33 protein-coding genes, 1 tRNA gene and 1 pseudogene are annotated in these 43,630 nt (G+C 72.7%); 21 read left to right on the forward strand and 14 right to left on the reverse strand.

Annotation, left to right across the window (positions count from 1 at the left end; genetic code table 11):
* Positions 1-176: 176 nt before the first annotated feature.
* On the forward strand, positions 177-857 hold the full coding sequence (locus ABEB07_RS30190; protein ID WP_164584484.1) for a DegT/DnrJ/EryC1/StrS family aminotransferase: 681 nt from the start codon (positions 177-179) through the stop codon (positions 855-857).
* 40 nt (positions 858-897) lie between these two features.
* A tRNA-Thr gene (locus ABEB07_RS30195) sits at positions 898-970 on the forward strand.
* Between the two features lie 79 nt (positions 971-1,049).
* On the opposite strand, the gene ABEB07_RS30200 is transcribed toward ABEB07_RS30195, so the two are convergent.
* Positions 1,050-3,806: a SpoIIE family protein phosphatase gene (locus ABEB07_RS30200; protein ID WP_345671238.1), complete on the reverse strand. Its 2,757-nt coding sequence runs from the start codon at positions 3,804-3,806 to the stop codon at positions 1,050-1,052.
* 396 nt (positions 3,807-4,202) lie between these two features.
* Between ABEB07_RS30200 and ABEB07_RS30205 the strand changes: the two genes are divergently transcribed.
* From ABEB07_RS30205 to ABEB07_RS30245, 9 genes are all read left to right on the forward strand, one after another.
* Positions 4,203-9,785 (forward strand): HAMP domain-containing protein, encoded by a 5,583-nt coding sequence (locus tag ABEB07_RS30205; RefSeq protein ID WP_345671239.1) that lies wholly within the window; start codon positions 4,203-4,205, stop codon positions 9,783-9,785.
* Positions 9,786-10,106: 321 nt separating this feature from the next.
* Positions 10,107-10,784 (forward strand): response regulator, encoded by a 678-nt coding sequence (locus ABEB07_RS30210; RefSeq protein ID WP_164586347.1) that lies wholly within the window; start codon positions 10,107-10,109, stop codon positions 10,782-10,784.
* A 388-nt stretch (positions 10,785-11,172) separates the two neighbouring features.
* Positions 11,173-13,998: a DNA translocase FtsK gene (locus ABEB07_RS30215; protein ID WP_345671240.1), complete on the forward strand. Its 2,826-nt coding sequence runs from the start codon at positions 11,173-11,175 to the stop codon at positions 13,996-13,998.
* A 299-nt stretch (positions 13,999-14,297) separates the two neighbouring features.
* Complete coding sequence (locus ABEB07_RS30220) at positions 14,298-15,137, forward strand: RodZ domain-containing protein (RefSeq protein ID WP_164585841.1); 840 nt, start codon at positions 14,298-14,300, stop codon at positions 15,135-15,137.
* Positions 15,138-15,239: 102 nt separating this feature from the next.
* A complete protein-coding gene (gene rimO / locus ABEB07_RS30225) occupies positions 15,240-16,712 on the forward strand; it encodes a 30S ribosomal protein S12 methylthiotransferase RimO (protein ID WP_176150770.1) in 1,473 nt (490 codons plus the stop codon).
* Entirely contained in the window at positions 16,709-17,542 is an 834-nt protein-coding gene (gene pgsA, locus ABEB07_RS30230) for a CDP-diacylglycerol--glycerol-3-phosphate 3-phosphatidyltransferase (protein ID WP_345671243.1), read from the forward strand. The genes rimO and pgsA overlap by 4 nt, the downstream gene beginning before the upstream one ends.
* Entirely contained in the window at positions 17,539-18,084 is a 546-nt protein-coding gene (locus tag ABEB07_RS30235) for a CinA family protein (protein ID WP_345671244.1), read from the forward strand. Before pgsA ends, ABEB07_RS30235 begins: the two co-directional genes overlap by 4 nt.
* 109 nt (positions 18,085-18,193) lie before the next feature.
* Positions 18,194-18,568, forward strand: coding sequence for a helix-turn-helix domain-containing protein (locus tag ABEB07_RS30240; protein ID WP_019981938.1), 375 nt, complete (start codon positions 18,194-18,196; stop codon positions 18,566-18,568).
* 372 nt (positions 18,569-18,940) lie between these two features.
* A complete protein-coding gene (locus ABEB07_RS30245) occupies positions 18,941-19,294 on the forward strand; it encodes a hypothetical protein (RefSeq protein WP_425589099.1) in 354 nt (117 codons plus the stop codon).
* Here ABEB07_RS30245 and ABEB07_RS30250 read toward each other — a convergent pair.
* Together ABEB07_RS30250 and ABEB07_RS30255 are read right to left on the reverse strand one after the other, a co-directional pair.
* Positions 19,273-20,118 carry an Fpg/Nei family DNA glycosylase gene (locus ABEB07_RS30250; RefSeq protein WP_176150773.1) on the reverse strand — a complete coding sequence of 282 codons (846 nt, stop codon included), beginning with the start codon at positions 20,116-20,118 and terminating at the stop codon, positions 19,273-19,275. The two genes, ABEB07_RS30245 and ABEB07_RS30250, sit on opposite strands and share 22 nt — an antisense overlap.
* An 82-nt stretch (positions 20,119-20,200) precedes the next feature.
* A complete protein-coding gene (locus ABEB07_RS30255) occupies positions 20,201-25,234 on the reverse strand; it encodes an ATP-dependent helicase (RefSeq protein ID WP_345671245.1) in 5,034 nt (1,677 codons plus the stop codon).
* A 106-nt stretch (positions 25,235-25,340) separates the two neighbouring features.
* On the opposite strand from ABEB07_RS30255, the gene ABEB07_RS30260 reads away from it, so the two are divergent.
* The 3 genes from ABEB07_RS30260 to ABEB07_RS30270 are packed head-to-tail and all read left to right on the forward strand — an operon-like array spanning position 25,341 to position 27,324.
* Positions 25,341-26,336 carry an AraC family transcriptional regulator gene (locus tag ABEB07_RS30260; RefSeq protein ID WP_345671246.1) on the forward strand — a complete coding sequence of 332 codons (996 nt, stop codon included), beginning with the start codon at positions 25,341-25,343 and terminating at the stop codon, positions 26,334-26,336.
* Positions 26,237-27,019, forward strand: a complete 783-nt coding sequence (locus ABEB07_RS30265) for an AzlC family ABC transporter permease (RefSeq protein ID WP_345671263.1) — start codon at positions 26,237-26,239, stop codon at positions 27,017-27,019. Before ABEB07_RS30260 ends, ABEB07_RS30265 begins: the two co-directional genes overlap by 100 nt.
* Positions 27,016-27,324 (forward strand): AzlD domain-containing protein, encoded by a 309-nt coding sequence (locus ABEB07_RS30270; RefSeq protein ID WP_345671248.1) that lies wholly within the window; start codon positions 27,016-27,018, stop codon positions 27,322-27,324. Before ABEB07_RS30265 ends, ABEB07_RS30270 begins: the two co-directional genes overlap by 4 nt.
* Before the next feature lie 74 nt (positions 27,325-27,398).
* On the opposite strand, the gene ABEB07_RS30275 is transcribed toward ABEB07_RS30270, so the two are convergent.
* A complete protein-coding gene (locus ABEB07_RS30275; protein ID WP_345671249.1) occupies positions 27,399-28,343 on the reverse strand; it encodes a hypothetical protein in 945 nt (314 codons plus the stop codon).
* A gap of 79 nt (positions 28,344-28,422) precedes the next feature.
* On the opposite strand from ABEB07_RS30275, the gene ABEB07_RS30280 reads away from it, so the two are divergent.
* The 4 genes from ABEB07_RS30280 to recX all read left to right on the forward strand — a co-directional run bounded on the left by ABEB07_RS30280 (position 28,423) and on the right by recX (position 32,334).
* Positions 28,423-28,617 (forward strand): DUF3046 domain-containing protein, encoded by a 195-nt coding sequence (locus tag ABEB07_RS30280; protein ID WP_345671250.1) that lies wholly within the window; start codon positions 28,423-28,425, stop codon positions 28,615-28,617.
* A 56-nt stretch (positions 28,618-28,673) separates the two neighbouring features.
* Positions 28,674-30,023, forward strand: coding sequence for an AI-2E family transporter (locus ABEB07_RS30285; RefSeq protein ID WP_345671252.1), 1,350 nt, complete (start codon positions 28,674-28,676; stop codon positions 30,021-30,023).
* 235 nt (positions 30,024-30,258) lie between these two features.
* Positions 30,259-31,386: a recombinase RecA gene (gene recA / locus ABEB07_RS30290; RefSeq protein WP_164588192.1), complete on the forward strand. Its 1,128-nt coding sequence runs from the start codon at positions 30,259-30,261 to the stop codon at positions 31,384-31,386.
* A gap of 3 nt (positions 31,387-31,389) precedes the next feature.
* Entirely contained in the window at positions 31,390-32,334 is a 945-nt protein-coding gene (gene recX / locus ABEB07_RS30295; protein WP_345671253.1) for a recombination regulator RecX, read from the forward strand.
* A 157-nt stretch (positions 32,335-32,491) separates the two neighbouring features.
* Here the strand turns inward: recX and ABEB07_RS30300 are convergent, their stop codons facing one another.
* From ABEB07_RS30300 to ABEB07_RS30330, 8 genes are all read right to left on the reverse strand, one after another.
* Entirely contained in the window at positions 32,492-32,890 is a 399-nt protein-coding gene (locus ABEB07_RS30300) for a rhodanese-like domain-containing protein (protein WP_345671254.1), read from the reverse strand.
* Positions 32,887-33,453 (reverse strand): cupin domain-containing protein, encoded by a 567-nt coding sequence (locus ABEB07_RS30305; RefSeq protein WP_425589102.1) that lies wholly within the window; start codon positions 33,451-33,453, stop codon positions 32,887-32,889. Before ABEB07_RS30305 ends, ABEB07_RS30300 begins: the two co-directional genes overlap by 4 nt.
* Positions 33,454-33,556: 103 nt before the next feature.
* On the reverse strand, positions 33,557-33,751 hold the full coding sequence (locus ABEB07_RS39305; RefSeq protein WP_425589100.1) for a putative leader peptide: 195 nt from the start codon (positions 33,749-33,751) through the stop codon (positions 33,557-33,559).
* 58 nt (positions 33,752-33,809) lie between these two features.
* Positions 33,810-35,429: an FAD-dependent monooxygenase gene (locus tag ABEB07_RS30310; RefSeq protein ID WP_345671255.1), complete on the reverse strand. Its 1,620-nt coding sequence runs from the start codon at positions 35,427-35,429 to the stop codon at positions 33,810-33,812.
* A gap of 187 nt (positions 35,430-35,616) precedes the next feature.
* Complete coding sequence (locus tag ABEB07_RS30315; RefSeq protein ID WP_345671257.1) at positions 35,617-36,504, reverse strand: amino acid ABC transporter permease; 888 nt, start codon at positions 36,502-36,504, stop codon at positions 35,617-35,619.
* Entirely contained in the window at positions 36,501-37,166 is a 666-nt protein-coding gene (locus ABEB07_RS30320; protein WP_164581701.1) for an amino acid ABC transporter permease, read from the reverse strand. The genes ABEB07_RS30315 and ABEB07_RS30320 overlap by 4 nt, the downstream gene beginning before the upstream one ends.
* 76 nt (positions 37,167-37,242) lie before the next feature.
* Entirely contained in the window at positions 37,243-38,079 is an 837-nt protein-coding gene (locus ABEB07_RS30325) for a glutamate ABC transporter substrate-binding protein (protein WP_176150784.1), read from the reverse strand.
* A gap of 266 nt (positions 38,080-38,345) precedes the next feature.
* The gene (locus ABEB07_RS30330; protein ID WP_164587571.1) at positions 38,346-39,122 is read right to left on the reverse strand and encodes an amino acid ABC transporter ATP-binding protein; all 777 of its coding nucleotides are present in this window, start codon (positions 39,120-39,122) and stop codon (positions 38,346-38,348) included.
* 340 nt (positions 39,123-39,462) lie between these two features.
* Here ABEB07_RS30330 and ABEB07_RS30335 point away from each other — a divergent pair, with 340 nt between their 5' ends.
* Positions 39,463-40,152 carry a response regulator transcription factor gene (locus tag ABEB07_RS30335; protein WP_345671258.1) on the forward strand — a complete coding sequence of 230 codons (690 nt, stop codon included), beginning with the start codon at positions 39,463-39,465 and terminating at the stop codon, positions 40,150-40,152.
* 9 nt (positions 40,153-40,161) lie between these two features.
* Positions 40,162-41,580: a sensor histidine kinase gene (locus tag ABEB07_RS30340; protein ID WP_176150786.1), complete on the forward strand. Its 1,419-nt coding sequence runs from the start codon at positions 40,162-40,164 to the stop codon at positions 41,578-41,580.
* 51 nt (positions 41,581-41,631) lie between these two features.
* Here ABEB07_RS30340 and ABEB07_RS30345 read toward each other — a convergent pair whose 3' ends face one another.
* Complete coding sequence (locus ABEB07_RS30345) at positions 41,632-42,630, reverse strand: TAXI family TRAP transporter solute-binding subunit (RefSeq protein WP_176150787.1); 999 nt, start codon at positions 42,628-42,630, stop codon at positions 41,632-41,634.
* Positions 42,631-42,708: 78 nt separating this feature from the next.
* On the opposite strand from ABEB07_RS30345, the gene ABEB07_RS30350 reads away from it, so the two are divergent.
* Complete coding sequence (locus ABEB07_RS30350) at positions 42,709-43,113, forward strand: pyrophosphohydrolase domain-containing protein (protein ID WP_425589101.1); 405 nt, start codon at positions 42,709-42,711, stop codon at positions 43,111-43,113.
* Between the two features lie 53 nt (positions 43,114-43,166).
* Here ABEB07_RS30350 and ABEB07_RS30355 read toward each other — a convergent pair.
* Positions 43,167-43,630: pseudogene (locus ABEB07_RS30355) on the reverse strand (hypothetical protein); the annotation flags it as partial.

Genomic DNA, 43,630 nt, shown 5'->3' on the forward strand with positions numbered 1-43,630 from the left:
GCCTTACAGCGCCGATGGTACTGCAGGGGGGACCCTGTGGGAGAGTAGGACACCGCCGAACAAATTTTACAAAGGGTTGGACCCCGAACTTCGGTTCCGGGTCCAACCCTTTTTTGTTTCACGTCACTTGACGTTCACGTCGCGCTACGAACATCTGCGCCATGAGGACTGCTGCACTGCTCAGGGCTGCCGGCGTCGGCGCCGGTGACGAGGTCGTCGTACCCGCGTTCGGCAATGTGGAGGTCGCCGAGGCGGTGACGGCGGCCGGAGCGCAGCCGGTGTTCGCCGACATAGATCCGGTGACGTACTGCCTCGACGCCACCGCGGTCGACGCGGCCGTGACCGGGCGGACGGCGGCGGTCGTCGCCGTCCACCGCTTCGGGCGGTCCGCCGACGTCGGGCGGCTGCACGAGGTGGGGCGGCGGCACGGGCTGCTGGTGCTGGAGCACGGCGAGTCCGACGCGCCGCACGACGAGCTGGCGCGGCGCCGGGAGCGGGCCGCCTACCTGGACACCCGGCTGCGCGGCGTGCGCACGCCGGACGGCGGCGCCGGGCACAGCTATCAGCAGTACGTGGTGCGGGTGCCGGGCAACGGCCGGCCGGACCGGGACGCCTTCGCCCGGGCCGTACGGGCCAGGGGAGTCGACTGCCGGGTGCCGGTCAAGACGCCCGTGCACCGGCTGCCCGCGTTCCGCCGGTACCTGTCGCTGCCGGAGACCGAGCGGGCCGCCGAGGAGACGCTCGCGCTGCCGGTGGACGCCTCGCTGACCCGACGGGAGATGCACCGGATCGTCGCGGCGTGCAACGCGCTGGGCGGGCCGATCGTGGTTGGGAGCACGGCCGGATTCGGGGTATGATCTATTTCGTTGCCGCGGGGGAAACCCAAAAAGGCGACAGGCCCCTATAGCTCAGTCGGCAGAGCGTCTCCATGGTAAGGAGAAGGTCAACGGTTCGATTCCGTTTGGGGGCTCCGAACAGAAAGACCCCGCCCTTCCGGGCGGGGTCTTTTCGCGTTCCCCGGGGGCGGCTGCCGAAGCAGCCGCCCGGGCTCAGTCCCTCGGCAGCAGTTCCGGCACCCGCATCGCGAGAATCGCCATGTCGTCGGAGGGCGCGTCGGAGGCGAAGCGTTCCACCGCGCGCATGATGCGGGCCGCGACCGCGCCGGCCGTCAGACCCGTGCACGTGGTGAGGACGTCGGCGAGGCCGTCGTCGCCCAGCATGCGCGTGCCCTCCCGGCGCTCGGTGACGCCGTCCGTGACGCACAGCAGGACGTCGCCCGGGTCCAGCGTGACCGACTGCTCGTACAGCTCCAGGTCCTCCATGACGCCGAGGAGCGGCTGCGGTTCGGCGGCCGGTTCCACCGTGCCGTCCTGGCGCAGGCGCAGCGGCAGCGGATGGCCGGCGCAGACCACCTTCAGATGGGCGCTGCCGTCCTCCTGCGGCCACAGCTCGCCGTAGAGCAGGGTGAGGAAGCGGCTGCGGGCTCCCTCGTCCAGGATGGCGGAGTTGAGGCGCTCCAGGACGGCCGGGCCGCCGTAGCCCTCGCGGGCCAGCAGGCGCAGTGCGTGGCGGGCCAGGCCCGTGACGGCGGCGGCCTCCGGGCCGGTGCCGCAGACGTCGCCGATGGCGAAGCCGTACGCGCCGTCGCGGATGGGGAAGAGGTCGTAGAAGTCGCCGCCGACCTCGTTGCCCTCGCCGGCCGCGCGATAGATGACGTCGACCTCGACGCCGTCGATCTGCGGCAGGCCGGGCGGCAGCAGGCTGCGCTGGAGGGACTGGCTGATGGCCGTGCGCTCCGAGTACAGGCGGGCGTTGTCCAGGGCGAGGGCGGCGCGGCGGCTCAGGTCCTCGGCCAGTTCCAGGATCTCCTGGCGGAAGTGGTCGTCGGTGGGCTTGCCGAGGGTGAGCATGCCGATGACGCGGTTGCGGGCCACCAGGGGCAGGACGACCGTCTCGCCGCCCACCGCGGCGGCGGTGGCGAGGGTGGGTCCGATGGTGCTGCCGATGCGGTGGTGGGAGTCGCCGAGGCTGAGGCTGCGCATGGAGCTGCGCAGGGCGGCCTGGTGGGCGGCCTCGCCGGGGGCGGACCAGACGCGGGCGCCGGGGGTCGGCACCGGGTCGGGCGGGGCGATCTTCGACAGCAGGGACTTGATGCCGTCGATGAGTTCCTCGTCCTCGTGCAGGACATAGGAGAGGTAGGGGTCGGATGCCTGGTCGGCGATCGTGTAGACGGCGCACCAGGTGGCGAGGGTCGGGACCGTCATCTGCGCCATCAGGGCGAGGGTCTGGTCGCGGTCCAGGGTGCCGGCCAGCAGGTCGGAGGCCTCGACGAGGAAGCTGAGCGAGCCGCGGCGCAGCCGCTCCAGCTCGCCCAGGCGGGCGGACTCCACGGCCAGGGCGATCCGGTCGGCGGCGAACTGGAGGCGCAGCGCCTCCTCGTTGGAGTATCTGCCGGGGGCTTCGGCGGCGACGCCGAGGGAGCCGGTGAGCCGGCCCTCGACCTTGAGCGGGACGGTGACGACCGAGCGCATGCCGGTGCCGCCGAGCAGCGGGACGGCGGCGGGAGTGGCGGTGAGGTCGTCGTGGACGGCGGGCATGCGGGCCGAGCCGTAGCGGCCGGGGCCGGCCTCGACGGGGACGCGGGCGAAGCGCTGGCGGGCGGAGGGCAGGCCGGTGGAGGCGCGGACCTCCAGCTCGGTCTCGTCGTCGGTGGCCAGCAGCAGGAAGGCGGCGTCGCCGTCGAGCATGTCGCGGGCGCGTTCCACGGTGCGCTGGAGGAGGCCGTCGAGGTCGTCGGGGGCCGGAGAGCCGATGAAGACCTCGAACGGGTCGGTGTTCGAGCCGTCGCCCGCGGCGCCGGTGTCGCCGTTGGGGACCCGCAACGGGGTCTGGAGGACGGCGCGTTCGTGGTCGCGCACGAGCAGGCAGACGGTCGACGGCTCGCCGCCGGTGTCGCGGACGCGCAGATGGGAGGCGTAGACGGGGATGACGCGGCCGTGGGCGCCGCGGATGCCGTAGCTGCCCTCCCAGCGGGAGAGCCGGAGCGCCTCGGCGATGCCGGTGCCGGTGCCGGGGGTGTGCGGCCAGGCGGCGAGGTCGGTGAGCGGTTTTCCGGTGACCAGTTCGGGGGCGTAGCCGAAGAGTTCCTCGGCGTCCTCGTTCCAGGCGGTGATGGTGCCGCCGCGGTCGATCTGGACCACGGCGACGCGGACCCGGCCGTCGGCCAGCGGGAGGAGCTCGGCGGGCAGCACGGGGCCGGCGGCGCGGGTGCCGACCGGGCGTGCGGGCAGGTCGAGGCGGAACCAGACCATCTTGTGGGTGGGGGTGTACTCCACGCCCCAGCGGCCGGCCAGGGCGGCGCACAGTTGCAGGCCGCGGCCGCCTTCGCGGTCGGGGCTGCCCATGTCGACGGCGGCGCCCTGGAGGGGGATCTCGCGTTCGGGGTAGCGGTCGCTGACCTCGATGCGCACCCCTTCGTCACTGCGCAGGCACAGGACGTCGGCGGCGGTGCCGGCGTGGACGACGGCGTTGGTGACCAGTTCGCTGGTGAGCACCACGGCGTCGTCGACGATGTCACCGAAGCCCCAGCCCTGGAGGGTGTCGCGGACGAAGGAGCGGGCGGTGGCGACGGATCGTCCCAGCGGCTCGAAACTGGCGGCCGCGCGCGCGGTGATCACTGAACTCCTCGTCCGGTCGTCGACTGGCGGTTCCTCGGGGCCGAGCGGCTCGCCGCGCTGCTCCGGCAGCTGCGGGCCCCGCGGCCGCGGCTCCGGGGGCTGTTCCCCGGGGATCACTCCGGTGGTCATTGTGTGCGGCCGCCCTCCGATGCCCGCTCGTTTCCGTGCCACCGCCCAGGCCGGTCGGGACCGGCGCGGCTGGACAGCCGCATGCAAGGTTACTTACCTTCGCCGCCCGTGCGGATGCCGGTCTTCGGTGATTTCGCCCGGAGGGTGTGCGGACGGTGTGCGAAGCTGCCGAACTGTTATGGCCTGGTTCGGCGGGAGTGAAACACTGGGCAGGCTCATGGTGTCGGCGCGGTCGGGCGGGGTGCGCTCTCCGCTTGCGGGGAAGCGGCTCTTTCGTGTGGCCTGGTCGCATCGGGCAGACGTACGCGGCGGTAACTGATACGCCGATCAGTAGGTACTACCAACGGTGGTGCCGTCAGCACAGCAGCAATGGTCGACCCCTGCGGGAGGGACACAGTGGAGTCTGGCGCAGCGACGCGGGGCACTAAGACGCGCGCGAAAGGCGGACCGTCCGGCTCGTCCCTGACCAGTCGGCGCGCACCGCGCGGCGGCACCACCGCGGTGGACACGGCCGCCCTGAACCGGTTGCTGGCCGCGCTGGTGGGGATGCGGGACGGGAACTTCCGCAAGCGGCTCACGGTGGCCGGAGACGGCGTGATGTCGGAGATCGCCGCCGTCTTCAACGAGGTCGCCGACCGCAACCTGCACCTGACGGGCGAGCTGTCCCGGGTGCGGCGCGTGGTGGGGCGTGAGGGAAAGCTCACGGAGCGGCTGGAGACGGGCGCCTGCGAGGGTTCCTGGGCGGCGGCGATCGAGAACTCCAACGCGCTCGTGGACGACCTCGTACGGCCCGTCTCCGAGGTGGGGCGGGTGCTGTCGGCGGTCGCCGAGGGCGATCTCTCGCCGCGCATGGAGCTGCGCACGCAGGCCGCCGAGGGGGCGGGGCATCCGCTGCGGGGCGAGTTCCTGAAGGTCGGGCGGACGGTCAACAACCTGGTCGACCAGTTGTCGACGTTCACCGACGAGGTCACCCGGGTGGCCAGTGAGGTGGGCACCGAGGGGAAGCTCGGCGGCCAGGCGCGGGTGCGGGGCCTGTCGGGCTCCTGGAAGGACCTGACGGACTCCGTCAACACGATGGCGTCGCGGCTGACCGCCCAGGTGCGGGACATCGCGCTGGTGACGACGGCGGTGGCCAAGGGCGATCTGTCGCGCAAGGTGACCGTGCACGTCGCCGGCGAGATGCTGGAGCTGAAGAACACCGTCAACACGATGGTCGACCAGCTCTCCGCGTTCTCCTCGGAGGTGACGCGGGTCGCCCGCGAGGTCGGCACGGACGGCATCCTGGGCGGTCAGGCGCACGTGCCGGGGGTGGACGGGACCTGGAAGGAACTCACCGACTCGGTGAACCTGATGGCCGGCAACCTGACGGCCCAGGTGCGCGGCATCGCCCAGGTGACCACGGCGGTCGCCAACGGCGATCTGTCGCAGAAGGTGACCGTCCCGGCGCGCGGCGAGGTCGCGCGGCTGGCCGAGACGATCAACCAGATGACCGAGACGCTGCGGATCTTCGCGGACGAGGTCACGCGCGTGGCCAACGAGGTGGGCGCGGAGGGCCGGCTCGGCGGGCAGGCGAACGTGCCCGGTGTGGCCGGGACGTGGAAGGACCTCACCGACTCCGTCAACACGGTGTTCCGCAACCTCACCACCCAGGTGCGCGACATCGCGGCGGTGACGACCGCCGTGGCCAGCGGCGACCTCTCCCAGAAGGTCACGGTCGACGTGGCCGGGGAGATGCTGGAGCTGAAGAACACCGTCAACGGCATGGTGGACCAGCTGTCCGCGTTCGGCGCCGAGGTGACCCGGGTGGCGCGGGAGATCGGCGTCGAGGGCGAGCTGGGCGGGCAGGCGCAGGTGCCGGGCGCGGCGGGCACGTGGAAGGACCTGACGGACTCCGTCAACACCGCGTTCCGCAACCTCACCGGTCAGGTGCGCAACATCGCCCAGGTGACGACGGCGGTCGCCAACGGCGACCTGTCGCAGAAGGTCACCGTGGACGTGTCCGGCGAGATGCTCCAGCTGAAGAACACCGTGAACACGATGGTGGACCAGTTGTCGTCGTTCGCCGACCAGGTGACCCGGATGGCGCGGGACGTGGGCACCGAGGGCCGGCTCGGCGGCCAGGCCCGCGTGGACGGCGTGTCGGGCACCTGGAAGGAGCTGACCGACTCCGTCAACTCCATGGCGTCCAACCTCACCGGTCAGGTGCGCAACATCGCCCAGGTGACGACGGCCGTGGCCCGCGGCGACCTGTCGCAGAAGATCGACGTGGACGCGCGCGGCGAGATCCTGGAGCTGAAGAACACCATCAACACGATGGTCGACCAGCTCTCCGCCTTCGCCGACCAGGTCACCAAGGTCGCCCGCGAGGTGGGCACCGAAGGGCGGCTCGGCGGCCAGGCGCAGGTGCCGGGCGTGGCCGGGGTGTGGCGCGACCTGACCGACTCGGTGAACGGCATGGCCGGCAACCTCACCTCGCAGGTGCGCAACATCGCGCAGGTGGCCACCGCCGTGGCGCGCGGCGATCTCTCCCAGAAGATCACCGTGGACGCGCGCGGGGAGATCCAGGAGCTGAAGAACACCCTCAACACGATGGTGGACCAGCTCTCCTCGTTCGCCCAGGAGGTCACGCGGGTGGCCCGCGAGGTGGGCACCGAGGGCATCCTGGGCGGTCAGGCCGAGGTGCAGGGAGTGGCCGGCACCTGGAAGGACCTCACCCAGTCCGTGAACTTCATGGCGAACAACCTGACCATCCAGGTCCGCAACATCGCCGAGGTCACCACCGCCGTCGCCAAGGGCGACCTGTCGAAGAAGATCACCGTCGACGCCAAGGGCGAGATCCTGGAGCTGGTCACCACCGTCAACACGATGGTCGACCAGTTGTCCTCGTTCGCCGAGCAGGTGACGCGGGTGGCGCGCGAGGTGGGCACGGAGGGCATCCTCGGCGGCCAGGCGCACGTGCCGGGTGTGGTCGGCATCTGGAAGGACCTCAGCGACAACGTCAACCTGATGGCCAACAACCTGACCATGCAGGTGCGCAACATCTCCCAGGTGGCGGCCGCCGTCGCCAACGGCGACCTGACGCGGACGGTGACGATCGAGGCGCGCGGCGAGGTCGCGCAGCTCGCCGACACCTTCAACACGATGGTCAAGACGCTGAGTTCGTTCGCCGACCAGGTCACCAAGGTGGCCCGTGAGGTGGGCACGGACGGCATCCTGGGCGGGCAGGCGTACGTGCCCGGTGTGGCCGGCACCTGGAAGGACCTCACCGAGTCGGTGAACCAGATGGCGTCCAACCTGACCGGTCAGGTGCGCAACATCGCCATGGTCACCACTGCCATCGCCAAGGGCGATCTGACCAAGAAGATCGACATCGACGCGCGCGGGGAGATCCTGGAGCTGAAGACGACCATCAATACGATGGTCGACCAGCTGTCGTCGTTCGCCGAGGAGGTCACCCGGGTCGCCCGCGAGGTGGGCACCGAGGGGCAGCTCGGCGGTCAGGCGCGGGTGCGGGACGTCGACGGCACCTGGCGCGACCTGACCGAGTCGGTGAACGAGATGGCCGGGAACCTGACCCGGCAGGTGCGGGCCATCGCGCGGGTGGCGACCGCGGTGACCCGCGGCGACCTCAACCTGAAGATCGACGTGGACGCCTCGGGCGAGATCCAGGAGCTCCAGGACTACATCAACAAGATGATCGCCAACCTGCGCGACACCACGATCGCCAACAAGGAGCAGGACTGGCTCAAGGGCAATCTGGCCCGGATCTCGGCGCTGATGCAGGGCCGCCGGGACCTCCAGGACGTGGCCTCGCTGATCATGAGCGAGCTGACGCCGGTGGTCTCCGCTCAGCACGGCGCGTTCTTCGTCGCCATGCCGCCGGCCGACGGCAGCGATCTCGGCGGCGACCCGGACAGCGCCTACGAGCTGCGCATGCTGGGCTCCTACGGCTACTCGATGGGCTCCATGCCGACGTCGTTCCGGCCGGGTGAGGCGCTGATCGGGACGGCCGCCCAGGAGAGGCGCGCGATCCTCGTCAAGGACGCGCCCAACGGCTACCTGAAGATCTCCTCGGGGCTCGGCGAGGCGCCGCCGGCGCAGGTGATCGTGCTGCCCGTGCTGTTCGAGGGGAAGGTGCTCGGCGTCATCGAGCTGGCCTCGTTCACGCCGTTCACACAGATCCAGAAGGACTTCCTGAACCAGATCGCGGAGATGATCGCGACCAGCGTCAACACCATCTCCGTCAACACCAAGACCGAGCAACTGCTCAAGCAGTCCCAGGAGCTGACCGAGCAACTTCGGCTGCGGTCGGAGGAGCTGGAGCAACGGCAGAAGGCGCTCCAGGCGTCCAACGCCGAACTGGAGGACAAGGCCGAGCTGCTGGCCCAGCAGAACCGGGACATCGAGGCGAAGAACTCCGAGATCGAGGAGGCGCGGCAGGTCCTGGAGGAGCGCGCCGAACAGCTCGCGGTCTCCATGCGCTATCGCAGCGAGTTCCTGGCCAACATGTCGCACGAGCTGCGTACGCCGCTGAACTCGCTGCTGATCCTGGCCAAGTTGCTCGCCGACAACGCCGAGGGGAACCTCTCCCCGAAGCAGGTGGAGTTCGCGGAGACCATCCACGGCGCCGGTTCCGACCTGCTCCAGCTGATCAACGACATCCTGGACCTGTCGAAGGTCGAGGCGGGCAAGATGGACGTCTCCCCGACGCGCATCGCGCTGGTCCAGCTGATCGACTACGTGGAGGCCACCTTCCGGCCGCTGACCGCGGAGAAGGGCCTGGACCTGTCGGTGCGGGTCTCCCCGGAGCTGCCCGCCACGCTGCACACCGACGAGCAGCGGCTGCTCCAGGTGCTGCGCAACCTGCTGTCCAACGCGGTGAAGTTCACCGACTCCGGGTCGGTGGAGCTGGTGATCCGGCCCGCGCGCGACGAGGTTCCGCAGGCGATCCGGGAGCAGTTGCTGGAGGCCGGGTCGCTCACCGACCCGGAGGCGGACATGATCGCCTTCTCCGTCACCGACACCGGCATCGGCATCGCGGCCAGCAAGATGCGGGTGATCTTCGAGGCGTTCAAGCAGGCGGACGGCACCACCAGCCGCAAGTACGGCGGTACGGGTCTCGGGCTGTCCATCTCCCGTGAGATCGCCCAGCTGCTGGGCGGCGAGATCCACGCGCAGAGCGAGCCGGGCCGCGGGTCCACGTTCACGCTGTACCTGCCGCTGCACCCGGGCGACCTGCCGCCGCACGGCTACCAGCAGCCCGCCTCCGCGCTCGACGCCGACGAGCTGGTCGCCGCCGCCGAGCCGCACCTGTCCGAACTGCCCGGCCTGTCGGAGCTGTCGGAGCTGTCGGCCGCCGAGGTCGAGACGCCGGCCGAGGTGAAGTCGTACCAGGAGACGCAGAACGGCGCGGCCGCGCTGTTCCGGCGCCGCCGCAAGGCGCTGCCCGCCGCAGGTCCCGCCGCCGGCGAGCAGCGCGGCGGCCGGCGGCAGGACCGGCCGCAGGAGGAGCGGCAGCCGGTGCGGGAGCCGCGGCCGGCGGGCGGCGCGGCGGCGGCAGCGGAGGCCGAGGCCGCCGCGCAGGCGCACCGGGACATCCGCTTCGGCGGCGAGAAGGTGCTCATCGTCGACGACGACATCCGCAACGTGTTCGCGCTGACCAGCGTCCTGGAGCAGCACGGCCTGTCGGTGCTGTACGCCGAGAACGGCCGCGAGGGCATCGAGGTGCTGGAGCAGCACGACGACGTGGCGGTCGTCCTGATGGACATCATGATGCCGGAGATGGACGGCTACGCGACGACGACGGCGATCCGCAGGATGCCGCAGTTCGCCGGGCTGCCGATCATCGCGCTGACCGCCAAGGCGATGAAGGGCGACCGGGAGAAGGCGCTCGGCTCGGGCGCCTCCGACTATGTGACCAAGCCGGTCGACCCCGACAGCCTGCTGGCTGTGATGGAGCAGTGGATGCGGGGGGAGTGACGCGAGCGACGGCCGGTGCGGCGCGAGTGACGGGAGCGCGGTGGCGGGAACTTCCGGGACGTGAGCGGAGTTGTCGATTCCGGGCGGCCGAAGCCGTGTAGAAGTGCGGGAATCGGGGAACCTTCTGGTCTCGCGCCCCGTTTCCGTTACGTGCACAGTGACATCGCGGTGACAGGGTGTGGCGACGGGCGGGGTGCGGCTACGATGACCGGCACAAGGACGGACGGCTCACGGGAGTCGTCCACTGGGGCGGCGCCCGGCGGCGTCTCCCCGGTTCCTGCGGACAGGGGCGGCCCCAAGCCGGGGCGAGGAGGGCGGGCCATGGTGCAGAAGGCCAAGATCCTCCTGGTCGATGACCGGCCGGAGAATCTGCTGGCGCTGGAGGCCATCCTCTCCGCGCTCGATCAGACGCTGGTGCGGGCATCGTCCGGGGAGGAAGCGCTCAAAGCGCTGCTCACGGACGACTTCGCGGTCATTCTGCTGGACGTCCAGATGCCGGGCATGGACGGTTTCGAGACAGCCGCGCACATCAAGAGGCGGGAGCGGACCCGGGACATCCCGATCATCTTCCTCACCGCGATCAACCACGGCCCGCACCACACCTTCCGCGGATACGCGGCGGGCGCGGTCGACTACATCTCCAAGCCGTTCGACCCCTGGGTGCTGCGCGCCAAGGTGTCGGTCTTCGTGGATCTGTACATGAAGAACTGCCAGCTGAAGGAGCAGGCCGCCCTGCTCCGCCTCCAGCTGGAGGGCGGCGGCAAGGAGAACGGCGACGGCAAGGAGTCCGCCGGCCTGCTCGCCGAGCTGTCCGCGCGGCTGGCCGCCGTGGAGGAACAGGCCGAGGCGCTGTCCAAGCAACTGGACGACGAGTCCGCGGACGCGGCGGCCGTCGCCACGGCGGCCCACCTCGAACGGAAGCTGACCGGCCTGCGCCGCGCCCTCGACGCGCTGGAGCCCGGGACGGGCAGCGGAGCCCCGCTGCCCTCGCAGGGCTGAGACCCGCCTGCCGCGCCGGACCGCCGTCTTCCGATGGGACCCGGCCGGGCTCGGCGGGACCGCCGGCCGGGCACGGGTCCGGAGGCGTCAGGACAGGGTGTTCCGGGTCGAGTTCGAGGCCGGGACGCCTTGACTCCCAGAGGGGGCGAACCGTTTGGGCCGAGGAGGCCACCGGGCCGGACGGCCCGGGCTCGATTGGCCGCTACGGTCGCGATGGTGAATTGGCGTCAGCTTTGCGCCACCCCCGAGGCGACACCAACGCGTCAGCTTTGCGCCACCCCCGAGGCGACACCAACGCGTCAGCTTCGCGCCACTCCCGAGGCGACACGAACGGGTGAAGGCGGGCGCACACGCGTCCGGCGTCGTCTCCACCGGTAATCTCACACCTATGGCCTCACGTCCCTCCGCAGCCAAGAAGCAGCCCGCCAGGAAGGCGGCCGCTCCCAACAAGGCTCCGGCGAAGAAGGCCGCCGCGAAAAGGCCCCCCGCGAAGAAGGCGCCGGCCAGGAAGCCGCCCGCCAAGAAGGTCGCGGCCCGGCCGGCGCCCCGGCCCGCGCCGAGTCCGACCGGGGGCGTGTACCGGGTGGTGCGCGCCCTGTGGCTGGGGCTCGCGCACGCCGTCGGCGCCGTGTTCCGGGGACTCGGGCAGGGCGCCCGGAACCTCGACCCCGCGCACCGCAAGGACGGCGTCGCCCTGCTGCTGCTCGCCGTCGCCCTGATCGTCGCCGCCGGCACCTGGGCCGATCTGCGCGGACCGGTCGGCGACCTGGTCGAGATCCTGGTGACCGGGGCCTTCGGACGGCTGGACCTGCTCGCGCCGATCCTGGTCGGGATCGTCGCCGTACGCCTGATCCGGCACCCGGAGAAGCCCGAGGCCAACGGACGCATCGTCATCGGCCTGTCCGCGCTGGTCCTCGGCGTGCTCGGACAGGTGCACGTCGCCTGCGGCGCGCCGGCCCGCAGCGACGGCATGCAGGCGATAAGGGACGCCGGCGGCCTCATCGGCTGGGGAGCGGCCACCCCGCTGACGTACATGATGGGCGAGATGCTGGCGGTGCCGCTGCTGGTGCTGCTCACCGTGTTCGGCCTGCTGGTGGTCACCGCCACGCCGGTCAACGCCATCCCGCAGCGGCTGCGACTGCTCGGGGTGAAGCTCGGCCTGCTGCCGGACCCGGAGGACGACGAGTTCGGCGAGTACACCGAGTACACCGAGGACGACGCCCGCTACGACGAACAGTGGCGCGAGGCGCTGCCCGCGCGGCCCCGCAGGCGGCAGGCCGCGCCCCAGGAGCACGACCCCGACGGCGCCGAGGCGGAGGCGCCGGCCAGACGCCGCGGCCGGCCCCGCCGCTCCGCCGTGCCGCAGCCCGACATGGACCAGCGGCTGGACGCCGTGGACGTCGCCGCCGCTGCCGCCGCCGCGCTCGACGGCGCCGTCGTGCACGGCATGCCGCCCTCGCCGGTCGTCGCGGACCTCACCCAGGGCGTCACCACGGGCGCCGACCGCGCGGACACCGCGACCCCGGCCCCCACGCCGGCCCCGGCCCGGACGCCGGCTTCCACACCCGTGCCCGCCGCGCGCCCCGAGCAGGACGTCCCGGTGGCGAGGACCAAAGCGGCGCCGGCCCCCCGCCCCGCGCGGGAGGAGCCGACCGCCGGCGTCCCCGACCTCACCAAGAGCCCGCCCACCGAGCCCCGCGACCTGCCCGCCCGCGCCGAACAGCTCCAGCTGTCCGGCGACATCACCTACTCCCTGCCCGTCCTCGACCTGCTGGAGCGGGGCGGCCCCGGCAAGGCGCGCAGCGCCGCCAACGACGCGATCGTCGAATCGCTGACCACCGTCTTCACCGAGTTCAAGGTCGACGCCCGGGTCACCGGCTTCACCCGCGGCCCGACGGTCACCCGCTACGAGGTCGAACTCGGGCCCGCCGTGAAGGTGGAGCGGATCACCGCGCTGACCAAGAACATCGCGTACGCCGTCGCCAGCCCCGACGTGCGGATCATCAGCCCGATCCCCGGCAAGTCCGCGGTCGGCATCGAGATCCCCAACACCGACCGGGAGATGGTCAACCTCGGCGACGTGCTGCGGCTGGCCGCGGCCGCCGAGGACGACCACCCGATGCTGGTGGCGCTCGGCAAGGACGTCGAGGGCGGCTACGTCATGGCCAACATCGCGAAGATGCCGCACATCCTGGTCGCCGGCGCCACCGGCTCCGGCAAGTCGTCCTGCATCAACTGCCTGATCACCTCGATCATGATGCGGGCCACCCCGGAGGACGTCCGGATGGTTCTCGTCGACCCCAAGCGGGTCGAGCTGACCGCGTACGAGGGCATCCCGCACCTGATCACGCCGATCATCACCAACCCCAAGCGGGCCGCCGAGGCGCTCCAGTGGGTGGTGCGCGAGATGGACCTCAGGTACGACGACCTCGCCGCGTACGGCTTCCGGCACATCGACGACTTCAACGCGGCCGTGCGCAGCGGCAAGGCGAAGTCGCCCGAGGGCAGCGAGCGCGAGCTCCAGCCCTACCCGTACCTGCTGGTCATCGTCGACGAGCTGGCCGACCTGATGATGGTGGCGCCGCGCGACGTCGAGGACGCCATCGTGCGCATCACCCAGCTCGCCCGCGCCGCCGGCATCCACCTGGTGCTCGCCACGCAGCGCCCCTCGGTCGACGTCGTCACCGGTCTGATCAAGGCGAACGTGCCCTCCCGGCTCGCCTTCGCCACCTCCTCCCTCGCCGACAGCCGCGTCATCCTCGACCAGCCCGGCGCCGAGAAACTGATCGGCAAGGGCGACGGGCTGTTCCTGCCGATGGGCGCGAGCAAGCCGACCCGGATGCAGGGCGCCTTCGTCACCGAGGACGAGGTCGCGGCCGTCGTACAGCACTGCAAGGACCAGATGGCGCCCGTCTTCCGGGACGACGTCACCGTCGGCAGCAAGCAGAAGAAGGAGATCGACGAGGACATCGGCGACGACCTCGACCTGCTGTGCCAGGCCGCCGAGCTGGTCGTCTCCACGCAGTTCGGATCCACCTCCATGCTCCAGCGCAAGCTGCGCGTCGGCTTCGCCAAGGCCGGGCGGCTCATGGACCTGATGGAGTCCCGGAACATCGTCGGCCCCAGCGAGGGCTCCAAGGCGCGTGACGTTCTCGTGAAACCGGACGACCTGGACGGTGTGCTGGCCCTGATTCGGGGAGAGTCCGAGGGGTAGGCGAGGGAGCAGCAGTCCCCTCGGCGGCACCGCCCGCCGCGGCCGTGCGGGCGGGTGTTTCGTGATCCACCCGTTAGCCGTCGGCGGGCAACCCTTTCCGCCGGCCGCACGTCCAGTTCAGCAAGAGGCCCGGTGTGGGTCCCACCAAGTCCCACCACGGGTTTCGCACCTGTCCCGCCATCGGATTGACCGGCCATTCCGATGGCGTACAAAGTCGTACCGCCGGGTCGCTCCACCCTTTGGCACACCCCTAGACTGAATGTCCAGCACAGGCGGCAACACGCTCGAAAGGCGCCCCCGTGTCCATCGGCAACTCCCCTGAAGACGAGCGTCCGTTCGAAGACGTTTCCGAGGAAGCCCGCCCCTCCATCGGCCGTGTCCTGAAGGACGCGCGGCTCGCCGCCGGCCTGACCGTCGACGAGATCAGCGCCGCCACCCGCGTCCGCATCGCCATCGTGCACGCCATCGAGGCCGACGACTTCGCCCCGTGCGGCGGCGACGTCTACGCCCGCGGACACATCGCGACCCTGGCCCGCGCCGTCCACCTCGACCCCGCCCCGCTGCTCGCCCAGTACGCCGCCGAGCACGGCGGCCGCCCCGCCCCCACCCCGGCCGCCCCGCTCTTCGAGGCGGAACGCATCCGCCCCGAGCGGCGCGGCCCTAACTGGACCGCGGCCATGGTCGCCGCGATCGTGGTCGTCATCGGCTTCGTCGGCTTCACCGCCGTCAAGGGCGGCGGCGGCGACTCCGACAAGGCGCAGCTCGCCGAGGGCGCCACGACGAGCACCGGCGCCTCCGCCGCGCCGGCCCCCAAGAAGACCAAGCCCGCCGCGCCGAAGCCCGCCCCGTCCGACAGCGCCATCGCCGCCGCCCCCCAGGACAAGGTGACCGTCCAGGTCAGCGCGCCGAACGGGCGCAGCTGGATCTCCGCCAAGGACCACAACGGCCGGATGCTCTTCGACGGGCTGCTGAACAAGGGCGAGTCCAAGACCTTCCAGGACAACACCAAGATCAACCTGATCCTCGGCGACGCGGGCGCCATCGAGCTGTACGTCAACGGCAAGAAGATCGAGGACCAGTTCCAGTCCGGCGCAGTGGAACGCCTCACGTACACCAAGGGCGACCCGCAGGTCGGATAGCCCGTGGGCAGGCGGCCGCCCGGGCACGCGGACAAGGGGTTGGCCAAGATCGGCCAACCCCTTCGACGTGGGCCGTCGCGGAGACGAAGTAGTCTTGAGCCCATGCCTGAACGCCGTACCGTCGCACTCGTCACTCTCGGCTGCGCCCGTAACGAGGTGGACTCGGAGGAGCTCGCAGGCCGTTTGGAGGCGGACGGCTGGCAGCTCGTGGAGGACGCCGCGGAAGCGGACGTCGCCGTGGTCAACACCTGTGGCTTCGTGGAAGCCGCCAAGAAGGACTCCGTCGACGCCCTCCTGGAGGCCAACGACCTCAAGGACCACGGCAGAACGCAGGCCGTCGTCGCCGTGGGCTGCATGGCCGAGCGCTACGGCAAGGAGCTGGCCGAGGCCCTGCCCGAGGCCGACGGCGTGCTCGGCTTCGACGACTACGCCGACATCTCCGACCGCCTCCAGACCATCCTGAGCGGCGGCATCCACGCCGCGCACACCCCGCGCGACCGCCGCAAGCTGCTGCCGATCAGCCCGGCCGAGCGCCAGGAGGCGGGCACCGCCGTCGCCCTGCCCGGACACGGCCCCGCCGACCTGCCCGAAGGCGTCGCCCCCGCCTCCGGACCGCGCGCCCCGCTGCGCCGCCGCCTGGACGGCGCCCCGGTCGCCTCCGTCAAGCTCGCCTCCGGCTGCGACCGGCGCTGCTCGTTCTGCGCCATCCCGTCCTTCCGCGGCTCCTTCATCTCCCGCCGCCCCAGCGACGTGCTGAACGAGACCCGCTGGCTGGCCGAGCAGGGCGTCAAGGAGGTCATGCTCGTCTCCGAGAACAACACCTCCTACGGCAAGGACCTCGGCGACATCCGCCTGCTGGAGTCCCTGCTGCCCGAGCTGGCCGAGGTCGACGGCATCGAGCGGGTGCGGGTCAGCTACCTCCAGCCGGCCGAGATGCGCCCCGGCCTCATCGACGTGCTGACCTCCACCCCGAAGGTCGCCCCCTACTTCGACCTCTCCTTCCAGCACTCCGCGCCCGGCGTGCTGCGCGCCATGCGCCGCTTCGGCGACACCGACCGCTTCCTGGAGCTGCTCGACACCATCCGGAGCAAGGCGCCCCAGGCCGGCGTGCGCTCCAACTTCATCGTCGGCTTCCCCGGCGAGTCCGAGGCCGACCTCGCCGAGCTGGAGCGCTTCCTGACCGGCGCCCGGCTCGACGCCATCGGCGTCTTCGGCTACTCCGACGAGGAGGGCACCGAGGCCGCGACGTACGAGAACAAGCTGGACCAGGACGTCGTCGACGAGCGGCTGGCGCACATCTCGCGGCTGGCCGAGGAACTCGTCTCGCAGCGCGCCGAGGAGCGCCTGGGCGAGACGGTGCGGGTGCTCGTGGAGTCCGTGGACGCAGAGGAGGGCGTCTTCGGCCGGGGCGAGCACCAGGCCCCGGAGACGGACGGCCAGGTGCGGCTCACCGACGCCGAGGGACTGGCCGTGGGCCGTATCGTCGAGGCGAAGGTGGTCGGTACGGAAGGTGTCGACCTAGTGGCCGAGCCGCTGACGGGCGCGTTCGCGTGGAGTGAGGAGACGGGCAGATGACCGGAGTCCCGGCATCCGCGGCGGGCGGTCCCTCCGGCGCGCAGGGGGCGGCCGCCGGCCGCGCCGACGCGCACGGGGCAGCCGGCGCCCTGGGATCCTCCGGGGCCCTCGGCGCCGCCCGTCTCGGTTCCGGTGACCGCGGCGCCTCCGGTCCCGCCCCCCGCCCGGCCGGCTCCGGCGCGCCCGAGCAGGACGGCGGCCGGGCCCCGCTCGGCGAGAAGATCACGGCCGCCGCCGTGAACCAGGCCAGCGTCTGGAACGTCGCCAACCTGCTGACCATGCTGCGGCTGCTCCTCGTGCCCGGCTTCGTCGCGCTGATGCTGGCCGACGGCGGATACGACCCGGCCTGGCGCTCGTTCGCCTGGGCCGCCTTCGCCGTCGCCATGATCACCGACCTGTTCGACGGCCATCTGGCCCGGACCTACGACCTCGTCACCGACTTCGGGAAGATCGCCGACCCGATCGCCGACAAGGCGATCATGGGCGCGGCGCTGATCTGTCTGTCCAGCCTCGGCGATCTGCCCTGGTGGGTGACCGGCGTGATCCTCGGCCGGGAACTCGGGATCACCCTGCTGCGTTTCCTGGTCATCCGCTACGGCGTCATCCCGGCCAGCCGCGGCGGCAAGCTCAAGACGCTCACCCAGGGCGTCGCCGTCGGGATGTACGTGCTGGCGCTGACGGGCTGGCTGGCCACCCTGAGGTTCTGGGTGATGGGCGCGGCCGTCGTGCTGACCGTGGTGACGGGCCTCGACTACGTACGGCAGGCCATCGTGCTGCGGCGGCGGGGAATCGCCGAGCGCCGCGCGGCGTTGGAGGAGACGCGAGGGTGAGTTCGCCGGCCGCGGAAGTGGTGCGACTACTCACGGTGAGGGGCGAGACGGTCGCCGTCGCCGAGTCGCTGACCGGTGGACTGGTGGCGGCAGAGATCACCTCGGTGCCCGGCGCCTCCCGGGTCTTCCGGGGATCCGTCACCGCCTACGCCACGGAGCTCAAGCACCGGCTGCTCGGCGTGGACGCCACTCTGCTGGCCCAGCGCGGTGCGGTGGATGCGCAGGTCGCGGCCCAGATGGCGGCCGGAGTGCGGACGGCGCTCGGCGCCGACTGGGGCATCGCGACCACGGGAGTGGCGGGCCCCGACCCCCAGGACGGACAGCCCGTCGGGACGGTGTTCGTGGCCGTGACCGGGCCCCCGCAGGCCGGTTCCGACGCCTCGCGCGACGGGAAAACAGCCGCGCTGCGGTTGAACGGCGGCCGGACGGAAATTCGTATGGAGAGTGTACGGAGCGTACTCGCACTGCTTCTGGAGCGGATCGCGGGCGAACACACCGGGAATGAGCGGGCACAGGATACGGAACGGAACGGGGGGTTTTGATGTTTGCAGCCCTGAGTGAACACGACATCGCTCCCCGCACGGCCGCAGCGCGAGGCGGTACGGTGGGGCGTGAAGGATGCGGCTACGCGGTCCGAGGAGGGAGCCACCGATGATTCTGCTCCGTCGCCTGCTGGGTGACGTGCTGCGTCGGCAGCGCCAACGCCAGGGCCGTACTCTGCGCGAAGTCTCCTCGTCCGCCCGAGTCTCGCTCGGCTATCTCTCCGAGGTGGAGCGGGGGCAGAAGGAGGCTTCCTCCGAGCTGCTCTCCGCGATCTGCGACGCGCTGGACGTACGGATGTCCGAGCTCATGCGGGAAGTGAGCGACGAGCTCGCCCTCGCCGAGCTGGCCCAGTCCGCTGCGGCCACCGAGAGCGTGCCCACGCCGGTTCGCCCGATGCTGGGTTCCGTGTCGGTGACCGGTGTGCCACCGGAACGGGTGACCATCAAGGCGCCCGCGGAGGCGGTGGACGTGGTCGCGGCGTGACCTGTCACGCGCGCGTGTACTGACGCACACGTGCACGGGAGCTCTGACGCTCGCGTGCACTGACGCATACGTGCAGGAGGCCCCGGCCGGGGCCCTCCGGGGAAACACCGGGGCCGGCCGGGGTCTTCGTGCGTGCGGGGGCGGGGCGTGGCGGCCGGGGGTTTCGTGTGCGCCGGTGCGGGGGCCGGGGTTCTGGTGTGGTGCGGGGGTCGTCCGTCGCGTTTGCCGGTGGGGTGCGGTGCGGTGATGGTGGAGGCCGGGCCGCGGTGCGGTCGACCGGCGCCGATGAGTGAGCCGAGCGCCCCCCGTGCACCCCGGTGCGCCCTGCTGTCTGCGGGGACGGCGTTCTAGCGTCGGGCTGGAGGTGGGTGCGTGCGTGCGACGGCTGGGCCGGCGGTGCGCCGGGGCACCGCCCTGGCGCTCGGCGCGGTGTGGTGGTGGGCGGTGCTGCGGCTGATGCTCTCCGGCGACGCGGGAGTGCTGGAGGGGGCGATCACGGCGGGCGGCTGGGGGCTGAGCCTGCTGCCCGTGCACTGTGTGCCCAAGGGCGCGGGGAGGGCCGGCGGCGCCACGACGGTCGCGGGGGAGGCCGGCTGGGTGGCGGACGGGGCGGTCGTCGGTGAGGCGGGCGAGGCCGGGGGAGCGGCGGACGGGGCGGTCGCCGACGGGGCGGCGGAGGGGGCGGCCGCGGGGCCCGGTCGGCGTCAGCCGCCCGTGCGGCGGTAGCGGTCCCGCCACCTCTGCGGCGAGCCCGGCGGCGGCGTGGGACCCGCCTGGCAGTTGGGGCACCAGTAGGTGGGGCGTTCCTGGCTGCCGTCGCCCTGGTCGGCCACCCGGACCGAGGTGCCGCAGCGCAGGCAGGGACGCGGCGCGCGGCCGTAGACGAACAGGTCCTGGCCGCGCAGGCCGGTGGTGCGGCGCACCACCCGCTCCCGGTTGGCCTCCAGCAGCTTCTTGGCGAGGACGGGCAGCTTGGCGGCGCGGTCGGCGGGCAGGGCGCCGGCCGGGAGCCACGGGGTCACCCCGAGGAGGAAGCAGATCTCGCTCTTGTAGACGTTGCCGACGCCGGCCAGATTGCGCTGGTCGAGCAGGGCCTCGCCGAGCTGCCGGGCGGGGTCGGCGAGGAGATTGGCCAGGGCCAGCTCGGGATCCCAGTCGGGGCCGAGGAGGTCGGGGCCGAGGTGGCTGACGGTGCGCTCCTCGTCGCTGGTGCGCATCAGCTCCAGCACGGGGAGGCGGTAGCCGACGGCCGCGCGTCCGGCGGTGGCCAGGACGATGCGGATCTGGTGGGCGGGGCCGCCCTTCCAGCGCTCGCCGTCGCCGTACACCTTCCAGGCGCCCTCCATCCGCAGGTGCGTGTGCAGGGTCAGGCCGCCCTCGACACGGGTGAGCAGGTGTTTGCCGCGGGAGACGGTGTTCAGCACGGTACGGCCGGACAGGTCGACCGTCGCGTACTGGGGCACCCGGAAGTCGCTGCGGGTCAGCACCTTGCCGGCCAGCGCCTCGTGCAGCCGCCGCGCGGCCTGCCAGACCGTGTCACCTTCGGGCATGGCTCAAGGGTGACACGCGCCGGCCCACCGCCGCGTCGGCCGCGCTGTCGAGCAGGTGCGCGTCTCCTTCGGTCCCGTCCGCTCACGCGCGCAGGCGCAGTCCGCGCGGGGTGGCGACGAAGCCGGCTCCTTCCAGCAGGGTGCCGATGGGCGAGGTCAGCGCCGGGGCGCCGTTGACGCGCTCGACGGTGACCGTGCCCAGGGAGCCCGCGCGGGCGGCTTCGGCCAGGGCCTCGGCGGCGGCTCTCAGGCGCGGGTCGTCGGGGGCCGCGCCGTCCGGATCGGCGGCCCAGGCCAGCAGCGTCTTCCCGCCGCGCTCCATGTAGAGCGTCAGCTCGCCGTCCACGAGCACCACCAGGGAGCCCGCCTTGCGGCCCGGTTTGTGCCCGGCGTCGGTCGGCGGCTCGGGCCAGGGCAGGGCCGCTCCGTAGGCGTTCGCCGGGTCGGCGGCGGCGAGGACGACCGCGCGGGAGTCGCCGCCGCCGCGTCCCCGTCGGCCCCCGGGGCCGGAGGCGTGCGCAGGCGCCGGCCCGCGGCCTCTCGGACCGCCGTAACCGGGGGTGTCGTAGCCGGGGGCGCCGAAGTTCCGGGGCGCGCCGCGGCCGCCCGGCGCGGTCCGGTCGGTGTCGAGCCAGTCGACGTCGCCGCCGAGGTCCGCGCCCGCCCCGAATCCGTCCGGCAGCCCGAAGCCGTCGGCTCCGCGGGCGGGTGCGGATCTGCCGGAGGGCCCGAAGTCGTTGGACGCTTCGAAGTCTTCGTTCCCATCGAGTGCGACGGACGAGTCGAACCCGGTGGGCGGTGAGGTGGCGGGCAGCGCGCCGAAGCCGTCGGGCGAGCCGCCACGCCCGAACTCCGTGCCGGACAGGCCCTCGCCGCGCTCACGGGCGTTGGCCACCGCGCGCAGGCGGTCGACCGCGCCGTCCATCGCGAACTGGGCCGCGCCCAGTCCCTCCACCACGTAGCCGCGCCGGGCCTGGCCGCTCTCCTCGAAGACGGACAGCACCCGGTACACCGCCGAGAAGCCGCCTTCCACGCCCTCGGCCGCCACGGCTCCCCGCGTCACCACGCCGTGCCGGTCCAGGAGGGAGCGGGCCAGGGCGTGGGCGCGCACGGTGGTGTCCATGTCGCGGCCGGGCAGCAGGGACCAGCGGCCCCCGACGGTCGGCGGGCCGGTACGGGAGGCGGTGCGGGCGGCCGCGGTCAGCGAGCCGTAACGCCCGCGCGGCACGGCGCGCTTGGCGCGGTGCGCCGTCGCGCCGGCGGTGCGGCCCGAGCCCAGCAGGGCGCGCATCGGGGCCAGCGTGTCGTTGGTGAGCCGCCCCGACCAGGCCAGGTCCCAGATCGCGTCCGCCAGTTGCGGGTCCGTAGCCTCCGGGTGGGTGGTCGCGCGGACCTGGTCGGCGATCTGCCGGAAGAACAGGCCGTACCCGCCCGACAGGGCGTCCAGCACCGACTGGTGCAGTGCCGTCAGCTCCAGCGGGTGCGGCGGCGGCAGCAGCAGGGGGGCCGTGTCGGCGAGGTAGAGGGAGACCCAGCCGTCCTTGCCGGGCAGTGCCCCCGCCCCCGCCCACACCACCTCGCCGGCCGCGGTGAGTTCGTCGAGCATCGACGGCGTGTAGTGCGCCACGCGGGAGGGCAGGACCAGCTTCTCCAGCGCGGAGGCGGGCACCGACGCGCCCTGCAACTGCTCGACGGCGCGCACCAGTCCGTCCACGCCCCGCAGACCGTGCCCCCTGCCGATGTGCTGCCACTGCGGCAGGAACTGCGCCAGCGCGGCCGGCGGCACCGGCTCCAGTTCGTGCCGCAGCGCGGCCAGCGACCGCCGTCGCAGCCGACGCAGGACCGCCGCGTCGCACCACTCCTGGCCGATGCCCGCCGGATGGAACTCGCCCTGGACGACCCGGCCCGCCCCGGCGAGCCGGTGCAGCGCTCCGTCGGTGACCGCGACGCCCAGACCGAAGCGGGTCGCGGCCGTGGCCGAGGTGAACGGGCCGTGCGTACGGGCGTGGCGGGCGAGGAGATCGCCCAGCGGGTCCTTCACCGGTTCGGTGAACGCCTCTGGGACGCCGACCGGCAGCGCCGTGCCGAGCGCGTCGCGCAGCCGGCCCGCGTCCTCGATCGCCGCCCAGTGGTCGGTACCGGCGATCCGGACCCGGATGGCCCGGCGCGCCCCGGCCAGCTCCGGTGCCCAGCCGGGCTCCGCGCCCCGCGCGGCCAGCTCCGCGTCGGTGAGCGGGCCCAGCACCCGCAGGACGTCCGCGACGCCCTCGACGTCCTTGATCCGGCGGTCCTCGGTGAGCCACTGGAGCTCCTGCTCCAGTTCGGCCAGCACCTCCGCGTCCAGCAGTTCGCGCAGCTCCGCCTGGCCCAGCAGTTCGGCCAGCAGCCGGGAGTCCAGGGAGAGCGCGGCGGCGCGGCGTTCGGCGAGCGGGGAGTCGCCCTCGTACAGGAACTGGGCGACGTAGCCGAACAGCAGGGAGCGCGCGAAGGGAGACGGCTCCGGGGTGGTCACCTCGACCAGGCGGACCCTGCGGGACTCGATGTCGCCCATCAGCTCGACCAGCCCGGGCACGTCGAAGACGTCCTGGAGGCATTCGCGGATCGCCTCCAGCACGATCGGGAACGAGCCGAACTCACTGGCCACCTGGAGCAGCTGGGCCGCGCGCTGGCGCTGCTGCCACAGCGGGGTGCGCTTGCCGGGGTTGCGGCGGGGCAGCAGCAGGGCGCGGGCGGCGCACTCGCGGAAGCGGGCGGCGAACAGGGCCGAGCCGCCGACCTGATCGGTGACGACCTGGTCGACCTCGCCCTTGTCGAAGGCGACGTCCGCCGCCCCGACGGGCGCCTGCTCCGCGTCGTACGCCGTGCCGGCCCGCGCCGGCTCCTGGTCGAGGAGGTCAAGGCCCATCAGGTCGGCGTCCGGCAGCCGCAGCACGATGCCGTCGTCGGCGTGCATGACCTGCGCGTCCATGCCGTACCGCTCGGACAGCCGGGCGCCGAGCGCCAGCGCCCACGGGGCGTGCACCTGGGCGCCGAAGGGCGAGTGGACGACCACCCGCCAGTCGCCCAGCTCGTCGCGGAACCGCTCCACGACGATCGTCCGGTCGTCGGGCACATGGCCGCAGGCCTCGCGCTGCTCGGCCAGGTAGGACAGGACGTTGTCGGCGGCCCACGCGTCCAGGCCCGCCGTCAGCAACCGCAGCCGGGCGTCCTCCTGGGACAGGGAGCCGACCTCGCGCAGGAACGCGCCCACCGCGCGGCCCAGTTCCAGCGGGCGGCCCAGCTGGTCGCCCTTCCAGAACGGCAGCCTTCCCGGCACGCCGGGGGCGGGCGAGACCAGGACCCGGTCGCGGGTGATGTCCTCGATGCGCCAGGAGCTGGTGCCCAGCGTGAAGACGTCGCCGACCCGGGACTCGTAGACCATCTCCTCGTCCAGCTCGCCGACCCGGCCGCCGCCCTTCTTCGGGTCGGAACCGGCGAGGAAGACGCCGAACAGGCCGCGGTCGGGGATCGTGCCGCCGGAGGTGACGGCGAGGCGCTGCGCGCCGGGCCGCCCCGTCACCGTGCCCGCCACGCGGTCCCACACCACGCGCGGGCGCAGCTCGGCGAACGCGTCGGACGGATAGCGCCCGGCGAGCATGTCGAGCACGGCCGTGAACGCCGACTCGGGCAGCGACGCGAACGGCGCCGCCCGGCGGACCATGGCGAGCAGGTCGTCGACCTGCCAGGTGTCCAGCGCCGTCATCGCGACGAGCTGCTGGGCCAGGACGTCCAGGGGGTTGGCGGGCACCCTCAGCGACTCGATGGCGCCGGTGCGCATCCGCTCGGTGACCACCGCCGCCTGCACCAGGTCGCCGCGGTACTTCGGGAAGACGACGCCGGTGGAGACCGCGCCGACCTGGTGCCCGGCGCGGCCCACCCGTTGCAGGCCGGAGGCCACGGACGGCGGCGACTCCACCTGGACGACGAGATCGACGGCGCCCATGTCGATGCCCAGCTCCAGACTGGAGGTGGCCACCACCGCCGGGAGGCGGCCCGCCTTCAGGTCCTCCTCGACCAGGGCGCGCTGCTCCTTGGAGACCGAGCCGTGGTGCGCGCGTGCGATGACGGCGGGCGCGCCGTGCGCCGCGCCCGAGCCGCCCATCAGCTCGGCCGGGGAGTGGTGCTCGTCCAGGGGCTCGCCGGTGGCCCGCTCGTAGGCGATCTCGTTGAGCCGGTTGCACAGGCGCTCGGCCAGACGGCGCGAGTTGGCGAACACGATGGTGGAGCGGTGCGCCTGGACGAGGTCGGTGATCCGCTCCTCGACGTGCGGCCAGATCGAGGGCCGTTCCGCGTTGTCGCCGCCGTCGGCCGCCGGGGAGCCGCCCAGCTCGCCCAGGTCCTCCACCGGGACGACGACCGACAGGTCGAACTCCTTGCCGGACTCCGGCTGGACGATCTCCACCTTGCGGCGCGGCGAGAGATAGCGGGCGATCTCGTCCACCGGGCGGACGGTCGCGGACAGGCCGATGCGGCGGGCCGGCCTGGGCAGCAGCTCGTCCAGGCGCTCCAGGGACAGCGCCAGGTGCGCGCCGCGCTTGGTGCCCGCGACCGCGTGGACCTCGTCCAGGATCACCGTCTCGATGCCGGTCAGCGCGTCGCGCGCGGCGGACGTCAGCATCAGGAACAGCGACTCGGGGGTGGTGATCAGGATGTCGGGCGGGCGCGTGGACAGCGCGCGCCGCTCGGCGGCCGGGGTGTCGCCCGAGCGGATGCCGACCTTCACCTCCGGCTCGGGCAGCCCGAGGCGGACCGATTCCTGGCGGATGCCGGTGAGCGGGCTGCGCAGATTGCGCTCCACGTCGACGGCGAGGGCCTTGAGCGGCGAGACGTACAGCACCCGGCAGCGCTTCTTCGGGTCGGCCGGGGGAGGCGTGGAGGCGAGCTGGTCGAGGGCCGCGAGGAAGGCGGCCAGCGTCTTGCCCGAACCGGTCGGGGCGACCACCAGCACGTCCGAGCCCTCGCCGATCGCCCGCCACGCCCCCGCCTGGGCCGCGGTGGGCGCGGAGAAGGCCCCCGTGAACCAGCCGCGGGTCGCGGGGGAGAAGCCGCCGAGGGCGGGGTGCGGATCGCCTGCCATGCGTTCCATCCTGCACCCGACCACTGACAATCCGACCTGACCTGCGCTTTCACCCCCGCCGACCGGGTGGCGCGCCCCGCCGCGCACGGCAGCGGACAATGGGGCCATGGCGGCGTCCGGCGAGGAGGAGAGGGCACGGCACTGGCAGTACGAGGAACTGCCCGGTGTGGACCTGCTGCGCGCCAGGTACGTCCGCAAGGAGTTCGTGCGCCACACCCACGAGCACTTCGTGATCGCGGCGATCGCCGAGGGCGTCGAGGTGTTCCACCACGGCGGCGGCGACGTGACCGCGGGACCGGGAACGCTCGCGCTGGTCAACCCGGACACCCCGCACACGGGCCGGGCCGGCGTCCCCGAGGGGTGGCGGTACGGGGCCGTGTACCCGGCGCCCGCGCTGGTGGCCGAGATCGCGGCGGAGACCACCTCGATCCGCGGGGCGCCCGGGTTCGTGAACCCGGTGCTCGACGACCCCCGGGCCGCCGCCCTGGTCCACCAGGTGCTCAGGGCCGTGGACGAGGGCAACGCGCTGGCCGCCGACACGCTGCTGCGGCTCGCGGTGACACGGCTGCTGCGGCTGAACGGCGGACCGCTGCCGCGGCGCGAGGTGCGCACGGCCGGCACGCGGATCGCCGCACGCGCGCGGGTCGTCCTGGAGGAACGCCTGGCCGAGCCGCCGACCCTGGAGCGGCTGGCCGCCGATCTCGGCGTCAGCCCGTTCGCCCTGCTGCGCGCCTTCCGGAACGCCTACGGGATGCCCCCGCACAGCTGGCTGACCGACGTCCGGGTGCGCCGGGCCAGACGGCTCCTGGACGCCGGTTCCGCCCCGGCGGAGGTCGCCGCGGCCGTCGGCTTCACCGACCAGTCCCATCTGAGCCGCCACTTCTCCCGCATCGTGGGCGTGCCCCCGGGCGCCTACCAGCGCGAGCGCAAGAACGTACAAGACGCGCGAGCGCGGCTTCTCCTACCGTCCGGGACGTGGCAGAAGACACGACTCTCGCAGACATACGACCCGACGGCCGAGGCGGAACCGACGGCGGGAGGGACGGCGCGAAACCGGACGCCGCCGTCGTCCGCGACGCCCTCGGCGTCGGCATCGCCGTAGGACTGTCCGGGTTCGCCTTCGGGGTGACCTCGGCGGGCAGTGGGCTCACCCTGCTCCAGACCTGTGCGCTCAGCCTCCTGGTCTTCACCGGGGCGTCCCAGTTCGCGCTGGTGGGAGCGCTCGCGGCGGGCGGCAACCCGTTCACGGCCGCCGCGGGGGCCTTCTTCCTGGGCGTGCGCAACGCCTTCTACGGGCTGCGTCTGTCGCAGCTGCTGGCCCTCCCGCGCGTCATGCGGCCGTTCGCCGCCCAGTGGGTCATCGACGAGACCACGGCCGTGACCCTCGCCCAGCCCACCCGGCGCGCCGCCCGCCTCGGCTTCACCGTCACCGGGGCCAGCCTCTACGTGCTGTGGAACCTCACCACGTTCCTCGGCGCGCTGGGCGCCAAGGCCCTCGGCGACACCGACGCCTGGGGCCTGGACGCCGCCGGGCCGGCCGTCTTCCTGGCTCTGCTCGCCCCCATGCTCAAGACCGCCACCGAGCGGGCCGTCGCCGCGCTCGCCGTCCTCCTCGGGCTCGGACTGCTGCCCGTGCTGCCGGCCGGGGTGCCGGTCCTGGCGGCGGCGCTCGCCGCGCCGGCCGTGCTGTACCTGACCGGCCGCCGCGCCTCCGTCGCGCGGGATGACGTACGAGACGTACCGGACCCGCAGGACGTACGAGACGTGCGAGGAGACGACCGGTGAACGTCTGGATCGCGGTCGCCGTGACCGCCGTCGGCTGCTACGCCGTCAAGCTCGCCGGACTGCTCGTCCCGGCGGGCGTCCTGGAACGCCCCCTGGTGCGCAGGCTCGCCGCGCTGCTGCCCGTCGCGCTGCTCGCCGCCCTCACCGCCCAGCAGACGTTCGGGGACGGGCACACGCTCGTCCTGAACGCCCGGGCGGCCGGGCTCGGCGCCGCCACCGTGGCCCTGGTACTGCGGGCGCCGTTCCTGGTCGTCGTCGCGGCGGCCGTCCTGGTCACGGCGGGGGTGCGGGCCCTGGGCGGCTGAGAGGCGGGCCGCCGCCGGTTCCTGGGTTGCGGCCGCCGCCGGTCCTTGGGTAGCAGCCGCCGCCGGGCGTGTCCTCAGCCGATGGCGCGGCCGTACGCCCTGAGGGTGCGCAGCGCCTCGATCGTCACCATGGGGCGTGCCTCCAGCGTGGGCACGGCGGCCCACTGGCGCCAGGTCACCGGCCAGCCGCCGTCCTCCTGCTGCCGGCCGGCGAGGTGGTCGAGACAGCGGGCGATCTCCTCGTCCGTGAACCAGGCGCGCGCGAGGGAGCCGGGCGTCCGCGCGAAGTCGTACGGGAAGTGGTGCTCGCCCGGGGCGTAGCCGGGAGCCAGGGGCCAGGACTCCGCACGGGCGGGGTCGAGCACCGCGAGCCGCCGGTCGCGCACCAGACGGCCGAGCCGTTCGGCCGCCGCCCGCGCGCGCGGGCGGTTGGGCGCAGAGTCCAGGAAGGCGACGGCGGCCTCCACCTCGTAGGGGTGGGAGGTCTCCAGGGACTCGATCCGCTGCCAGCAGAAGTCCGTCGCCCGGAACAGCCAGGCGTGCCACACCGCGTTGCGGTGCAACAGGCCCACCACCGGCCCGGTGGCGAGCAGATCGCTCGGCGGGTCGTCCACCACCGGCACGAAGGGGGCCGCCGGATAGCCGCGCTGGCCGGGATGGACCGCCGGAAGCGCGCCGTCCGCGGTGGAGACGGAGGTCAGATAGCGGCACACGCGCTCCGTCCGCGCCCCGTCGCAGCGCCCGATCAGGTCCAGGACGCGCAGCGCGTGCGCCGTGTGCAGCGGCTGGCTGACGGGGCCGCGCAGATCGGGCTCCAGCGCGTGGCCGTATCCGCCGTCCTCGTTGCGGTAGGCGTCCAGCGCGGTCTCCGCCGGGTCCGCGCCGCCGCCCAGGAACTGGTGGGCGAACAGCCGCTGCTCCAGCACGCGCGCGGTGAGCCACACGAAGCGTTCGGCACGCGACAGCGGGGACGATGCCGCCGGCGGCGGGGCGGAGGGTGCTGCTGCGGTTTCGGCCATGGTCAGACCGTAGGGCGCGGGGCGCTCCCGGCAGGCGGTCCCGGCTCGGGGTCACCCGCAGGGGCGGGATACTGGGGTCATGCGGTTGACGGTCTTCTGGGAACGGATGGCGGAGCACTTCGGCGCGGGATACGCCGAGACCTTCGCGCGCGACCACGTGATGTCGGAGCTGGACGGACACACGGTGGACGAGGCGCTGGCGGACGGCTGGGCGGCCAAGGACGTGTGGCGCGTGGTCTGCCAGGTCATGGACGTCCCGGGGGAGCGGCGCTGACGGGGCACGACGCTCGCGCGTACCCGATTGCCGTCGGCGTGGGCGAGACTTGCACCGTGGCACGCACTGACGAGTCCGGGCTGACGGCCCGGCAAGCACCCCCCACCGCTTCGACGCCGCCCGCCGGCCCGCCGGCCGCAACCGCCGCCGGACCTGGCGCGCGCATGCCGCGCTGGCTGCCGCGGGCCATGGTGCTCGCGCTCGCGCTCATCGCCGCCTTCCAGTTCGGCAGCTGGGCGTTCCACCAGGTCACCGGCCTGCTGATCAACATCCTCATCGCGTTCTTCCTGGCCCTGGCCATCGAGCCCGCGGTGAGCCGCATGGCCTCGCGCGGCATGCGCCGGGGATTCGCGACCTTCCTGGTCTTCCTCGGACTGATGATCGCGACCGCGGGCTTCGTCACCCTGCTCGGCTCGATGCTGGCCGGTCAGATCATCAAGATGATCGAGGGCTTCCCGGACTACCTCGACTCCGTCATCAACTGGGTCAACGCCACGTTCCACACCCATCTGCGGCGCGTCGACATCCAGGAGGGCCTGCTCCACTCCGACTGGCTGCGCAAGTACGCGCAGAACAGCGCCGCGGGCGTCCTGGACGTGTCCACCCAGGTGCTCGGCGGCCTGTTCCAGCTGCTGACGGTCACCCTCTTCTCGTTCTACTTCGCCGCCGACGGCCCACGGCTGCGCCGCGCGCTGTGCTCCGTGCTGCCGCCCGCCCGCCAGGCGGAGGTGCTGCGCGCGTGGGAGATCGCCGTCGACAAGACCGGCGGCTACCTCTACTCACGCGGCCTGATGGCCCTCGTCTCGGGAGTCGCCCACTACGTCCTGCTCCAGGCGCTCGGCGTGCCGTACGCGCCCGTGCTCGGCGTCTGGGTGGGGCTGGTGTCCCAGTTCATCCCCACCATCGGCACCTATCTCGCGGGCGCCCTGCCGATGCTGATCGCCTTCACCGTCAACCCCTGGTACGCGGTGTGGGTACTGGTGTTCGTCGTGATCTACCAGCAGTTCGAGAACTACGTGCTGCAACCCAAGCTGACCTCCAAGACCGTCGACATCCATCCCGCGGTCGCCTTCGGCTCGGTCATCGCGGGCACGGCGCTGCTCGGCGCGGTGGGCGCGCTGATCGCCATTCCGGCGGTCGCGACCCTGCAGGCCTTCCTGGGCGCCTATGTGAAGCGGTACGACGTCACCGACGACCCCCGCGTCCAGGGCCACCGCCCGCGGCCCGCGTCCCCGGGGCTGCTCGCGCGTGCGCGGCGGCTGTGGGCACAGCCGCCTGCGGCCGGGACCGCGTCCCCGACGGACCCGGGGACCGGGACGGCGGTGGATGCGGGGACCGGTACGGCGGGTGCGCAGGGTGCGCCGGGTGCGCGGACGACCGCGGCCGAGGACGGGGCCGCCGGGTAGCGGACGGGGCCGCCGGGCGGCGGTCGTGCTGCCCGGGGTCTCGCTTGACACGAAAATCGAACATCCATTCTGATGGGGACTCCGGCGAGGCTGAACGAAGGGTGATTCGCCCGGTTCCAGGGTGATTCGTCCCATAGTTATCCACAGGCCGGACAGGCGTCGAGGCGCATTGTCAGTGGCAGGCGTTAGCGTTTTTGACGTGAAGCGATCGACTCAAGCAAATCGGGTGGAACCCATGGCAGGAACCGACCGCGAGAAGGCGCTCGACGCCGCGCTCGCACAGATTGAACGACAATTCGGCAAGGGCGCGGTCATGCGCATGGGCGAGCGGTCGAGGGAGCCCATCGAGATCATCCCGACCGGGTCGACCGCGCTCGACGTGGCCCTCGGCGTCGGCGGCCTGCCGCGCGGCCGTGTCGTGGAGATCTACGGACCGGAGTCCTCCGGCAAGACGACCCTGACCCTGCACGCCGTGGCGAACGCGCAGAAGGCCGGCGGCCAGGTCGCCTTCGTGGACGCGGAGCACGCCCTCGACCCCGAGTACGCGCGCAAGCTCGGCGTCGACATCGACAACCTGATCCTGTCCCAGCCGGACAACGGCGAGCAGGCGCTGGAGATCGTTGACATGCTGGTCCGCTCCGGCGCGCTCGACCTCATCGTCATCGACTCGGTCGCCGCGCTCGTCCCGCGCGCGGAGATCGAGGGCGAGATGGGCGACTCGCACGTGGGTCTGCAGGCCCGTCTGATGAGCCAGGCGCTGCGCAAGATCACCAGCGCGCTCAACCAGTCCAAGACCACGGCGATCTTCATCAACCAGCTGCGCGAGAAGATCGGTGTGATGTTCGGTTCGCCGGAGACCACGACCGGTGGCCGGGCGCTGAAGTTCTACGCGTCCGTGCGCATCGACATCCGCCGCATCGAGACCCTGAAGGACGGCACCGAGGCGGTCGGCAACCGCACCCGCTGCAAGGTCGTCAAGAACAAGGTCGCGCCGCCCTTCAAGCAGGCCGAGTTCGACATCCTCTACGGCCAGGGCATCAGCCGTGAGGGCGGCCTGATCGACATGGGCGTGGAGCACGGCTTCGTGCGCAAGGCCGGCGCCTGGTACACGTACGAGGGCGACCAGCTCGGCCAGGGCAAGGAGAACGCGCGCAACTTCCTGAAGGACAACCCCGACCTGGCCAACGAGATCGAGAGGAAGATCAAGGAGAAGCTGGGCGTCGGCGTGCGACCGGAGGAGCCGGCCGCCGAGCCCGCCGCGGACGCCGCGGTCTCCGCCGCCGCGGGCGACGCGGCCAAGACGGTGCCCGCCCCGGCGACCGCCAAGGCGACCAAGCCCAAGGCCGCCGCAGCCAAGAGCTGACCCGTGACACGGCGAACCGACTGGGCCGAGTACGAGGCCGGGCACGAGTACGGACACGCCGCTTCCGGTGCCCCACGGGGGAGGGGCACCGGGAACCGCCCCGGTGCCGGGGCGGGCGGCGCGGGCGCGTACCGGGGCGATGCCGCGTACGGGCCGGACGGTGACGGTGCGCACGGGGCGGAGACCGGCTTCGCCGACGGCGACCCGGCCGACGGACACGGCCGGTACGGCGGATTCGAGGACGACGAGCCGGGCGACGGCTCCGGCCCGGGCGACGGCGTGGCGCGTGGTGCGGCCGGCCCACGGGCGCGAGGGGCACGCCGGGGCGGCTCGCGTGACGGCGGGCCGTACGGCGGGCGGGGGCGTCGCCGACGCGACTTCGGCGAGGCGCCCGCGGCGGACGGAGACGATTCCTCCTTGCCGAGGGCCGAGCGGGGGGAGTCTCCGGGGGACCCGGTGGAGCGGGCGCGCGCGATCTGCCTGCGTCTGCTCACCGGGACTCCGCGCACCCGCAAACAGCTCGCCGACGCCCTGCGCAAGCGGGAGATCCCGGACGAGGTGGCGCAGGAGGTGCTGTCCAGGTTCGAGGAGGTCGGGCTGATCGACGACGGCGCGTTCGCGGACGCCTGGGTGGAATCCCGGCACCACGGGCGCGGCCTGGCCCGGCGCGCGCTCGCCCGGGAACTGCGGACCAAGGGCGTCGACGCCACGCTGATCGACGAGGCCGTCGGCCGGCTCGACGCCGACCGGGAAGAGGCCACGGCGCGCGAACTGGTCGACCGCAAGCTGCGCTCCACCCGCGGCCTGGACCGCGACAAGCGGATACGCCGCCTGGCCGGCATGCTCGCCCGCAAGGGCTACTCCCAGGGTCTGGCCCTGCGGGTGGTCAGACAGGCGCTGGAGGAGGAGGGCGAGGACACGGAGTTCCTCGATGACGGGGAGTTCTGAGATGGGGCCGTGGGGACGGGACCGTGGGAACGGGGCCGTGGAGACAGGGCCATCGGGACAGGGCCATCAGGGCAGGATTGTTGAGCCGGAGCCGGAGCCGGAGCCGGAGCCGGAGCCCGGAGCGGGTCCGGGCCCCGGACGGGACGTGGACAGGGAGCTACGGCGTCACCGGGAGGCCGGCCGTGCGCCAGGCCTGGAAGCCGCCGATCAGGTCGGTGGCCCGGTGCAGGCCCAGCTGGTGCAGGGAGGCGGCGGCCAGGCTCGACGCGTAGCCCTCGTTGCAGATCACGACGACGCGCAGGTCGTGACCGGTGGCCTGCGGGAGGCGGTGGCTGCCCCAGGGGTCGAGGCGCCACTCCAGTTCGTTGCGTTCGACGACGAGGGCGCCGGGGATGAGGCCGTCGCGCTCGCGCAGCGCGGCGTACCGGATGTCCACGAGCAGGGCCTCGCCGGCCTGGGCGGCGGCGAAGGCCTCGTCGGGTGCGACGCGCTCGTAGCCCCGGCGGACCCGTTCCAGCAGGTCGTCGATCCCGACCGGCGGTCGACGTTCGCTCACTGCCAGTCCTCCGGGCGCTCGACCTGCTCCAGGCGCAGCGTCTGTCCGGCGCGGCTGTAGCGGCGGATCTGCGGCAGGGGCGGGTAGTAGGCGTGCACGGAGATCGCGTGCCGGTCGGTGGACTCGTTGAGCACCTCGTGGACATGGTGGCGGCCGAAGGCGCGGCCCCGGCCGGCCGGCAGCCGTCGCCTACGGTCCACGTCGTCGGTGAGTTCGAGGGTCTTCCAGCCGTCGGTGGGCAGCCGGGCGGCGAGCGAGTTCTCGGTCAGTTCGCCGGCGGCGGTGAGGAAGGCGCCGATCGAGTCGGCGTGGTCGTGCCAGCCGGTTCCCGAGCCGGGCGGCCAGCCGATCAGCCATGCCTCGCTGCCCTTGGGGCCGGACAGGCGCACCCAGGTGCGGCCCTCCGGGTCGAGCGGCAGGGAGGCGATCAGCTCGGCGTCGGCGGCCGAGCGCCGGACGAACTCCAGGAGCTCCGCCTCGGTGGGCGCCGAGGCGGCGGGGACGCCCGGGGAGATGTCCGGAGCCGAGGCAGCGGGCGGGGAGAGGGACGCGGAAGCGGACACGGCGGAGGAGGCAGACACGTACACCGTCCTGAGGAACGTTCGCGGAGGCGCGCGGCGGCACGGAAACGGTGCGCGCGCGAAAAGGGGGAAGGAAGACGCGAGTTCAGCAGGAGGTGCGACACACGCAGCCCGCATAGCGGACGAGGTCCATATGGACCCTCCGCCACAGGCGCACATCGGTGTCGGTCACGTTCGGGAGTACACCATGACCCCGCGAAACGGTCAACCGACCGTCACCATGCGGACCGGACGGTGACGGAACGTACGGCCGGAGGCGCACACCGCCGCCCCACCGCACCGCGACCGCACCCCGCCCCAGCGTCCGGGCACCCTCCGAATCCCCGCCCGAGCGCCCCTCAGCGCGCCCCCGCCTCGGCGTGCTCCTCCGCGCGGGCGGCCGCCGCCGTGCCGCCGCCGAGGGTGGCCTCGGCCGCCGCGTACAGGGCGGCCGGGCGGACGCCGCTCAGGGCGGTGACCAGGTGGCCGTCGGGCCGGATCAGGAGCACGGTGTGCGGGGCGGCGCCCGGGTAGCTCTCGGCGACCAGCAGTTCGGCGGGGTGCGGCAGGGCGGTGACCGCCGCCGCCAGCCGGGGCATGATCCCGGCGCCCATCCAGTGCCGGCGTTCCCACACCACCGTGCCCGGCGCCACCAGCACCACCAGCAGCGCACCGCGGCCCAGCCGGTCCCGCAGCGGTACGAACGTGCCGTCCTCCGCGGTCACCACCACATCGGCGACCGCCTCGCCGACCGGCGTGTCCACGGACGTCTCGGCGTCCACGGCCTCGGGGGTCTCGGGCGCCAGCGGCGAGCCGGCGTACGACCCCGGCGCGCCGAGCGCTCCGTGCCCGAGGTGGCCGTCCATGAGGAGCGCGTCGTGCTGGCGTGTCGCCCCGGGGACGTACGACCGCAGTCCGCCGCCGCGCAGCACCGGCAGCACCTGGTCGGCGGCGCGCAGCCGGGCGGCGACGACGGCGCGCCGCTCGGTCTGGTAGCTGTCCAGCAGGGCCTCGTGCGGGCCGTGGTGCCAGACCGACGCCAGTTTCCAGGCGAGGTTGTCGGCGTCCCGCAGCCCCTCGTCCAGCCCCTGGGTGCCGAGCGCGCCCAGCAGATGGGCCGCGTCCCCGGCCAGGAACACCCGTCCGGCGCGCCAGCGGCGGGCCAGCCGGTGGTGGACGGTGTGCACGCCGGTGTCCAGGAGTTCGTACGCCGGCGCGTCCTCGCCGGTCCAGCCGGTGAGGGTCTCCCGGACGCGGGCGAGCAGGAGTTCGGGAGTGACCAGGTCCTTGCCGGGCGGCAGCAGCCAGTCCAGCCGCCACACCCCCTCCGGCAGCGGCCGGGCGGTGATCTCCCCGGCGAACGGGCCGGAGGTCCGCCACGGCGGGGTGCGGTGGAGGAACGCTTCCTCGGGCCGGGGGAGTTCGGTGCGCAGCGCGGCCACCGCGTGCCGTTCGACGGCCGTGCGGCCGGGGAAGCGGATGTCCTGGAGCTTGCGCACGGTCGAGCGCGGGCCGTCGCAGCCGACCAGGTAGCTGCCGCGCCACCAGGTGCCGTCGGAGCCCCGGGTGTGGGCGGTGATGCCCGACTGCTCCTGCTCTATCGTGTCGAGCCGGCTGTCGGCGGCGAGTTCGACCAGCGGCTCGCGGCCGGCGGCGGCGCGCAGCGCGCCGGTCAGCACGTGCTGGGCGATGTGCAGCGGGGCGGGGCCGGCGTCGCCGAACGCCACTTCGTTCGTCACCTGTTTGCGCCGCAGCGACCGCCATCCGGCCCAGCGCAGTCCCGCGGCGCCCAGCGGCATGCCGGCCAGCCGTTCCACCAGGGCGGCGGTGTCCTCGCGCAGCACGACGGTGCGCGCGGCGCGCGGCGTCTCCCGGCCCGGCGTCTCGTCGAGGACGACGGACGGCACCTCCTGGCGGGCCAGCGCCAGGGCGAGCGTGAGCCCGACGGGCCCCGCCCCGACGACGATCACCGGGTCCACGGCGCGACGCTCCCTGCCCGCGGCGGCGTCCTGACGGACAGACGTGAACAAATGGTTGGAGCAGGGTGCACGATCACAGAACGTATGCAACCTACTGCCGCTGCCCGCGTCAAGCGACAGGGGCAGTGGTGATCACTCCACTGCCCCTATGCCACACGCATACGCCGGCCGGTGGGCCGACCGGGCGTCAGGCGGCCGTGCCCGCCGACTCGGCGCCCGCCACCGCCGCCGGCGCGAGCACCGCCCCGGTCGACTTCTTGCCGCGCCGCAGCCGCCGCTCCAGCCAGCCGGCGAAGCTGGTGAGGGAGAAGTTCAGGACGACGTAGACCACGGCCACGACGGTGAAGCTGGCGATGGTGTTCGCGCCGTAGTACGAACTCATCGGGGAGACGGACGCCAGCAGCTCCGGGAAGGTGAGGATCGCGCCGCCGAGCGCGGTGTCCTTCACGATCACCACCAGCTGGCTGACGATCGCCGGCAGCATCGCGGTGACCGCCTGCGGCAGCAGGATCGACGTCATGACCTGGGTCTTGCGCAGACCGATGGCCTGGGCGGCCTCCGTCTGGCCCTTGGGCAGTGCCAGGATGCCCGCGCGCACGATCTCCGCGAGGACGGAGGCGTTGTAGAGGACGAGGCCGGTGACGACGGCGTACAGCGGCCGGTCGTCCGAACCGACGTCCGTGTACTGCGCGAACAGGGCGTTGCCGAAGATCATCAGGATCAGCACCGGGATGGCGCGGAAGAACTCCACGACCACGGCGGCCGGGACCCGCACCCAGGTGTGGTCGGAGAGCCGCGCGATGCCGAAGAAGGCGCCCAGCGGCAGCGCGATGACCATCGACAGGGCCGCCGCGATCAGCGTGTTCTTCAGACCCGGCAGGATGTACGTGGTCCAGGACTCGGAGCCGGCCAGGAGCGGCTTCCACTTCGCCCAGTCCAGCTGCCCCTTGTCGTCCAGACCCCGGTAGACCCACCACGCCAGGGCCGCGAAGGCCAGCACGAACACGACCGAATAGAGGATGTTGCGCCGCTTGGCCCGGGGGCCCTGCGCGTCGTACAGCACCGAGGCGCTCATCGCTTCACCGCCACCTTCTTGCCCACCCAGCCGAGGATCAGGCCGGTCGGCAGCGTCAGGCACACGAACCCGAACGCGAACACGGCGGAGATCAGCAGCAGCTGGGCCTCGTTCTCGATCATCTCCTTCATCAGCAGGGCCGCCTCCGCGACGCCGATCGCGGCGGCCACCGTGGTGTTCTTGGTGAGCGCGATCAGGACGTTGGTGAGCGGGCCGACGACCGAGCGGAACGCCTGCGGCAGCACCACCAGCGTGAGCACCTGCGTGAAGCTCAGCCCGAGCGCGCGGGCCGCCTCCGCCTGGCCGACCGGCACCGTGTTGATGCCGGAACGGATCGCCTCGCAGACGAACGCCGAGGTGTAGGCGATCAGTCCGAGGACGGCGAGCCGGAAGTTGATGGTGTCGAAGTTCTCACTGCCCAGGCCGACCCCGAGGGTCTGGTTCAGGCCCAGGGAGGTGAACAGGATGATCACCGTCAGCGGGATGTTCCGCACGATGTTGACGTAGGCGGTACCGAAGCCGCGCATGAGGGGCACCGGGCCGACGCGCATGCCGGCCAGCAGAGTGCCCCAGACCAGGGAGCCGGCGGCCGAGAGCAGCGTGAGCTGCACGGTCACCCAGAAGGCTCCCAGCAGGTCGTAGCCTGAAAGAAAGTCGAACACGATCTCCCGTGCTTCCGCGTGTGGATGGGCGCCGGTGCGCCGCTCCCCCGTGGGCGGCGCACCGGCGGGCACTGGCTCAGCTCTTGATGTCGCCGATCTTCGGCGCCGGCTCGTTCTTGTAGTTCGCGGGACCGAAGTTGGCGTCCACGGCCTTCTTCCAGGAACCGTCGGAGACCATGGCCTCAAGAGCCTTGTTGATCTTGGCCTTGAGGTCGCTGCCCTTCTTCACGCCGATGCCGTAGTTCTCGTTGGTCATCTTCAGACCGCCGAGCTTGAACTTGCCCTTGAACTGGTCCTGGGCGGCGTAACCGGCGAGGATCGAGTCGTCGGTGGTCAGCGCGTCGATGGCCTTGTTCTGGAGGCCGTTCAGACAGGCGGAGTACGTCGGGTACTTCAGCAGGTTCGCCTTGGGCGCCAGCTTGTCCTTGATGTTCTGCGCCGAGGTGGAACCGGTGACCGAGCACAGCTTCTTGCTGTTCAGGTCGGCGGGCGACTTGATCGAGGCGTCGTCGGCGCGGACCAGGACGTCCTGGTGGGCGAGCAGGTAGGGGCCGGCGAAGTCGACCTTCTTCTCGCGCTCCGGGGTGATCGAGTAGGTGGCGGCGATGAACTCGACGTCACCGCGCTGGAGCATCGTCTCGCGGTCGGCGCTCTTCGACTCCTTCCACTCGATCTGGTCCTCGTTGTAACCGAGCTTCTTGGCGACGTACTTGGCCACGTCCACGTCGAAGCCGGCGTAGCCCTGCGGCGTCTTCTGGCCCAGGCCCGGCTGGTCGTACTTGATGCCGATGGCGATCTTCTTGCCGCCGCCCGAGGAACCCTCGTCCTTCTTGTCGCCCGAACCGCACGCCGTCGCCGAGACGGCGAGGGCGAGCACGACGGCCGAGGCGGCGGTGACCTTGCGGAGCTTCATGATGAACATCCTTCGGGTGGTGAGGAGGTACGGGCCGCCGCCGAGGGCGCCGGACCGGACGGCCGGGCGGTGTCGGCGGGCGACGGCCGTGCCCGGCGGGCAGGCCGGTGGCGGGACCGTCCGCCGGCGGACCGCCCGCGGGCGGGCGGGCAGGTCGCCGGCGGTGCGGCGCCCGTCGCCGACCGGGTGGTGCGGAAGTCGGAACGGGGGTGGTGCGGACGTCGGGAGCGGGGTGATGCGGACGCCGGAACCGGGTGCGGCCGGGGTCAGTGGTGCAGGATCTTGGACAGGAAGTCCTTGGCCCGGTCGCTGCGCGGGTTGCTGAAGAACTGGTCCGGCGCGGCCTGTTCGATGATCCGGCCGTCGGCCATGAAGACCACGCGGTTCGCGGCGGAGCGGGCGAAGCCCATCTCGTGCGTGACGACGATCATCGTCATGCCGTCCCGGGCGAGTTGCTGCATGACCTCCAGCACCTCGTTGATCATCTCCGGGTCGAGCGCGGAGGTCGGCTCGTCGAAGAGCATCACCTTCGGCTCCATCGCCAGCGCCCGCGCGATCGCCACGCGCTGCTGCTGGCCGCCGGAGAGCTGCGCGGGGTACTTGTCGGCCTGCGCGCCCACCCCGACCCGGTCGAGCAGCGTGCGGGCCCGCTCCTCGGCCTGCTTCCTGTCCTTGCGGCGGACCTTGACCTGGCCCAGCGTCACGTTCTCCAGCACGGTCTTGTGCGCGAAGAGGTTGAAGGACTGGAAGACCATGCCGACGTCGGCGCGCAGCCGGGCCAGCTCCTTGCCCTCGTGGGGCAGCGGCTTGCCGTCGATGGAGATCGAGCCGTCGTCGATCGTCTCCAGGCGGTTGATCGTGCGGCACAGGGTGGACTTGCCGGACCCGGAGGGGCCGATCACCACGACGACCTCGCCGCGGGCGATCGTCAGATCGATGTCCTGGAGGACGTGCAACGCGCCGAAGTGCTTGTTGACGCTCTTCAGGACGACCAGATCGCCGGTCGAGGCCACATCTTCCTTGGCCATCGAAACTTCGGTCATCGCTTTCGGGCTCCGTCCTCCTCGGTTTGGGGGACCATAGCCAGGCGTTGTGTCCCTCGTCACCACATCTGAGGGAGATCTGAGCATCACGATCCGGTAGCGGCCGGACACGAGTCGTAGCGGACCGGGCGAGAGCGCGTACCGGCTGGATAACGACGCGGGCGCGCAACCGGAAGCCTCTTGACGGCGTCCTCGTCCATCGGCGTGACTGCCATGGTGCGGGTGCGCCCGCGCGCGCTCACTCAGGGTGCGCGCGCGCCTACGCACACCCACTGCGCGAAACGACCACATGACAGATGAACCGGAGGGGGCCGGATGACGAGGAACCGAAGGGGGCCGGATGAGACTGCTTCTCGTTGAGGACGACAACCACGTGGCGGCCGCCCTGTCCGCGGTGCTGGCCCGGCACGGCTTCGACGTCACCCATGCCCGCAGCGGCGAGGAGGCCCTCCAGGCGCTGGTCCCCGAGGGCGCCGGCTTCGGCGTGGTCCTGCTCGACCTCGGCCTGCCCGACCAGGACGGCTACGAGGTCTGCGGCAAGATCCGCAAGCGCACCGCCATTCCGGTGATCATGGTCACCGCCCGCTCCGACGTCCGCTCCCGCATCCACGGCCTCAACCTCGGCGCCGACGACTACGTGGTCAAGCCCTACGACACCGGCGAACTGCTCGCCCGGATCCACGCCGTCAGCCGCCGCACCGTCCACGAGGACGCCGCCGGCGGCGCCGACGAAGGAGCCCTCAGCCTCGGCTCCGTACGCATCGAACTGCCCACCCGGCAGGTCAGCGTGGCGGGCGCGGTCGTCCAGCTCACCCGCAAGGAGTTCGACCTGCTCGCGCTGCTCGCCCAGCGCCCCGGAGTCGTCTTCCGCCGCGAGCAGATCATCAGCGAGGTCTGGCGCACCAGCTGGGAGGGGACCGGCCGCACCCTGGAAGTGCACGTCGCCTCCCTGCGCTCCAAGCTGCGCATGCCGGCCCTGATCGAGACCGTGCGCGGCGTCGGCTACCGGCTCGTCGCCCCGGCCGCCTAGCGGGGCCGGGTGCGCACACGTCTGCTGCCGCTGCTCATCGTCCTGATGGCGGGGGTGCTGCTCGCCCTCGGGTTCCCGCTCGCCGTCAGCATGGCCGCGGGCGAGCAGCAGAAGGTGGTCGTCGACCGGATCGACGACACGGCGCGGTTCGCCGCCCTCGCCCAGTTCGTCACCGACCGGCCCTCCGGCTCCCGGCAGATCGCTCCCGACGAGCGCCGCGAGACCCTCAGCCGCGAACTCGCCAGCTACTACAGCGTCTACGGCATCCGGGCCGGCGTCTTCTACCGCTCCGGCATGCCCATGGCCAACGCGCCCTTCGCCTGGTCCCTGCCCACCGCCGGCGAGGTGCGCGAGGCCTTCGACGAGGCCCTGCTGAGCCGGCGCAGCCACGACCCCGAGCAGGTGTGGCCCTGGCAGCGGCACCGGCTCGTCGTCGCCTCGCCCGTCATCCGGGACGGCGACGTCGTCGCCGTCGTCCTCACCGACTCGCCCACCGGGCAGATGCGTTCGCGCACCCTGCACGACTGGCTGCTCGTCGGGGCGGGCGAGATCGTCGCCATGCTGGTCGCCGTCGGCGCGGCGCTCCGGCTGACCGGCTGGGTGCTGCGCCCGGTACGGGTGCTCGACGCCACCACCCACGACATCGCCACCGGACGGCTCAAGTCCCGGGTCGCGGCGGCCGGCGGACCACCGGAACTCAGGAGGCTGGCCCGCTCGTTCAACGAGATGGCCGACAACGTCGAGGACGTCCTGGAACAGCAGCGCGCCTTCGTCGCCGACGCCTCCCACCAACTGCGCAACCCGCTCTCCGCCCTCCTGCTGCGCATCGAACTGCTCGCCCTCGAACTGCCCGAGGACAACGAGGAGATCGCCTCGGTGCGCACCGAGGGCAAGCGGCTGGCCCAGGTCCTGGACGACCTGCTCGACCTTGCGCTCGCCGAACACGCCGAGGCGGACCTCCGGCTCATCGACATCGGCGAGCTGGCCGCGGAGCGGGTGGCCGCCTGGGCGCCGGCCGCCGCGGCCAAGGGAGTGCTGCTGACCGGCGACTGCCCGGCGACCACCGCCTGGGCCGACCCCGTGACCCTGTCCTCCGCGCTGGACGCGGTGATCGACAACGCGGTGAAGTTCACCCCCGAGGGCAAGAGCGTCGCTGTGACGGTCGCCGGTGGCGGCGGCACGTCGACGGTCGTCGTCGCCGACCACGGACCGGGCCTCACCGACGACGAACTCGCCCGCGTCGGCGACCGGTTCTGGCGCAGCGGCCGCCACCAGAACATCAAGGGCTCCGGTCTCGGCCTGTCCATCACCCGCGCGCTGCTCGCGGCCGGCGGCGGCTCGCTCTCCTGCGACCACCACCACGACCGGGAACCGCGCGGGCTGAAGGTGACGGTCGGCGTCCCGCGGACGGACCCGCGACGCTCGTAGCGGCAGCGCCCGCGGACGGCCCGCCGGAGCGAGGCGATGCCCTTGCGCGGTCTAGGGTTTGACCGACCGGTAGTAGCGGCGCGCGCCCTCGTGCAGGACCAGCGGGTCGGTGTAGATGGCGGTGCGCAGGTCCACCAGCTGCGCGGAGTGGACGTGGGCGCCGATGCCGTCCCGGCTCTTGATGACGGTCCGGGTCACCCACTCGGTCAGCCGGGGGTCCACGTCCGCGCGGGTCATCAGCACGTTGGACACGGCGATGGTCGGCACGGTCGAACCGTTCTGGACGCTCGGATACGCCGACTCCGGCATGTTGGTGGCGCGGTAGTAGCGCGTCGCGCCGCCCTGCGCGTGCAGCTTGGCCACCAGATCGGAGTCGATCGGCACGAACCGGTACGGGAACTTGGCGGCGAGCTGCTTGAGGCCGTCCGTCGGCAGCCCGCCCGACCAGAAGAACGCGTCGATCGCGCCCTGCCGCAGCCGGTCCGGCCCGGTGTCGATGCCCTCGGCCATGGGACGTATGTCCTTGTGCGGGTCGATCCCGGACGCCGCGAGCACCCGCTCGGCGATCAGCCGGACGCCCGACTCCGGCGGACCGACCGCCACCCGCTTGCCCCGCAGGTCCGCCACCGAGTTGATCCGCGAGTTCCGCGCGACGACGAGCTGCACGTAGTCGTCGTAGAGGCGGGCCACCCCGCGCAGCCGCTCCGCGCCCGGCCGGCCCTCCAGCTCGTACGTCTCCACCGCGTCCGCCGCCGCGATGGTGAAGTCGGCCTTGCCGGTCGCCACGCGCGTGACGTTCTCCTGCGAGCCGTCGCTGGTCAGCAGCCGCACCTTCAGGTCCGGCATGTCCTTGCTGAACGCGGTGCGCAGCCGCTCGCCGTACTCCTGGTAGACCCCGCGCAGGGTGCCGGTGCTGAAGGTGATCGTCCCGCTCGGCGGACGCTCGCCCAGCGGCAGCAGCCACCACAGCAGCAGCCCGAGGACGACGACACCGACGGCCGTGCCCTGGAGGCAGCGGCGCCTGCCGGGGGAGGAGAACAGCTTGGACATGCGCGCGATCCTGCCAGCCGGGGCCGGTGCTGACCAGGCCACGGCGTCGACGCCGGCGCCGGCGGATAGGGTCGCCGCATGAGCAGCTCGCCCGCCGATCTCGTCCGTGAGTTCCACCGCGCCTTCGGGCTCGACGCCCGCAGCACGCCGACCCGGGTGTCCCCGGCGCTCGCCGAGCACCGCGGCGAACTGCTCGCCGAGGAGGCGGCCGAGGTCGCCGAGGTGTCGGTGCACGGCCCGCTCGACCGGCTGGCGCACGAACTCGCGGACGTGGTCTACATCGCGTACGGCACCGCCCTGGTGCACGGCGTCGACCTCGACGAGGTGATCGCCGAGATCCACCGCGCCAACATGAGCAAGCTCGGCCCCGACGGCCAGGTCGCCCGCCGCGCCGACGGCAAGGTCCTCAAGGGCGACCACTACCGCGCGCCCGACGTCGCGTCCGTACTGCGCCGTCAGGGCTGGGCCCCGGACGGCGCCTGACACCAGTGCCGGGACGTCGGGGCGGGTCGCCGCCGCGCCGCCCGGCGGCGGGGTCAGGGCGCCTGCGCCGGTACGTCCGTTGCCGTGCCGTCCGTGCCGTCCTTGCCGTCCGTGCCGTTGATGGCCGAGCCGTCCGCCGCCGGGCGGGCCGTCCGGCCGGCCGGCGGCCGCGCGCACCGCACCGCCAGCACCAGCGCGAGCCCGGACAGCGTCACCACGTCCTTGAACGCCCGGCGCGTCGAGGGCTCCAGGCAGGGGAAGGCGAAGCCGGGCGCCTGCGGGACGAGCGCCGCCCAGAACCACGGCGAACGCGTCACCGAGTCCGCCGCCGGCGCACCGGCGAGCAGCAGCGGCACCACGACGACCGGATAGTGCTCGTAGGACGGCCGGGAGACCAGCAGCGACGCCAGCATGAGCATCGCGGCGGTGTCCGCCAGCCGCGACGGCCCGGCGTCGGCGCGCCGCCAGGGCAGCCGGGCGCACGCCACCCGGGCCGCCGCCGCGGCCCGCGCCGCCG

This window comes from Streptomyces similanensis (genome assembly GCF_039543625.1).
GTDB lineage: Bacteria > Actinomycetota > Actinomycetes > Streptomycetales > Streptomycetaceae > Streptomyces > Streptomyces similanensis.

Excerpts from the sequence above, each read along its gene's own strand:
- ABEB07_RS30330 (WP_164587571.1), bottom strand. The coding sequence starts at position 39,122 with ATGACCGAAGTTTCGATGGCCAAGGAAGATGTGGCCTCGACCGGCGAT.
- ABEB07_RS30200 (WP_345671238.1), bottom strand. The coding sequence starts at position 3,806 with ATGACCACCGGAGTGATCCCCGGGGAACAGCCCCCGGAGCCGCGGCCG.
- pgsA (WP_345671243.1), top strand. The coding sequence starts at position 16,709 with ATGACCGGAGTCCCGGCATCCGCGGCGGGCGGTCCCTCCGGCGCGCAG.
- ABEB07_RS30240 (WP_019981938.1), top strand. The coding sequence starts at position 18,194 with ATGATTCTGCTCCGTCGCCTGCTGGGTGACGTGCTGCGTCGGCAGCGC.
- ABEB07_RS30325 (WP_176150784.1), bottom strand. The coding sequence starts at position 38,079 with ATGAAGCTCCGCAAGGTCACCGCCGCCTCGGCCGTCGTGCTCGCCCTC.
- ABEB07_RS30260 (WP_345671246.1), top strand. The coding sequence starts at position 25,341 with ATGGCGGCGTCCGGCGAGGAGGAGAGGGCACGGCACTGGCAGTACGAG.
- recA (WP_164588192.1), top strand. The coding sequence starts at position 30,259 with ATGGCAGGAACCGACCGCGAGAAGGCGCTCGACGCCGCGCTCGCACAG.
- ABEB07_RS30350 (WP_425589101.1), top strand. The coding sequence starts at position 42,709 with ATGAGCAGCTCGCCCGCCGATCTCGTCCGTGAGTTCCACCGCGCCTTC.
- ABEB07_RS30335 (WP_345671258.1), top strand. The coding sequence starts at position 39,463 with ATGAGACTGCTTCTCGTTGAGGACGACAACCACGTGGCGGCCGCCCTG.
- ABEB07_RS30255 (WP_345671245.1), bottom strand. The coding sequence starts at position 25,234 with ATGGCAGGCGATCCGCACCCCGCCCTCGGCGGCTTCTCCCCCGCGACC.
- ABEB07_RS30215 (WP_345671240.1), top strand. The coding sequence starts at position 11,173 with ATGGCCTCACGTCCCTCCGCAGCCAAGAAGCAGCCCGCCAGGAAGGCG.
- ABEB07_RS30345 (WP_176150787.1), bottom strand. The coding sequence starts at position 42,630 with ATGTCCAAGCTGTTCTCCTCCCCCGGCAGGCGCCGCTGCCTCCAGGGC.
- ABEB07_RS30275 (WP_345671249.1), bottom strand. The coding sequence starts at position 28,343 with ATGGCCGAAACCGCAGCAGCACCCTCCGCCCCGCCGCCGGCGGCATCG.
- ABEB07_RS30210 (WP_164586347.1), top strand. The coding sequence starts at position 10,107 with ATGGTGCAGAAGGCCAAGATCCTCCTGGTCGATGACCGGCCGGAGAAT.
- ABEB07_RS30280 (WP_345671250.1), top strand. The coding sequence starts at position 28,423 with ATGCGGTTGACGGTCTTCTGGGAACGGATGGCGGAGCACTTCGGCGCG.
- ABEB07_RS30250 (WP_176150773.1), bottom strand. The coding sequence starts at position 20,118 with ATGCCCGAAGGTGACACGGTCTGGCAGGCCGCGCGGCGGCTGCACGAG.
- rimO (WP_176150770.1), top strand. The coding sequence starts at position 15,240 with ATGCCTGAACGCCGTACCGTCGCACTCGTCACTCTCGGCTGCGCCCGT.
- ABEB07_RS30315 (WP_345671257.1), bottom strand. The coding sequence starts at position 36,504 with ATGAGCGCCTCGGTGCTGTACGACGCGCAGGGCCCCCGGGCCAAGCGG.